The sequence below is a fragment of the Ruegeria sp. AN6 genome (assembly GCF_056540425.1).
In genome coordinates this window covers 1-48245 of record NZ_JBQFWR010000021.1, presented here as the reverse complement: position 1 = coordinate 48245, position 48245 = coordinate 1, and the positions used below count along the sequence as shown (strand labels likewise).

At 53.6% G+C, this 48245-nt stretch carries 45 protein-coding genes and 2 pseudogenes; 24 read left to right on the top strand and 23 right to left on the bottom strand.

Annotation, left to right across the window (positions count from 1 at the left end):
* Window positions 1-212 precede the first annotated feature (212 nt).
* Both ACR0MQ_RS21110 and ACR0MQ_RS21105 read right to left on the bottom strand, forming a co-directional pair.
* The gene (locus ACR0MQ_RS21110; RefSeq protein WP_170772306.1) at window positions 213-1268 is read right to left on the bottom strand and encodes a ParB N-terminal domain-containing protein; all 1056 of its coding nucleotides are present in this window, start codon (window positions 1266-1268) and stop codon (window positions 213-215) included.
* Window positions 1265-2575 (bottom strand): AAA family ATPase, encoded by a 1311-nt coding sequence (locus ACR0MQ_RS21105; RefSeq protein WP_170772308.1) that lies wholly within the window; start codon window positions 2573-2575, stop codon window positions 1265-1267. The genes ACR0MQ_RS21110 and ACR0MQ_RS21105 overlap by 4 nt, the downstream gene beginning before the upstream one ends.
* Window positions 2576-2950: 375 nt before the next feature.
* Here ACR0MQ_RS21105 and ACR0MQ_RS21100 point away from each other — a divergent pair, with 375 nt between their 5' ends.
* From ACR0MQ_RS21100 to ACR0MQ_RS21090, 3 genes are all read left to right on the top strand, one after another.
* A complete protein-coding gene (locus ACR0MQ_RS21100; protein WP_170777127.1) occupies window positions 2951-3649 on the top strand; it encodes a hypothetical protein in 699 nt (232 codons plus the stop codon).
* Between the two features lie 1158 nt (window positions 3650-4807).
* The gene (locus ACR0MQ_RS21095) at window positions 4808-6505 is read left to right on the top strand and encodes an ABC transporter ATP-binding protein (RefSeq protein WP_480610607.1); all 1698 of its coding nucleotides are present in this window, start codon (window positions 4808-4810) and stop codon (window positions 6503-6505) included.
* A gap of 7 nt (window positions 6506-6512) precedes the next feature.
* Entirely contained in the window at window positions 6513-7424 is a 912-nt protein-coding gene (locus tag ACR0MQ_RS21090; RefSeq protein ID WP_480610604.1) for a glycosyltransferase family 2 protein, read from the top strand.
* 266 nt (window positions 7425-7690) lie between these two features.
* Here the strand turns inward: ACR0MQ_RS21090 and ACR0MQ_RS21085 are convergent, their stop codons facing one another.
* Entirely contained in the window at window positions 7691-8296 is a 606-nt protein-coding gene (locus ACR0MQ_RS21085; RefSeq protein WP_170772316.1) for an IS6 family transposase, read from the bottom strand.
* Between the two features lie 293 nt (window positions 8297-8589).
* Between ACR0MQ_RS21085 and ACR0MQ_RS21080 the strand changes: the two genes are divergently transcribed.
* Both ACR0MQ_RS21080 and ACR0MQ_RS21075 read left to right on the top strand, forming a co-directional pair.
* Window positions 8590-9627: a glycosyltransferase family 4 protein gene (locus ACR0MQ_RS21080; protein ID WP_170772318.1), complete on the top strand. Its 1038-nt coding sequence runs from the start codon at window positions 8590-8592 to the stop codon at window positions 9625-9627.
* A gap of 89 nt (window positions 9628-9716) precedes the next feature.
* A pseudogene (locus tag ACR0MQ_RS21075) lies at window positions 9717-10083 on the top strand (transposase); the annotation flags it as partial.
* A 29-nt stretch (window positions 10084-10112) separates the two neighbouring features.
* Here ACR0MQ_RS21075 and ACR0MQ_RS21070 read toward each other — a convergent pair.
* On the bottom strand, window positions 10113-10772 hold the full coding sequence (locus ACR0MQ_RS21070) for a helix-turn-helix domain-containing protein (RefSeq protein ID WP_480610600.1): 660 nt from the start codon (window positions 10770-10772) through the stop codon (window positions 10113-10115).
* Between the two features lie 108 nt (window positions 10773-10880).
* Between ACR0MQ_RS21070 and ACR0MQ_RS21065 the strand changes: the two genes are divergently transcribed.
* Window positions 10881-11885 carry a helix-turn-helix domain-containing protein gene (locus tag ACR0MQ_RS21065; RefSeq protein ID WP_170772320.1) on the top strand — a complete coding sequence of 335 codons (1005 nt, stop codon included), beginning with the start codon at window positions 10881-10883 and terminating at the stop codon, window positions 11883-11885.
* A gap of 8 nt (window positions 11886-11893) precedes the next feature.
* Here ACR0MQ_RS21065 and ACR0MQ_RS21060 read toward each other — a convergent pair whose 3' ends face one another.
* The 7 genes from ACR0MQ_RS21060 to ACR0MQ_RS21030 form a co-directional block, all read right to left on the bottom strand.
* A complete protein-coding gene (locus ACR0MQ_RS21060) occupies window positions 11894-12454 on the bottom strand; it encodes an aminomethyltransferase family protein (protein WP_170772322.1) in 561 nt (186 codons plus the stop codon).
* Window positions 12447-15392 carry a sarcosine oxidase subunit alpha family protein gene (locus tag ACR0MQ_RS21055; RefSeq protein WP_480610595.1) on the bottom strand — a complete coding sequence of 982 codons (2946 nt, stop codon included), beginning with the start codon at window positions 15390-15392 and terminating at the stop codon, window positions 12447-12449. The genes ACR0MQ_RS21060 and ACR0MQ_RS21055 overlap by 8 nt, the downstream gene beginning before the upstream one ends.
* A complete protein-coding gene (locus ACR0MQ_RS21050) occupies window positions 15389-15676 on the bottom strand; it encodes a sarcosine oxidase subunit delta (RefSeq protein WP_480610592.1) in 288 nt (95 codons plus the stop codon). Before ACR0MQ_RS21050 ends, ACR0MQ_RS21055 begins: the two co-directional genes overlap by 4 nt.
* A gap of 11 nt (window positions 15677-15687) precedes the next feature.
* The gene (locus ACR0MQ_RS21045) at window positions 15688-16938 is read right to left on the bottom strand and encodes a sarcosine oxidase subunit beta family protein (protein WP_170772329.1); all 1251 of its coding nucleotides are present in this window, start codon (window positions 16936-16938) and stop codon (window positions 15688-15690) included.
* A gap of 207 nt (window positions 16939-17145) precedes the next feature.
* Window positions 17146-17952 (bottom strand): iron chelate uptake ABC transporter family permease subunit, encoded by an 807-nt coding sequence (locus ACR0MQ_RS21040; RefSeq protein ID WP_170772331.1) that lies wholly within the window; start codon window positions 17950-17952, stop codon window positions 17146-17148.
* Window positions 17952-18692 (bottom strand): metal ABC transporter ATP-binding protein, encoded by a 741-nt coding sequence (locus tag ACR0MQ_RS21035; RefSeq protein ID WP_480610589.1) that lies wholly within the window; start codon window positions 18690-18692, stop codon window positions 17952-17954. The genes ACR0MQ_RS21040 and ACR0MQ_RS21035 overlap by 1 nt, the downstream gene beginning before the upstream one ends.
* Before the next feature lie 2 nt (window positions 18693-18694).
* Entirely contained in the window at window positions 18695-19207 is a 513-nt protein-coding gene (locus tag ACR0MQ_RS21030) for a Fur family transcriptional regulator (protein WP_170545968.1), read from the bottom strand.
* A 56-nt stretch (window positions 19208-19263) separates the two neighbouring features.
* Here ACR0MQ_RS21030 and ACR0MQ_RS21025 point away from each other — a divergent pair, with 56 nt between their 5' ends.
* Complete coding sequence (locus ACR0MQ_RS21025) at window positions 19264-20376, top strand: zinc ABC transporter substrate-binding protein (protein WP_480610586.1); 1113 nt, start codon at window positions 19264-19266, stop codon at window positions 20374-20376.
* Window positions 20377-20510: 134 nt separating this feature from the next.
* Here the strand turns inward: ACR0MQ_RS21025 and ACR0MQ_RS21020 are convergent, their stop codons facing one another.
* Entirely contained in the window at window positions 20511-21638 is a 1128-nt protein-coding gene (locus ACR0MQ_RS21020) for an amidohydrolase (protein ID WP_037321331.1), read from the bottom strand.
* Between the two features lie 97 nt (window positions 21639-21735).
* Here ACR0MQ_RS21020 and ACR0MQ_RS21015 point away from each other — a divergent pair, with 97 nt between their 5' ends.
* Window positions 21736-21912 carry a hypothetical protein gene (locus ACR0MQ_RS21015; protein WP_480610583.1) on the top strand — a complete coding sequence of 59 codons (177 nt, stop codon included), beginning with the start codon at window positions 21736-21738 and terminating at the stop codon, window positions 21910-21912.
* Between the two features lie 441 nt (window positions 21913-22353).
* The gene (locus ACR0MQ_RS21010; protein ID WP_480610580.1) at window positions 22354-22755 is read left to right on the top strand and encodes a helix-turn-helix domain-containing protein; all 402 of its coding nucleotides are present in this window, start codon (window positions 22354-22356) and stop codon (window positions 22753-22755) included.
* Between the two features lie 926 nt (window positions 22756-23681).
* On the opposite strand, the gene ACR0MQ_RS21005 is transcribed toward ACR0MQ_RS21010, so the two are convergent.
* The 7 genes from ACR0MQ_RS21005 to ACR0MQ_RS20975 all read right to left on the bottom strand — a co-directional run bounded on the left by ACR0MQ_RS21005 (window position 23682) and on the right by ACR0MQ_RS20975 (window position 32342).
* Complete coding sequence (locus ACR0MQ_RS21005) at window positions 23682-25607, bottom strand: DUF3604 domain-containing protein (RefSeq protein WP_319544228.1); 1926 nt, start codon at window positions 25605-25607, stop codon at window positions 23682-23684.
* Window positions 25608-26176: 569 nt separating this feature from the next.
* Window positions 26177-26986, bottom strand: a complete 810-nt coding sequence (locus tag ACR0MQ_RS21000; protein WP_319544668.1) for an NAD-dependent epimerase/dehydratase family protein — start codon at window positions 26984-26986, stop codon at window positions 26177-26179.
* Window positions 26974-27876 carry a hypothetical protein gene (locus tag ACR0MQ_RS20995; RefSeq protein WP_319544667.1) on the bottom strand — a complete coding sequence of 301 codons (903 nt, stop codon included), beginning with the start codon at window positions 27874-27876 and terminating at the stop codon, window positions 26974-26976. The genes ACR0MQ_RS21000 and ACR0MQ_RS20995 overlap by 13 nt, the downstream gene beginning before the upstream one ends.
* Window positions 27877-27928: 52 nt before the next feature.
* Window positions 27929-28924 (bottom strand): substrate-binding domain-containing protein, encoded by a 996-nt coding sequence (locus ACR0MQ_RS20990; RefSeq protein ID WP_010437236.1) that lies wholly within the window; start codon window positions 28922-28924, stop codon window positions 27929-27931.
* A 56-nt stretch (window positions 28925-28980) separates the two neighbouring features.
* Entirely contained in the window at window positions 28981-29967 is a 987-nt protein-coding gene (locus ACR0MQ_RS20985) for an ABC transporter permease (protein ID WP_174818509.1), read from the bottom strand.
* Between the two features lie 2 nt (window positions 29968-29969).
* Window positions 29970-31535, bottom strand: coding sequence for a sugar ABC transporter ATP-binding protein (locus ACR0MQ_RS20980; RefSeq protein ID WP_480610577.1), 1566 nt, complete (start codon window positions 31533-31535; stop codon window positions 29970-29972).
* A 135-nt stretch (window positions 31536-31670) separates the two neighbouring features.
* Window positions 31671-32342 (bottom strand): GntR family transcriptional regulator, encoded by a 672-nt coding sequence (locus ACR0MQ_RS20975; protein ID WP_170431691.1) that lies wholly within the window; start codon window positions 32340-32342, stop codon window positions 31671-31673.
* Window positions 32343-32448: 106 nt separating this feature from the next.
* On the opposite strand from ACR0MQ_RS20975, the gene ACR0MQ_RS20970 reads away from it, so the two are divergent.
* From ACR0MQ_RS20970 to ACR0MQ_RS20910, 13 genes are all read left to right on the top strand, one after another.
* Window positions 32449-33318 (top strand): SMP-30/gluconolactonase/LRE family protein, encoded by an 870-nt coding sequence (locus ACR0MQ_RS20970; RefSeq protein WP_480610574.1) that lies wholly within the window; start codon window positions 32449-32451, stop codon window positions 33316-33318.
* A 26-nt stretch (window positions 33319-33344) separates the two neighbouring features.
* On the top strand, window positions 33345-34379 hold the full coding sequence (locus tag ACR0MQ_RS20965) for a sugar ABC transporter substrate-binding protein (RefSeq protein WP_117868122.1): 1035 nt from the start codon (window positions 33345-33347) through the stop codon (window positions 34377-34379).
* Window positions 34380-34463: 84 nt separating this feature from the next.
* A complete protein-coding gene (locus ACR0MQ_RS20960; RefSeq protein WP_117868124.1) occupies window positions 34464-35987 on the top strand; it encodes a sugar ABC transporter ATP-binding protein in 1524 nt (507 codons plus the stop codon).
* Window positions 35984-36985, top strand: a complete 1002-nt coding sequence (locus ACR0MQ_RS20955; RefSeq protein WP_050606102.1) for an ABC transporter permease — start codon at window positions 35984-35986, stop codon at window positions 36983-36985. Before ACR0MQ_RS20960 ends, ACR0MQ_RS20955 begins: the two co-directional genes overlap by 4 nt.
* Before the next feature lies 1 nt (window position 36986).
* Window positions 36987-37775 (top strand): SDR family NAD(P)-dependent oxidoreductase, encoded by a 789-nt coding sequence (locus tag ACR0MQ_RS20950; protein WP_319544663.1) that lies wholly within the window; start codon window positions 36987-36989, stop codon window positions 37773-37775.
* A 22-nt stretch (window positions 37776-37797) separates the two neighbouring features.
* Complete coding sequence (locus tag ACR0MQ_RS20945; protein ID WP_319544662.1) at window positions 37798-38292, top strand: lactoylglutathione lyase family protein; 495 nt, start codon at window positions 37798-37800, stop codon at window positions 38290-38292.
* Window positions 38285-39316 (top strand): C-terminal binding protein, encoded by a 1032-nt coding sequence (locus ACR0MQ_RS20940; protein WP_319544661.1) that lies wholly within the window; start codon window positions 38285-38287, stop codon window positions 39314-39316. Before ACR0MQ_RS20945 ends, ACR0MQ_RS20940 begins: the two co-directional genes overlap by 8 nt.
* A gap of 12 nt (window positions 39317-39328) precedes the next feature.
* Entirely contained in the window at window positions 39329-40018 is a 690-nt protein-coding gene (locus ACR0MQ_RS20935; RefSeq protein ID WP_108861947.1) for an RraA family protein, read from the top strand.
* A complete protein-coding gene (locus tag ACR0MQ_RS20930; protein ID WP_319544660.1) occupies window positions 39999-40919 on the top strand; it encodes a 2-dehydro-3-deoxygalactonokinase in 921 nt (306 codons plus the stop codon). Before ACR0MQ_RS20935 ends, ACR0MQ_RS20930 begins: the two co-directional genes overlap by 20 nt.
* On the top strand, window positions 40916-41542 hold the full coding sequence (locus ACR0MQ_RS20925; protein WP_010437258.1) for a 2-dehydro-3-deoxy-6-phosphogalactonate aldolase: 627 nt from the start codon (window positions 40916-40918) through the stop codon (window positions 41540-41542). The genes ACR0MQ_RS20930 and ACR0MQ_RS20925 overlap by 4 nt, the downstream gene beginning before the upstream one ends.
* Window positions 41539-42240 carry an SDR family NAD(P)-dependent oxidoreductase gene (locus tag ACR0MQ_RS20920; RefSeq protein ID WP_117868134.1) on the top strand — a complete coding sequence of 234 codons (702 nt, stop codon included), beginning with the start codon at window positions 41539-41541 and terminating at the stop codon, window positions 42238-42240. The genes ACR0MQ_RS20925 and ACR0MQ_RS20920 overlap by 4 nt, the downstream gene beginning before the upstream one ends.
* A gap of 9 nt (window positions 42241-42249) precedes the next feature.
* Window positions 42250-42768 carry a 2,4'-dihydroxyacetophenone dioxygenase family protein gene (locus ACR0MQ_RS20915; RefSeq protein WP_170596888.1) on the top strand — a complete coding sequence of 173 codons (519 nt, stop codon included), beginning with the start codon at window positions 42250-42252 and terminating at the stop codon, window positions 42766-42768.
* Window positions 42749-43162: a methylglyoxal synthase gene (locus ACR0MQ_RS20910; protein WP_117868137.1), complete on the top strand. Its 414-nt coding sequence runs from the start codon at window positions 42749-42751 to the stop codon at window positions 43160-43162. The genes ACR0MQ_RS20915 and ACR0MQ_RS20910 overlap by 20 nt, the downstream gene beginning before the upstream one ends.
* A gap of 24 nt (window positions 43163-43186) precedes the next feature.
* Here the strand turns inward: ACR0MQ_RS20910 and ACR0MQ_RS20905 are convergent, their stop codons facing one another.
* The 4 genes from ACR0MQ_RS20905 to ACR0MQ_RS20890 all read right to left on the bottom strand — a co-directional run bounded on the left by ACR0MQ_RS20905 (window position 43187) and on the right by ACR0MQ_RS20890 (window position 47234).
* Entirely contained in the window at window positions 43187-44332 is a 1146-nt protein-coding gene (locus ACR0MQ_RS20905) for an alpha-hydroxy acid oxidase (RefSeq protein ID WP_117868139.1), read from the bottom strand.
* A 45-nt stretch (window positions 44333-44377) separates the two neighbouring features.
* On the bottom strand, window positions 44378-45661 hold the full coding sequence (locus tag ACR0MQ_RS20900; RefSeq protein ID WP_480610568.1) for a TRAP transporter large permease: 1284 nt from the start codon (window positions 45659-45661) through the stop codon (window positions 44378-44380).
* Window positions 45662-45671: 10 nt separating this feature from the next.
* On the bottom strand, window positions 45672-46157 hold the full coding sequence (locus tag ACR0MQ_RS20895; protein ID WP_170347550.1) for a TRAP transporter small permease: 486 nt from the start codon (window positions 46155-46157) through the stop codon (window positions 45672-45674).
* A gap of 78 nt (window positions 46158-46235) precedes the next feature.
* Window positions 46236-47234 carry a TRAP transporter substrate-binding protein gene (locus ACR0MQ_RS20890; protein ID WP_319544659.1) on the bottom strand — a complete coding sequence of 333 codons (999 nt, stop codon included), beginning with the start codon at window positions 47232-47234 and terminating at the stop codon, window positions 46236-46238.
* 115 nt (window positions 47235-47349) lie between these two features.
* On the opposite strand from ACR0MQ_RS20890, the gene ACR0MQ_RS20885 reads away from it, so the two are divergent.
* Window positions 47350-48021, top strand: a complete 672-nt coding sequence (locus ACR0MQ_RS20885) for a GntR family transcriptional regulator (protein ID WP_170596893.1) — start codon at window positions 47350-47352, stop codon at window positions 48019-48021.
* Between the two features lie 66 nt (window positions 48022-48087).
* Window positions 48088-48159: pseudogene (locus ACR0MQ_RS20880) on the top strand (IS6 family transposase); the annotation flags it as partial.
* Between the last annotated feature and the right edge of the window lie 86 nt (window positions 48160-48245).

Genomic DNA, 48245 nt, shown 5'->3' with positions numbered 1-48245 from the left:
AGGCCGCACTGGACGGTGCGCCCATCCAGGCCGCCATGCGCCTGTCACTGCACCGCTCCCTGGCCCAGGCGCAGAAATACTACGATGACGTCGATATCGCGGAGAATCCAGCTACAGACCTGTTGGGGTGAGTTGGGGCTAAACGAAGAAGGCGGTAACCCATGGGTTACCGCCATTAAAATCAAAAAACGTAAGCATGGGTAACCCGCGGGTTACTTCTCGTTCAAAACAGCTTCGAAAGCTTCAACCGCCCTCTGGAGCTTAGAGCGGTCAATCGAACTAAAGTCTTGACCGGACAATATTCTGCACTCTCCCTTTCGCGCAGTGATTTTTGAAGCGCCCACATGAAACTCATACTTCACGCTCTCGACTTTCTCACGTCGCTTGCCTTTACCCCGTTCAGAATCAGTATCCGCCAAGAAAGCATCAAGCACCGCGTTTTGCTCATCAGCTGTGGATGCGCGCGCCAACACATCTTTTAACACAGCAGCTGAACCCGACGAAGCTCGAAGTTTCCGCGCAACCTCAACGCCAAGATTTCTGGAGACACTCTTAGGAAACGGCAACGCGCCATCAAGTTCATTGAGCAGGTAAACAAAGCTACGAATATAAGAGCGTTTCATCTTGTGCAGGGATGAGTAAAGCCTTCCGACCAAAGCTTCTGCATCCCCTGCCCCCAGCTCAGAATCGTTGGAAGCAAGAATTGCCACTTGCGCCATCTCAGCAAAAGTCAGGTCCTCTCGAACAACGTTCTCTTCAACCATGTCAATGTAAAGGTCGATGCGATCACTCTGGGACTCAGCAACTCGCGCTGTAACACTGGAAAACCGTTCATCACCGGTCTCCTCATATAGCTGCTTAAGAGCAGTTACTCGTCTCCAACCCTTTTTGAGCTGGAATCGACCATCTGAATCCTTATAAAGCTCTATGGGCTCCTTCTGGCCGCGTTCCTGAATAGAAGCCTTGAGTTCATCCATCTCATCCGAACTTGCGACGGCCGATAGATCCAAGCGATCTCTTGGAAGATCTGTCGTAAGAATTTCATTGATGCTGACCGCAACCAAAACTCGCCCCTCGTCACGAGCTTTGCGATACTCCTTGGCATCGGAGGCATTTTGCCGTCGCTGTTCGACACGGTTCTCAGTGCTTTCATTTAAACTGTTTGCTGTCTCGCGTACCGCAGCCCCCATTGGGCCCACTTCGCGGCGGCGTGTTTTCTTGAGGTCATCTTCATCAATCGGAGTGAAGCCAAATTTGTTACCGCTCATTCTACCCGCTCCTCAACTTTAGTACGCGCCTCCCAGGCCCGTAGGACGACGTCCTTAAATTCACTGTATGCATTATCAAAGGACAGGCGCGCCCGTTTCCATGTGTCCCGAGTCATTTGCCTATAGTCCTGCTCGTAGACAGACATCTGGAACCTACCAGATTGCTCGACCGCACGTGTCATTTCGATGGGATTTTGACAGACATCGGCCCCGAAGACATTTTTGAAAGCGTCCATCATCGCCACATGCAGAGAGTTGCTGGCCTCGAAGCGAGTCATGAGAACACGTATGTCATCGAACCTTTTAGGAAGAGTGATACCAGCATCCTGCGCAATACGTTCGAACCCGTTGGTTATGTCTTCCAAGGCGTCGCCAAGTTGACCAAGATAACTCGTTGTGCTGTCGTACTCCCAATAGCCAGGACCAGAGGGAATGTAGAGGATATCAGCGGCAAAGGCCGCATTCAAAGATTGGTATCCAATTGCAGGCGGACAATCGAAAACAATCAAATCATATTGGTCGTCTGGCAACTCATCGAGATATCTTGCGACGCATCCAAAAAAACTCCATGCCTTATGAATGGACCTATACTGGGCGGAAGCAAATTCAACGAAGGCGGCGTTCGCGCAGCTCGGAATGATGTCAATCGTCGACCATGAAGTTCTTTGAATGAAATCCTGAACACGCTGTGCGCCGATCGACTGAACATCTTCTGGCAACTCGTCGGCAGTAGGGTAGGGGCAATCTGCTGGATCATCATATTCGTCCGCGATCCGGTTCGCCTCACGGCAGAGGTCGCGACACATAATGCCCCAGACAGTGTTCCACTCTCTTACTTCAGCCAGACCCATTGAATGAGTGAGTGTCGCCTGGGGGTCAAAATCCACCACCAAAACACGATAACCATCAAGCGCGGCCGCATTCGCCAAATGCTGAGCAACGACAGTTTTGCCGACACCACCCTTAAAGTTCGAAACCGCCACTCTCATAGCCCGGCCTGCCGGCCTTTGAGGCAGTAGGCTCTTACCCCTAAATCTCAGACGCCGTCTCAGCTCATTAATCTCAGCAAGAGAAAACCATCTTTGCCGTCCATCATCTTCAGTCGCACCTTGCGGAAGAGACGGGTCTTCGGCCAACTTCTTTCTCAAGGTGTCCGCCGGGACATCAAACATGAACTGGCTAATTTCCCAGATTGAGAACGGTCGAAGAACTTTCTCGTCTGCAGGCGAGAAGGTAGCGCGGCGGACGGCAGCCTGTTGAGCCAGGCTTCGTTCGTTCATAGCTTGAAGGTCGGTGTGGTCACGCATGATGTTGCTCTTGTTATATAACGGTTATCTTTTAATAACGCGATTTTTGGAAACTGCAAAACGTAAAGAATAGAAATTCCGCTTTTTTGCCTATGATCCGTTAAATACGGGAAGAAATTCGAATGCCAGGCTACGTTTTGGTGACAAGCATTAATCACTAACTAGATATATGGTGACATTCACCCCCTAATAGGGTGACATACTACATGTCACCTATTACCTATTAACCGATTTTTCTTTTGATTTTGAAAAAAGAAGTGGGCATCCTGCTTTTCAAAGTTCGTTGACAAACTACGGGATTTCATCACACTGAACTCAATTGATGGAATCGGACAGCAAAACCGATCCACTCGAGGCACAGTGGCAGTATAAAAAATGGAAATAAAACGATTTACAGGACATCAGGCCGGTTCACAGAAGTACGATCTACTAACTGCAATCTCTGTTGCGGGATTAAGTGGTACACCCGGTTTTCAAAATTCAATGATGCGGCTCATTGCGTTAATAACCGCCCGATACAACTGGCGCACTGATGAGCTGACGGTCGGACAAAAAGAAATGGCCCGCCTCTGGTCCGTGGACCAACGAACCGTCAAGCGAGAAATTAAGCGGTTGACGAATTACAATATGCTTCTTCAGCTTAGGCCCGGAGTTAGAGGCCGTGTCGCGGCGTACCGACTCAACTACGCGGAAATTTATCGCCTAAGCAAACCAGTTTGGCAAAATGTTGGTTCTGATTTTGTATCACGCATGGAAATGCAAATTCCAAAACCGTCCGAAAAGGTCGTTCATGTTCAATTTGGTCAAGAAAAACAATTAGAAGTCGAACCTGAGAGGCAAGATCTTCAAAGTCCGTGGGGTAGGGCGCTCCAACGCTTATCAGAGTCAGAAATGTTGTTGTTCAAATGCTGGTATCGTGACCTTCAACTTGTTGAAACCCAAGATCAGACGATCACCTTGCGTGCGCCAAGCAAGTTCATTGCACAGTACATTCAGTCTCACCATTTGAAGCCTTTGCTTGGAGCTATCCAACTTGAATTTGGGCGAATTCAGAAGGTGCGTCTGATAGGCTAACTAGACCATGCCGTTGCTTTGCTTGAATTTGTTTGAATTAAACCAGTCAGATTTTCAGATTGAAACAAGTAGAGAACCGTTCTTTGTCGCAGTCGTTGGTCGGAATGTTGCAGCTTCGTGCGTTTATTCCAATTGAGGCTTGGTCTGTAATGATATTAGGTAAAGTCTTGTGATCTATTTCAATGGCGCGCTCCACCCATTATCTGTTATCCTATTCGCGCTCTACTTCTGCGTTCGAAACGGCTTTTCCTATCGTGATCTAGAAGAAATACCGGCTGAAAGTAGTGTTAAGGTCGAACATGCGAGGATGAACAGCTGGTTAGTAATGTATTCATCCTTGGCGGGTCGCAAATCAAAGAAGAGAACAAAATCTCCAAGCAGGATCACCGGCTCATCAAGCAGCTTACGAGGCCCATGCTTCGCTTTGAAAGCTTCACCCCGGTTGTTGCAGACATCGAAACAGCAAGTTTGATCGGTAAGAGGCCGCTGAGATGTTCGACAGGCGGATTCCGCTAATTTGCAGAGCTCGCTGGATAATTGAACCTAATCAAAGTGATAGCTTTATTTCTCTGCTATGTTTGCGACAGCTCCACAGATTCTACTTGGTACGGTTGAGGTGAGCCCATTTTCGGATCAGACTTTCAGAATCGGATGCAACATGAACCCGATCAGCACAACAATATTGTCGCGTTTTAGTCAAAACCAGCTAACTCTCCGTCTCTAGGGGAGGGGGGTCTGGGCGCAAGTTCAGACCATCTTACATGGGTGCGATCCAGAGTTTTGGGTCAGTTGGTTTCAACATTTGAACGAGGCCGAAAGGGTAGGGGCCCAGGCTATGCTTGTCGCGCCTTCTTGTTTATTGCCCATTACATTGCTTATAAGTGGTCGGGGCGGGTTTTGGCGGCTAATACCCGTGTCGACCCACCGATCAGGACATTGCACATCGAAACCGTGGAATAAGGCGGAATATCGCGTGGGCTTGCCCAATAGAGAGCGGGCGACTATCTAGCGGACACGATTTATGAGTCTGTCATAACAGACATGTCTCGATCCTGATCACAGTGGGCATGTGCATTGCAAAAGATCAAATCAAAGTTTGCGGCAGTACTAAGCGATTCCGTCTTGTGGCGTTTGCTGTCAGAGAACATGCGGGAGCAAATGCTGCCGTATACCATTGCAATTATCGCGATGGTGTTTGTGGCGGGGACTACAGCTGGTATCGCGTTCATCATGCGCGATGTCGTTGACTCGCTGTTCGACAGTGAAAATTCGGCCAAGATCTTTGGCGTTTCGATGGCCGTGTTTACTATTTTCTTGGTTAAAGGTGTCGCCACCTACGTCCAGGTTGTAGCATTGACCCGCGCTGGGAACCGGATCGTTTCAAAACAGCAGATCAAGCTATATGACAAGCTTTTGCGGCAGGGCGTATCTTTCTTTAACCTGACCGAAAGCTCGGATTTGTTGTTGAGAGTGACACAGTCAGCACAGGCTGCGCGGACGGTTATCGAAATAATGGTCACGACCGCCGTTCGAGACATGCTTACATTGATTGGTTTGCTTGCCGTGATGTTCTATCAGCAACCAGTCTTGTCCCTCTTTACACTAATAGTCGGCCCGCTGGCGATTCTGGGGGTTCGGGTGCTGCTTCGTAAGGTCCGCGATATTGCGGATATGGAACTGCAGTCGATGGGCGCGATCATGAAAGTCATTCAGGAGACGTCGGCCGGAATTCGGGTGGTCAAGTCCTTTGGACTAGAAGAACGCATGGCCGAACAGATGAATTCGGCAGTTAAAAGCGTCGAAAAACGCCGTAATAAGCTTGCTCGCTTGCAAGCGGCAACCAGCCCATTGACTGATATTCTGGCAGGATTTGCGATTGCGTCGGTCATCGGGCTGAGTGCAGGTAAGTTGTTTGGTGCAGCGGCCTCTACCCCGGGCGAACTGATGTCATTCGTTACCGCTGTGATGATGGCGTATGAACCTGCGAAGCGTCTGACCAAGGTGCGGGTGAAGATGGAAGTGGGTTTGCGGCGTGTTAAAATGCTATTCAGCATGCTGGACGAGCCGGAAACCCTGCCTGAGGAAGTTAATCCCAAAGCGTTGCCGGATGGGCCTCGCAAAGTCGTGTTTGACGATGTTGTATTCGGCTACGCCCGGCGTGATCCGATCTTGAAGGGGCTATCGTTGACCTTTGAGGCCGGCAAGACGACCGCTTTGGTTGGCTTATCTGGTGGCGGAAAGTCGACCATTTTAAACCTTGCATTGCGCCTATATGATCCAAATAGTGGTTCGATTTCGATCGATGACCAAGACATAAAATACACCTCTTTCAAGACGTTGCGTCAGAATATGTCCTTTGTCGGCCAAGAGACATTTCTTTTCTCAGCGTCGATCGCCGACAATATTCGCTTTGGCCGAGAGGGGGCGACACAAGAGGACGTGATCGAGGCCGCCAAGGCCGCAAACGCCTATGATTTCATTATGACTTTGGAGCAGGGCTTTGACACCATGGTGGGCGAAAACGGAGCCTTCTTATCTGGCGGTCAGAAACAGCGCCTTGCGATCGCCCGCGCGTTGTTGCGCGATAGCCCCATTCTATTGCTGGACGAGCCGACGAGTGCGCTGGACTCAAAGTCGGAACATCTGGTGCAGGAAGCGCTAAGCAGGCTTACGGAAGGGCGTACAACAATTATCGTTGCGCACCGCCTTTCAACGATTATGCACGCGGACAAGATTGTTGTGATTGAAAGTGGAGAAGTGTTGGAGCAAGGGAGCGCCAAACATTTGTTGAAAGAACAAGGCCCTTTCAAAACCTTGTACGACCATCAGTATTCTAACGCAGTTAGCGCAGAGTGAGCTTGGTTTGACGCAGCAATCTGCAAGACGACCGGCGCGGCAACCACTGGCCGCGACCGTCATTATTCCAACTTACCACAGTTGGGATCAACTACAGATCTGTCTGGACTGTTTGGCTTCCCAGACCCTGAATGCCGATCAGTTTGAGATTATTGCGGTAAACAATGATCCGTCCGACCAAACTCCGTCTGAGTTTCGTTTGCCTGCAAACGCTCGTATATTGAGCGAGATAAAGCCGGGCTCATACGCGGCACGAAATCGCGGTATCGATGACGCGAATGCCGACCTATTTTTCTTTACCGATTCAGATTGTCAGCCTGACCCACAGTATCTGGAAGCTGGATTGAAGATAGCCCAGGATCACCCTGAGGTTGGGCGGTTCGGAGGCAATGTTGTTCTGATCCCTAACGGGGAAGAATGGACGACAACGGAATTGTATGACGTTCATCTTGGTCTGGAGCAGCAGAAGTGGGTTGAGCGTGGAAGAGCTGTTACTGCCAACCTGATTTTGCGTCGCATTGTGATAGATCAAGTGGGTCGGTTCAACGACAAGGTTTTGTCAGGTGGTGATATGGAATGGAACGATCGCGCTAAAGCTGCAGGCGAACCTATCCTTTTTGCTGCGGATGCCATCGTAAGACATCCAGCGCGTAGAAGTCTTAGTGAACACATCACCAAAGCCCGCCGGATTGAGGGCGCGCGTTTGCGCAGGAACGCGAAGCGTGGATTTGTGAATTACATACCACCCGTTCAAAAGCTGATCCCGTCGTTTAAGACCCTGAAAAATCTTCTTAGAAAATCCGATCTATCGACCCGACAAGCCCTTGGAGTTTGGGGTGTCCATTATGTTCTTCGAGTGGTGAAGATAACTGAAACTATTCGTCTGCTCTGGCTACGACGCGCCGATCAACGGAAATAGGGCTAAAAAGACTGATCTCTTAATGTACTTGGTTTAAAAACTCAAATTCTTAGCGAAACTAGGTTTTTGTGTAGTGGTCATAAGTAGAATATTTTGACTATTAAGACGCGTTGATGATTTGTTAGATGTTCAAAAGGCTTCTGTCGCAAACTTTATTGCATCTGTCAGACGGAGGGTTCTGTCGCAAACATTTTGGATGGTAAAGCATCATTGAAATTGGTGAACAGTTTACCAGCAAGTTCGGCGAATTGCTTAAACGGGCGGAGTCAGGGCGTGAATTGACCTTTGCGGATCATGTTGACCAATTCGATACCTGCTAGGACAGATGCGGCTGAAGCAAAAGATTTGAAACCGAGCACGGGCCTTATCCGTCGATTGATGAATCGATGGTCTTGTTCGATGATATTGTCGAGGTACATCCGCCTAACCATCTCAATCGGTATTGGGCAACCAAAGCCCTTCAGCATCTTGTTGATGGCTTTGATGCCGGCGGTGTTGGCCCCGCTTTTGTCGATGACGATCTTACGCGGCAGCCTGTTGATTTCGAGCGCGCGGGCGAAGAACTTTGTCGCTGCGGCTTTATCCCGGCGCTCGGATAACATGAAATCAAGCGTCTTGCCGAACTTGTCGATCGCTCGGTAAAGATAAATCCACTCGCCCTTCACTTTCACATATGTTTCATCCGAGCGCCACGAACGATCTGTCGAACGCTTTCTATACCGCGCTGTTTCAGCAATGAGGCCTGCATACCGACCGACACGGCGGTTTAGCGTTGTGTCATCATGGTCGACGCCGCGTTCCGCCATGGTTTCTTCCAGATCCCAGTATGAAACACCGCAGCGCAGGTAGAAGAAAACCGCGTGCAGGATCACGTCTTTCGGAAAATGCGCGCCTTAAAAAAAGATAGTCACGGTCTGCTCCTGTCATCTCAGCATGCGTAACCAAAACTGTGTTCGATCTGACAGGTAGGGGCGAATTTTGCGACAGAACCCAAAAAACTGACGATAGCTGACAATAAAAAATATCTCGTCCTGTGGGGCTTTTTACGGCCGTGTCAAATAGATACGAGGCGCCGCTCGCTCGCTCTTGTCATCGACCTAATGAATCGCTTTATTGCCCAAAATATTGCAACCATCTCTGAAGCAGATTCAGGCAGGAGCGTAAAGTGCATAATCTTGAGGTCATTGCGCCCAATCTGAAGCGAAGTCTTTCGGGGGTGACAACAACCATTGTCCGCTTACTGCCAATTCAAAAAGAGATGATCGGCATTCGTGCGACCGGACCGGGTCTTCCGAAGGACATCCCACATATAAGGCTCTGGAGAACATTGTTTTTGCCTCGCGATGTTAAGCGGGTCTGGCACGCGCGTCGAAATGCTGAAATGCTGATGGGCTTGGTGTTGACAACAATCTTCCGGCGAAACTTCAAACTACTCTTTACGTCAGCAGCCCAACGCAATCATTCTGCTTACACCAAATGGCTGATATCAAAAATGGATGCACTGATCGCAACAACTCCTCAGGCTGCATCGTTCCTGGATCATCCCGCAACAGTCATTATGCATGGTGTAAACACCAACTTGTTCCATCCTGAGGATGATAAAAGAGCTCTAAGAAACAAACTTGGAATTCCTCACTGTACATTGGTTGGTTGCTTCGGACGTATTCGCCCCCAAAAAGGTGTCGACCTATTGGTGGACGCAGCCATTGAAGTGCTGCCTGCGTTTCCAAATGTCGAAATTGTATTTACAGGTCGTACAACAAAAGAGTTTATCGAGTTTAAACAACAGCAAGAGAAAAAATTGCAATCAGCCGGCTTGGCGGAGCGTGTGCACTTCTTAGGTGAACGCCCATGGAGCGAACTCGTCGAATTATACCGTGCACTGGACTTGTTTGTTGCGCCTGCTCGGCACGAAGGATTTGGACTGACTCCTTTGGAAGCAATGGCTTCAGGTATTCCCGTCATTGCTTGCGATGGGGTAGGCGCCTTTAATGCCCAAATTGAAGATGGTGAGACAGGACGGCTGGTGGAGAAGGACAATGCCGAGGCTTTGGCCGACGCGCTTAGAGAAATGCTTTCAGACCGCGACAGACTAACGGTCAAAGGCCGTGCTGCCAGATGCCATGTCCAACAGAATTTTAGAATTGAGAGCGAGGCGAAGGCTATAGTTCAAGTGTATCGCTCACTACTAAAAGCTTCCTGACCACCTGAGTTTTGCCGAAGCTATTAGGGTCAGGATGCATTGATTTTCAACGCGCTGCATGATTCACGGCTCGGAAATGGAGTGGTGATATAAGCGACCTTTTCCAACTGACCGATGAGCAGATGGCCAAGTTTTCCGCTTTCTACCCAAAGTCGCACGGCAGGCCATGGGGCGATGATAGAAGGATACTAGGCGGGATTATCTTCATCAACCGCAATGGATTAAAGTGGCGAGATGCGCCCGAAGCCTACAGTCCGCACAAGACACTCTATAGCCTCTGAAAACGTTGGAGCGAGAAATGCATCTGCGTCCGAATGATGGTTTGCCTGGTTGCCGAACACGGCGAAGAAAAAACCATGATGATTGATGCGACTTGTCTGAAGGCACACCATATCGCGATCAGCATAGTCGCGAAAAAGGGGGCGTGGCCGCCTGATAGCGAAACTGCCCTCAGGACGCATCGATATTTTTAAAAATGCCATTGTTCAGTTTGTTTGAGGGTAACTGATGATCGAAATATAACGTGCTGGCAGATTCACCAATCTTTCTGGTCCGTGTGGAGCGTCGGCGTCGAAGAACAGGGTGTCGCCAGCTTTCAGCGGATAGATCTGATCCCCATGGCGATAATCTACTTCGCCCTCAAGCATGTAAATTGTTTCGATCCCGCCGTGTTGAAATGTCGGAAAAATGTCGGATTTGGCAGTGAGCGTGATCAAATACGGCTCCACGATTACGCCCGATCCGTTTGCACCCAAGTGTCCCAGTAAGTTATATTGGTGATTGGCGCGTGTCCCTTCGCGTTCAAGCTCCACCCCTTCACCGGCTTTTGTGTGGACGGCTTCTCGGCGTTCTTCGAACTGTCGGAAAAAACTTGTCAGCGGCACCGACAACGCATCTGCCAGCAATTGCAGGGTCGTCAATGAAGGAGAGGTGTTGCCGTTTTCGATTTTCGACAACATGCCGATCGACAAACCGGTTAATTGGGCCAAGTAGGCAACAGTGATGTTTTGCTGTTTGCGAAAGGCCCGAACTTCGCGCCCGATCGCAACTTCTAACACCTTCTCTCGTTCGCCTGCCCGAAAGGAATGCGGATTTTGCGTCAGATTGGTAGGCATTTCGGTGTCGCGATTTTCTGTTCTGGACATTCAGCGTATTGCTATACTTGAGTTGCCTGTTTCTGCAAACAAGTACCGTGCATCGCAACTTCGATATGGACTAATACATCAACAATATTTCCTGATAGTGAATGTATCATGCTGGCTGAAAAAACAATCGAGTTGGGAATTTTGCTGTTTGATGGGTTTCCGATGGCGTGTTTGACCTCTGTGATCGAACCCTTGCGGGCAGCAAATGAGATAGCGGGACAGGAGGCTTTTTTTTGGCATCTGGTTTCTGAGGCAGGGCAGAAAGTCAGGTCCAGCGCCAATGTTGGGTTCGAGGCCGACAGGCCTCTATCTGATTGTCAATCCATCGATATCCTCTTCATGCTCAGCAGTCCCGTCGCCGGATTCCGGGACCCAAAGCAGGGCAATGGTGCATTGCGCGCGCTCGCGCGACATGGAACCGTTCTTGGGGGTATCAGTGGTGGCGTTTTCCCTTTGGTACGCTCAGGGGTCATGACTGGGTGTCCGGTTTCCGTACATTGGTGCTATGAGGCTGCTTTTGAGGCCGAGTTTCCAGATATCGAGGCTCGGCGCGAGGTGATTGTATCTGGTGCTAATCGTTATACCGCGGCAGGGGCAGCCGCAGCCTTTGATCTGGCCCTGCATCTGATCCAAGATCGATTGGGTAGTGAGGTCGCGCATGAAGTGGCTTGCTGGTTCCAGCACCCGATGATGCGTGGAACGAGTGTAAAGCAACAGGTTCCGAATGTCCGTCAATCGGATTCCGGTGACAGATTGCCGCCGCTTGTTACCAAATCGATCGAGTTGTTCGCGGGCAGCGTCGGTCAGCCGATTTCGATCACCGAGGTCGCGCGTCAGACGGGTGTCACTCCGCGTCAGATCGAACGCGCATTCAAGCAGGCCACCGGACAAAGCCCCAGCCATTATTTTCGCGCGATGCGTATGAAGGCGGCGCGGCAGATGGTGGTGTATACAAAAGACCCAATCTCTGAAATTGCGGAAGCAGTCGGATATAGTTCTGTCGCACCGTTGGTGACACATTATCGCGCAGCCTTCGGCTTGAGCCCAAGCGAGGACCGCCGTCGGATCAACCGCTTTCGAGTTGAGGATAATGCTCCGCTGCCCTCAAGCTGAACTGCGTGTCAAAATGCGGATTTCATTGCGGTGACAATCGCATGTTGCAGAGATTGGGCTGAAGATCGCGGAGCGTATATACTGAACAAATCGGTTGACCGGCGCAGGAGGAAGCATACGAGGTGATGAATTGAGGTTCGTGCTGCGCCGCCTGTCGCCAAATTTCTGCAGTCCAGATTGCACAACAGTTCCAGCACCGACTGAACATCGGGACCTTTTAGATCAAACCGGGCCCAGGCATCCGTCTGTTCGGACACCGAAGCAGCATCTTTGGTGCCATCTTTCACCAATTCCGCAAGACCCTCATGACTTTCAAAGGGAGCCTCGACAATCCATTGTTCGGGTCCTGCCCAAAAGGCTATGAGGGTTTGTCCTGAAAACTGACCGATGCCAGGTGCCTTCTGCCCGATCAAAGCGGCCAACGCCGAATGAGTTTCGCCTTCACGCCCCAGGCGCGCCGCGACCGAAGCCAGCGCAACATCGGGGACTTCACTGCAGGTTACGCTGCCAATAGTGCAGGTTTCCGGGTCCGCTCCACCAAGTGCGGTTAACGCGATAAGATCATGCACGGAGCCGTTCTCCCTCAGGGTCGACAAAATGGGACGAAACAATCTCGACCTCGACGGTCAGATCGGTTAGCGGCGACACAAGGCGCATCTTTTCGCCATGACGGTCACGTCCGTTCTTCAGAAAGCCCAGACCGATATAGCAGTTCAGAGAAGGCGAGAAGGCGGCTGAGGTGACATAGCCCTGATCATGCGCTGCATCGACCGGACCGGATGCATCCATGAGATGCGCGCCAGCGGTGATCTTATCCGCGGTGTTCACGGGTTTGACGCCGACCATGTTCAACGCATCAGCCTCGTTCAGCCCTTCACGCTCTGACAGAACTGAGCCAATGCTATCTTTCTTCTTTGATACCATCCGACCCATGCCAAGGTTCAGTGCGGTGGTGGTCCCGTTTAGTTCGTTGCCCGCCGCATGACCTTTTTCGATCCGCATAACGCCCAGTGCTTCAGTGCCATAGGGCACCACGTTGAATTCTTCGCCTTCGACCATCAATCGTCGCATGAGGGCATCGCCATAGCGGGATGGGACCGCGATCTCGAATGCCAATTCACCCGAGAATGATATCCGGAACAGACGAGCACGTAATCCACCGCAAACGGTAATGTTGCCGCAGGCCATAAAGGGGAAACCGTCATTCGAGATATCGAATTCCGAATCCACTATTTTCTGCAGCAACTTACGTGAATTCGGGCCAGCAACGGCGTATTGTGCCCAGGCTTCGGTGGTCGAGATCAATTGCACGTCCATGTCCGGGAATAGGCATTGCCGGATAAACTCCATGTGCTGGTAAACTTTTACCGCATTGGCCGTCGTTGTTGTAACCACAAAATGATCTTCGGCCAGCCGAGCTGCGGTGCCATCATCCATTGCAATGCCATCTTCACGCAGCATAAGCCCATAGCGGGTTTTGCCGACGGCTAGCTTGGCAAAACCATTGCAATAGATCCGGTTCAGGAAATCCGCAGCGTCAGTGCCCTGTACATCAATCTTGCCCAGCGTGGTGCAATCGCACACCCCGACCGAGGCACGAGTCTGGCGCACTTCGCGGTCAACGGATTGCCGCCAATGCGTTTCTCCCGGTAACGGGAACCATTGAGCGCGCAACCAGTTGCCGACTTCAACAAACACGGCACCGCGCTCTTTGGCCCAGTGGTGTGATGGTGTCAGACGGGTGGGGTGAAATTCCTTCCCCCTCATACGGCCCGCAAAGGTTGCTATTGGCACTGGCGTATAGGGCGGGCGGTAGATAGTGGTGCCGACTTGCGGAATTGATTTCCCGGCGATCTCGGCCATAACTGCCAAGCCGCCCATGTTCGAAGTCTTACCCTGATCGGTTGCCATGCCCAGCGTGGTGTAACGTTTGAGATGCTCGACCGACTGGAAGCCTTCCTGATGGCTGAGCTTTACGTCTTTGACAGTTACGTCGTTCTGTTGATCCAGCCATGCCCGCGAACATCCTTGGACATACCAGAATGGCGTCTGAGTGACCGGAGCATCTTCGGCCGTTGGTATCGCGATGGCATCGCTTATCAAGTCAAGTGCGTGGGTGGCTGCTTCGGCACCGGATTTCAAGGCACCATGGGTGGACATGATGCCATTTGCGGCTCCGGCGACTGTCAGGCCCGGAGGCAACGTATCGCCGGGGACAAAGGCAGACAGGGTCTCATTCCAGACCGGGCGACCGCGTTGGTGGCAGGTCAGGTGCACATTCGGGTTCCAACCGCCTGAGATACCAAGCGCACCAACATCCAATGTGCGGTTTGAGCCGTCGGCCAATTTGACTTCGGCGAAAGTTAAGCCAAGACGCCCTTTGGTATCGATCACCTCAGCGCCGCGCAGCACCTCATAGTCACTGTTCAGTGGGGCCTCGGGCCGAACGTCAACAACGGCCGCGATTTTCACCCCTTTGGCGTGCAGATCGGCTGCGGTGCGGTGGCCATCGTCATTGTTGGTAAAAATAGCCACGCGTTGCGCGGGGGTGGCGGCGAAACGGTTAGCATAACTGCGCAGCGCTCCGGCCAGCATGATGCCAGGTCGATCATTGTTCTCAAAGGCAATCGGGCGCTCGGTTGCGCCCGCGCACAAGAGGGCGCGCCCAGAATAGATGCGCCATAGGATTTGACGGGGTTTGCCCTCGGATGGAGCGGACAGATGATCGCCTTTCCGTTCGACTGCCCCGTAAATTCCATGATCAAAAGCACCGATAACGGTTGTGCGCGGCATCAGGCGGACATTCGGCATCGCGGACAACTCAGCCACCGTCTGTGTAATCCAGTTTGCAGCGATGTCGTCGTTCAGCGAGTAAGTTTCGCTATTCAAACGACCACCGAGGGCAAAATCCTCATCCGCCAGTATCACGTCGGACCCCGCACGACCGGCGGTCAGCGCTGCCATCAATCCTGCCGGACCCGCGCCGATAATTAGAAGGTCGCAGTGCCTAAATCCCTTGTCATATTCATCAGGGTCTTCCTGCATCGACATGGTGCCCAGCCCTGCAGCCCGGCGGATAACAGGTTCATAGAGCTTCTCCCAGAATGCGGCGGGCCACATGAAGGTTTTGTAGTAGAAGCCTGCGGTCAAAAAATTTGAAAACCGATCATTGATCGCCATCGCGTCAAACCTGAGGCTTGGCCATCGGTTCTGAGAATGCGCTTCGAGCCCGTCAAACATCTCGATCGTCGTGGCCCGTGTGTTGGGTTCTTTGCGATTTTCCGTACGCAGTTCAACCAAGGCGTTGGGCTCTTCAGACCCGGCGCTCAAAATACCACGGGGGCGGTGGTATTTGAATGATCGCCCAATCAGGCGCACGCCGTTGGCTAGAAGGGCGGATGCCAGGGTGTCTCCCGGATGCGCTGTGAAGTTGCGGCTGTCAAATTTGAAATTCAGAGTACTGGTGCGGTCGATTTGGCCGCCGTTCAGCCGGTTGACTTGGGTCATTTGGAACGTCCTCGCATCCGGGCTACATCACGCGCCAACTCCACTTTTGAAATCTCATGCGTAACCGTATTGCGTGTCACGACGAGCCAGGATCGATCCCCCCCTTCGTGAAACCACAGCTCGCGGTGTTCACCGGCTGGATTGTCGCGCAGATAGGCGTAATCATTGAATGTCTCGGCTGCGTTTTCAGCTTGCCAGTCGGGACGGTCTATCAAAGACGCGTCACCCAGATACACGAACTCTGAACTGTCACGGGGACCCAGCAATGGATGTTGGATGATCATTTTTGGCTTCCTCAGTGCAGATTGGGCTGATTGCCCATACCTTTTTCGTCAATCATCCGACCGGTGCGAAAGCGGTCAAAGCGATAGGCGGTCGCGGTTGGGTGTGGCTCGTCCTTTGCCAGCAGATGCGCGAAACAATAGCCCGATGCAGGAGTGGCCTTGAAGCCGCCATAGCACCAGCCGCCATTGAAATAGAGCCCGTCGATATGTGTGCGGTCGATAATGGGCGACCCGTCCATGGACATATCCATGATCCCGCCCCACATGCGCAGCAGTCGCGCGCGGCCGATCATTGGCATCAGCGCCATGCCGCCTTCGCAGACATCTTCAACTACTGGCAGGTTTCCGCGCTGAGCGTAGGAGTTGTAGCCGTCGATATCGCCTCCAAATACCAAGCCGCCTTTATCGGATTGGCTGACATAGAAATGTCCCGCACCAAAAGTGATGACGCCCGGTAGAAGCGGCTTCAAACCCTCGGAGACAAACGCTTGCAGCACGTGGCTTTCAATCGGCAGTCGCATACCCGCCATTCCCATCAGACGCCCCGAATTCCCAGCAACGGCACAGCCAACCTTACCGGCCCCAATGAATCCTCTCGAAGTTTCAACGCCCACGCATGTGCCGTTTTCGATGCGGAATCCGGTGACTTCGCAATTCTGAATGATATCGACGCCGTGACTATCCGCCGAGCGCGCATAGCCCCATGCTACGGCATCGTGACGAACGGTGCCGCCGCGTCGCTGAGCCAGACCGCCTTTGATCGGGAAACGCGCGTTGTCAAAATTGAGGAACGGATACTCCTTGCGTACCTGTTCGGCATCCAGCAGTTCGGCATCCGCGCCGTTTAGGATCATGGCATTGCCGCGTCGCGTGAAGGCGTCGCGCTGTGCGTCCGAGTGGATCAGGTTGATAATCCCGCGCTGACTGACCATTGCATTGTAATTCAGGTCCTGTTCAAGACCTTCCCACAGTTTCAATGAGAATTCGTAGAAAGGTTCATTACCATCCAGCAGATAATTTGAACGTATGATGGTCGTATTGCGCCCAACATTGCCGCCGCCAATCCAGCCTTTCTCGATCACAGCAACATTGCGAAAGCCGTACACTTTGGAAAGGTAATGGGCCGTCGCCAGACCGTGACCGCCGCCGCCGATGATGACAATGTCATAGTTCTGTTTGGGTTCGGGATCACGCCACGCCGGTTTCCATCCTTTGTGACCGCTAAGCGCTTCTTTGATGACGGTGAAACCAGAATATCGCATGAATCAGACCTTTTTCCAAAGAATCGCTTTATTTTGGTGAATTGGATACTCTCAAATCCGACATCTATAGCCCTGAATCAGACCTGAATGGCAGGCTGTGACTAAGTTCTCTTTACGGTAGGGCAATTCTATCGAATGTGGGTGCCGGATACATCATGTCCGCCATGACTAAAGGAATGAAAAGCCTGCGCAGATCTTGCGTCGAACCTAATTGAGCTTGGATCGGTCGCGTGTTTGCAATCCGACGACGCTGAGGCAGGCAAATAGAATTGCGGCCACACAGACGATGGACGGACCGGCAGGTGTATCGAACATATAGGCCGCCCTTAGACCAGTGACCGCCGAGAATGCGCCAATAGCGGCGGCGATCAATGCCATCGATTCCGGTGATCGCGCCAAACTTCGAGACGCTGCAGCAGGTATGATCAGCATTGCAGCGATTAAAAGAACACCCACCACCTTGATTGCCACTGCCACTGTTATGGCAAGCGCCAATGTCAGGATTAACTGCTCGCGTCTGGGATTGAAGCCGCTGGCATATGCCAGCTCTTCGTTTAACGTGGCCGTCAGTAGGTGAGACCAGCGCCATGCGATCAGCGCTACGACAAGGACGGCGCCGCCCCAGATTACAAGCAAATCGGTACGCGATACGGCAAGGATATCGCCGAAGAGGTAGGCCATAAGGTCAATTCGTACGCCGGACAGAAAGGAAACGGCGACGAGGCCAAATGCGAGGGCGGAATGCGCCATAACACCTAGCAGCGTATCCATCGCATACCCGCGCCCGGACAACAGTGTTACGGTAAACGCCATCGCAAGCGCAACAGCCAATGCCCCGGTAAAGACTGACAACTGAAATGTCAGCGAGAGCGCGATCCCCAAGATTGCGGCATGCGCCGTGGCATCTCCGAAATACGCCATCCGACGCCAAACGACAAAGCAGCCCAGCGGGGCTGCGGCGAAAGCCACGCCAACGCCTGCCAGCGTTGCGCGTGTCATAAAATCATCAAGCATTATTCTGCCGCTTCTTGAGAGGTTTCACAGTGATCGTGATCATGGTCATGATCATGCCGATATAAGGCCAACGCACCGCCTGTTCCGGTCCCGAACAGAGCCCGGTATTCCGGGGCCGAGGCCACCACAGCGGGGGAGCCTTCGCAACACACGTGTCCGTTCAGGCAGACCACGCGATCTGAAGCGCTCATGACCACGTGCAATTCGTGGCTGATCATCAGAATGGCGCATCCGGTTTCGCGCCTGACTTCTTCGATCTGGTGATAAAACGCAGCCGATCCCGGTTGGTCGAGTCCCTGCGTTGCCTCGTCCAATAGCAATACATCTGGTTGGTTTATCAGGGCCCGCGCCAGCAGCACGCGCTGAAATTGCCCACCTGACAATTGCGACATCTGTCGTTTCAGCAGATCTGGCACCCCGGCAGTTTCGAGCGCTTTCTCGCATTTTACTTTGGAAACGCGATCGGTCAGCCGCATGAACCTCTCGACCGAGATTGGCAGTGTCGGATCGATGTGCAGTTTTTGAGGCACATATCCAATTTTCAATCCTGGTTTCAATGAAACCTGTCCTGCGGCTGGTTTTGTTGCACCAATGATGGCCCTCAACAGGCTGGTCTTGCCTGATCCGTTGGGACCGACGATGGTTACTATCTCTCCGGCCTCGACAACCATATCTACATGTCGCAGAACTGTATTCGCGCCGTAACGTACGCTGAGATTCTCAACGGAGATCAAGCTCATTTCTACGCCTTTTCAGTGCAGCTGGGGCAAAGCCCTTCGGCTTCTACAACCGTTCGCTCTATTTCAAAACCCGTTGCACGTGCAGCTGCGCCAAGTATCCCCTTGGCTGGTGCAGACTGCGCTTCGGCCACAGCGTCACATTTTCGGCAGATCATGAACGCCGGCGAATGGTCTGCTCCGGGATGAGAACACGCGACAAATGCGTTCAAACGTTCTATCTTGTGAACAAATCCATTTTGGACAAGAAAATCAAGCGCACGGTAAGCCACTGGTGGCTGCGAACCAAACCCTTCCTCGCGCAGCGCATCAAGAATTGCATAGGCCCCCAAGGCTCGATGCTCCTGCAGCAACATCTCAAGTACTTTTCGCCGCACAGGCGTTAACCGCAACCCTTCTTTTTTGCACCGAGCTTCAGCTGTGGTCAGCGCAGTCTCAACGCAATTTTTGTGATCGTGTTTATGAAACCCAACAAGTGCGTCGTCGCAAACAGGATTGGGAGTGGCTTCACTTGTCATGTTATTCCATATCATGTATGTCGCTCGCAATGTTATAAAATCACACTGAGGGTCCGATGTCCAGAAAGCTGCTCTTACAATCGATCACCGCTGCGTTAATGGGTGGAACAGCCATGGCGGATGCCCCAAAGGTGGCCGTCGACATTGCACCCGTCCACTCGTTGGTAGCCCGTGTTATGGAAGGTGTTGGAACACCTGATCTGGTCATCCCAGCGGGCGCATCGCCGCACGAATACAACCTGCGTCCCTCGGAAGCTTCTGCACTGCAAGAGGCTGATCTGGTGTTCTGGATTGGCGAGGATCTGACACCCTGGTTGGAAGGCGCTGTCGAGACACTCAGCGACGGTGCCACGGTCACAACGCTTCTGGAATCGGATGGAACGGTTCTGCTTGATTTCCGTGAGAACACATTATTCGAAGCACATGACCATGGGGATCACGATGACCATGGTCATGATGATGATCATGCGGAAGACGAAAAGCACGATGAGCACGATCATGAAGAAGAGCACGCACATGATGATCATGGCCACGATGATCACGATAGCGAAGATCACAATGATCATGCGGATCACGATAGCGAAGATCACGATGATCATGCGGAACACGATGATCATGACCACGACGATCATGCTGATCATGACGATCACGGGCACGGCGAGCATGATCCTCATGCCTGGCTTTCACCGGCGAATGCAGAAATCTGGCTGAATGTCATTGCGGCCCAGCTTTCTGCCGCTGACCCTGACAACGCTGGTGCATATTTTGCAAATGCAGCTGCAGCGCGCGAAGAAATGGCAGCATTGTCAGATGAGGTAGCTGAAACACTGAAACCAGTTCAAGGCGGTCGTTTTATCGTATTCCATGACGCCTATCAGTATTTCGAGGACGCCTTTGATTTCCGTGCTTCCGGCGCAATTTCTCTTGGCGATGCAACCGATCCCAGCCCGGCGCGTATCTCGGACATTCAGGGGCGTATCCGGAAAGAAGGTATTGAGTGCGTTTTGACTGAGCCGCAATTCAACCCAGGAATTGTTGCAACTGTTTTAGACGGTACAGAAGCAAAGACTGCCGTAATTGACCCGCTGGGCTCTGACCTTGATCCCGGGGTTGAGCTTTATCCGCAAGTCATTCGCAATTTGGCAAACTCACTGGCTGAATGCCTGTGATCCAATTGAACAGCCCAACCGTTACCAATAGACGGTCGGGCTGAACATCCGCAAGCGTAACCAAATACGTTAATTGTCAGGATGTCGAACAGCACAAGCCAAGGGTGGCGGCTTGTTAAAAAGACGCCATCAAATTAGGTGCTCTGATGGGCGAGATTGACCCAGAACGCGACACCGTGATCCAGTGCATCGTCGTTAAAGTCATAAGACGCGTTGTGCAGGGGCATCGCAGCCGGACCGTCTAGTCCGTTACCCATCAGGATGAACGCGCCGGGGCGGTGTGTCAGAAACTCGGCAAAATCTTCAGAGAAACCTACTTGACCAAATTCCGCATCTACCGAACCTACCTCGCGCGCAGCACTGACGATGGTTGCAGTGGCTTCAGGGTTGTTCTTGAGCGGTCTGAAAGATGTTGAGTATTTTAGCGTCGCCGCGGCACCTTGCGCGGCACACACGCCCTCCACAATAGCACGCATTCTGGTCTCGATAGTGGCAGACACCTCGCTGGAAAAGCCACGGCAATCCCCCCGCAACACCACGTTGCTTGGCAGAATATTACGTGCTCCATCTGTGAGGAATTCAGTGACAGAAACGACCGCATGTTTGCTTGCCGGTAACGACCGAGATACGATCGATTGTAGCTGCAGCACAATCGCCGAGCCCGTCACGATAGGATCAATTCCTTTGTCCGGCATCGAAGCATGACCGCCTTGGCCAGCAATCTGAATCTCAAAATTGTCCTCGAACGCACAAAACGCTCCCGACTGCGTTGCAAAATGACCAAGCGGCATACCAGGCATATTATGCAGTCCAAAAATCGCGGACATGGGAAATCTGTCGAAAAGTCCATCCGCAATCATCGCGGCGGCTCCATTTCCGTTCTCTTCGTCGGGCTGGAATATGAAATGTATGGTTCGCTTTAGCGTCGGGTCATCCGCAAGCTTTAGGGCCGCACCCAATAGCATTGTGCTGTGCCCATCATGACCACATCCATGGAACTTGCCTGGGGTGTCTGAACGATGGGCAAATGTATTGGCCTCGTCTATTGGCAGCGCGTCCATGTCGGCGCGAAATCCAAACGCGGTTCCCTCTGGGCCTCGGCGCAGCGTTGCAACAAGGCCGGACTTACCTATACCACGCGTGACCTCCAGGCCAGCTTGTTCCAATTGCTCGCCTATCAGGCGGGGCGTTCTGACAAGGTCAAAGCCGATCTCTGGGTGCGTGTGCAAGTCACGACGAAAGCGGGTGAGGTCAAGCATCATGAAGGCCTTTCTTGGATAGATTTCACAGCGGTTGAACATTGTTTTGGCCAATCACGCTGTAGGTCCCGCAATTGCAGATGGCGGGATTGCTTATCCCATGCATCGCACCGACACAACCTCGGCTGTAGACAGCGTATCGCTGATCGCCATCCATTCGCCCAGGCTGTTCTCTGGTGCAGCACCTTTTGGCACTCCAAAATTCTTTGAATGCGAAGTCAGTTGGACCAAATACGTCCACTGCATCGCGGGTGATATATATACAGTCCGTCTGTAAATCGGTGATTTGGGAAATCCAGCTGCAGAAACCAGTGGTTGTCTGGAGGGTTTTTGACATTTCGATTTGCCGCTTTGCATCTTGCGGCGGGGGCATCCAATCAACAAAAGGGCAGTGGATCCATACCGGCTTATCGCTGAAAGTGTGAGGGCTAATAGAATCCAGCAAATTGACCATAAGCTGAAACGGCAGAATGCGCTTAAAATATTGGTCGGAGTGAGAGGATTCGAACCTCCGACCCCTGCCTCCCGAAGGCGAGTTTCCTGGGGGAAAGTCAACGAAATAAAGGCTTTGGAAGACAGCTATTGCACTTCAGCGGCGGATAGCGCTGCAATAACGTTGCGGTTTCATTGCGAGCAAATCCTGCGACACATTCCCATCCTCGCTGTCGCTATAACGAAGACATGCAGCGCGTGCTGCATCACTTCAGAGAGGATAGCGATGACTAATAAACCGTATGGAGACACCCGGATGGCGAAATATGTCGAACGTAGGGTGCTCGAACTGAAACCGACCAAGAGCCAGACCGAGATCGCAGCGCAGGTCGGATACGTCAGCCCGAACATGATCACGATGATCAAGCAGGGTAGTCCCAAGGTGGCATTGGATCGCGTCCCGGCTTTGGCGAAAGCTTTGGAATGCGACGCCGCCTACCTTATGCGCCTCGCAATTGAGCAGTCGATCGGCCTGACCGCAGCCGAGGCAGTTGTCGAGGTGTTCGGAGAACCCGTCACGTCGAATGAACTTGGCTGGCTGAAAGCAATTCGCAAGTCCTCTAACAACACAGATCCTCGGCTGACCAGTCGGTCAGAGACGGCGATCAAGACCATCTTCGGGAGGTAGGTGCCATGTATGACCGGCAAGACGACCTGACATTGAACGAACGCGCCTGGTTGCGGTTCCTGCGCGACGTGAGCAACGGCAGAGATCCTGAACCTACGTTGCGTCGGGTACAGCTTCTACGGCGCCTCTGCTTAGCTCGCAGTGCTAAGTGGTAATCAGCATGGGCACCGCGGCGAGGAATGGCTGGTCCGTCTTGCCTCGCCGGGTCCCGCAACAACGTCTAAGGTTGACAAAGGTTTACATCCGCCGAACCATGCCAAGAACAATGTAAACCTTTCACCTCTCATATAGGCCAATCTCAGGCCCAAAGCTTTACACTAAGTTTACATTAAGTTGACAGATTCGGGCCGAAATCAGGATTTTTCCGGATAAATGTAAACCTCTTAGAACGCAAAACCCTTAAAAACATGGAACATAGAAAACACCTGGACGGAGGATAGGTCAGCAAATTGCGCAGAGCGACAAATTTCAGGCCTGGCGAAACTTCAACATGTAAGAAAACGAGCGCAACTCAGGCCGGCGCACAGCCAGTCTCAGCAAAAACCATTTAGAGCTTACGCACTCGAGCAAGCCAGGTTGACTATTGCGCGGTCCCAGAGATGAAAAGCCGACGATCACTCCGGGAGAATTAATACATGTTCGGAGAGACGGCATCGCTCAAGATGGCCAGGACTAACCCTCGAGCCGATAGATCAACTTTGACGCGGTATATGGCGTAATGATCTCTGGACATGAGTGAGAATAGGTCGTCGGGAGGAGCGCTGGCTGCAGACGACCTGACCACGTCCACCTGTTCCTTGTCCCGTTCAAAGCTCCCTATTCTGTTTAAGCGGTTTTTTGCGAGCAGTTGAAGCGCGGTCGACAGCGTGTCACGGGAGCTTCCGGCCCTAGGCGGTCCGTCAATAAGCAAGAAAAAAAGCGTTCTCTTAGTTATTCGGTGAATACCAGATCGGCGACGTATACGCGCGCTCTTGTCCGATCAATGTCGCTTCTTCGGGAATGTCAGCGCCCAAACGCACTTTGTCGTAAACGACCCAGCGTGGCGTCGGGATTTCAATGACGCGAGCGTAGTAAAACGCGTGCTCGGACGCATCAAAATCTGGGTCTGTCCAGACCGTTCCTAGCTCTGAAGCGCCGATGGTGTTGATATAGTTTGCTGCTTCCAAATCGACCGTATTACCTACAGCCGGCAGTTTACCGTCAGCGTCCAGTTCACGTTCATCCGACCACGCCACATCATAGACTTTTTCGGACAAGTTCCCTTCGCTGTCCATCCAGCCCTTGACGATCTGGATGCGATCAAGATTGGCTCCGATGGGATCGCGCAATGCATAGACCATGAAGGTTGGCGCATCGGACGTTGCCGGGCGCAGATCACCACCCATCGGAACACCCTTTTCGTATCCAACAAAGGCTGGAGCGCGAGACCTCATGTCATCCTCGTCGAACTCCCATCCCCCAAAGAACCGCACGGCCATGCGCGGACCTGTTGTGGCATAAACCTCGCGGCGCACCATGGCATCCCATAGACTAGCCCGAGTGTTCTCTTCGGCCCAGACACCTGTGTAGCCTGACGCCACCAATGACCAACCGGGGAAAACGCCATTTTCTGTTTCGGTGAACGGATGCGATGCGCGGGTCAACGATGGCTCTGCATTTGTTGCTTTACCAAAGTAATTGTCGCTGTCAGCGGTTGCCAGCGATGTATGGCTGTCCGTCGCGCCAGACAAGCCAAATTTGTATGGGTTTACGCCCGTGCGCGCCTCGATGGCGAACCCCTGCTTAAGTGCCTCGCGCGCATATTCGCCTGCAAGCATATCTGGCGTTTTGGCTTCAGTTAGATCGAGGTTGCCCGCATCCCAGGTTTCGTAATTCGCAAACTCGTCATCGGGACTAAGTGCGGGGTGCGCCTCGCCGTCTCCCTTGATCTGGGTGATTTCGTAAAGCGGTTCCCATCTCATCCGCGCCATTGCATAGGCTTCGTCCACGGGTTCGCCATTGTAACGTGTTTCAGATGGGAACATGATGCCGTTTGACAGGTTTCCATTGTGCGCGAGTGCAAAAGCTTGTCCACCCGTATCGGCCTCATAGGCCTCCAACCATTTGTACAAGTCCATCGGGTCTGTAGAGCCGATGGGCGCCTGCGTCGTCATAGGTTGGACTTGTTTGACCCGGTCTGCATTGTCACGAAAAATGATATTGCGGTGCATGTTGTTGCCCCGGATCAGCGACGTCCACTCAAAGCCGTGGAAAGCCGTGAAGTCTCCCGGATCGTTGAACGTTTCCACAGTAGCTATCATGTGTTCCCAGACCGAGGCATAGATGGGCGATCCGGGAGAATAATCTGCGATCAAGTCCGGATCCATGTTTCCTTGAGAGAACGTAGTGATCAGGTCCAGAGCTGCTGCTGCAGACGCCTCGCCGCCTTCTTGCAGACCTTTTGCCCAGCGGGAGCCCTGTTCTGACTCTAAAATGTTGGGAGAACCTTTAGCCAGATCGGTGATCATGCCCATTCCATCCGAGTGTTCCGTTGTCACGATCCAGTCTAGCGGTCGCGCCAGCCTAACAGGCTGCCCTGTGGCCGAGACGACCTCTTCGCCGCGCGCAAACCGAAGCATTGTGTCAAGATCGGTCGTGTTCCCGAAAAGACCTGCGTCCATTGAAAGACCGGTGTGAATATGAGTGTCTCCCCAAAATACGCGCGATGGAAAGCTGCGTTGAGCATTGGGTGAATAGGCTGTGCCGGGGTAAAGGTCTTGAAGGGACTGTTCAGAGGGTAAGAACTGCGCGTTGGCTGCGCCCGAAATTACAAATATGGAAGAGAACAAAGCGGAATTTAGGTACCTGAGCATAATAAACCTCCCAAGACTTGCTGAAATCAAAACGCGCTTTTTTTCGAAAGCCGCACATTCAGACCCGATGATAATACGTCATTATTACCATGTCTTCGAATTTCCGCTTTGTCCGCATAGCGGTCATTCAGGCGGAGCGCGGCGAAAGACGGCTCAGAGCCCAATGCGGACTTTCGAAATGTCATCTTGCTTATGTCGAGAAGAAGGCAAAAGCAGTTTATAGGGCTACTTCTCGAACGAGCGTGCAATAGCGGCCCAGCCGAGTGCGATGTTTTCTTTTTCCGTGCACAGTATCAACGGCTGCTATCCGGCGGATTGAAGTGCTGGTTCGTCTCGTCCGCAGGGCAGTTGACCACTCAACCAGAGATCGCTTCTCATTATACCCATACAGCGACGTTCGCGGTTCGTTACCGTGCTATCAATCATCCAACGGCTGCGATATCTGGCGCTCGTTCTGTCGCTCTCCGTCGAATGCAAAGCGGACAACGCTGACCTTTTCAGCGCTTACTTCGATGCGAGGTTTCTGAAAATGATTGCACAACGCAACAACAGTGCCCGGACCTTGTACTTTACCAATCTGGAAAACGTGTCGTGACGTAGCTGGGGAGTCGGTCTGTAAACAGTCGTTTCAGCGTGGATCTTAAGACAATGCCCACTGTTGTTTTCGCGGGGCTTCCATCCTCTGGAGAGTAGCCAATCGTTTGTCGTGTTTCGGTGATATCCCAGCGCATACCTGGGTTATCTGACATTAGGTTTAGGGCTGCGAAGGAAATATCCTTGGCATCTATTGCGGCGCGCATTCCGCTTAGAAAGTCCCGATCACTCAACCACATTTCCTGACCCCACCGGCCCATCGCCATGTGTGTGCCGGGTTGGTTGCCGTGAGTCCATTGCGTCCAGCCGATGCGCAAGCAGATGACCGATAGTCCGTGATGCTCAGCGAAATAGGCCCCTGTCCGTTCACAGAATAACTTTGACATGCCGTAGGCGTTTACTGGCCCTGGTGGTGTCGCGCTGTTGAGCACCTGATGCGTGAACCTTTTGTCGCCGTGAACCCAGTTGGAGCTGGCAAGAACCACGCGCCTGACGCCCATGGCTGCCGCATGGTGATAGAGAGAAAGCGTTGCATCCATATTGTGTTTGATCGCGGAGGCCCAAGTGGCGGAGGGCTCTCGGTCACCAGCTAGATGCACGATAACGTCCACTCCCTTTAGCAAACTGACCCAACTGCTGTCGTCGGACAGGTCTGCGGTGTGAATGTCGGGATGATCAACGGGGCGAATGTCGATGCCAGAAACGGTGTAGTCGGGGTCGCTTTCTAGCGCGTCAAAAAGTTTGCGGCCGAGATGCCCACCAGCGCCTGTAATCAGGACATGCATGACAGGAATTCCTTGTTGTTTGCGAGTCCCAATGGCATTTGGGATGCATCTTCCTCCGCCAAGACGCGGAACGTCTGCCGAAAATTCAGCGTTTCATTCGGTGCGAGGTTGCGTGCCGGGGAGTGCCACTCCGCTTCGCAATAGGCGTAATCGCCCGAGTTAAAGACCTCAAACGGATAGTCGTGTGCAAATTGATCGCCCTTTTGAGGTTCTGGTACCGAGCACATTAGCAACGGGGCATCAGCGCCGCACCGTATCAATGTACGACCGTTGGGGTTCGGTAGCCCGACCTTGATTTCCTGCTGTCTGTTGCAATCCACGACAATGCTTTTGCCGTGCGTCGCTATCATCCCTTCGGCAGAGCCAAAAACAGGATAAAATGCAGGGTCTTGCAATTCGACACCGACCTTGGTGGGGGTGTTAAGCATCATGACTGACCAAATGCCGGTCAGGCGCGAGGAGGTCCCATGGTTGACCACGATGTGTTCTATTTCCCAGCTTTCCGCCGAGGTTAGCGTGATGCGGCGCGACACTGACAAGTGCGAGGTCGGGCATACTGCGCTGGTCATGTCGATACGAGTGCTGCTTCTTGAAGTGATCTGGTAAGAGCCGCTGTCTAACACGGGAAACGGAGCGCCGTTTACCCAGGATGCATCTGGGGCGATCCACGTCTTCTCTCCGCCCCAGAGCGGAAAACCAAATTGTGGAGAGCGTGTGGGCAGATCAGTAAGCCGTGTGTCATCGACATCCAAACCGTCGAGATCTGCGTTCTGAAATAGGAGGGAGCGACCTTGGAAGTTTATATCCCATAGGCGGCCCCCGATGCCGGGCAGGAGTGTCAGCTGCAGATCGTTTTGCTGCAGGTGAAGAACGCTCCATCTGTCCGACATGTACCCCCTCCTATCGGTTTCCCGGCGCGATCGAATGCGCCGGGACAATCCCTTAGGTGTGCTTGAACTGGACGACGTTCTCGGCAGTAATCGGCATAACCCCGGTTTCAACGCGCTCGGGTAGAGGATTGATGCCAGCCGCCTTCCAATCGGGCAAGACCTTCAGCGCATCAGTGTTCTGCCAATGCATCATGTGGAAGGCGAGAAAGATCTCCAGATAGGATTTCTGAGCCACAGCGCCGTGAATTGTGCCGTCTTCGATATAGGGAAGCATATCATCATTTCGGTCCATCGCGACGATCTTGATGTCCTTGCGTCCTGCCTCATTGACGGCAATTGCCGCGCCTTTGCCGCTGTCGCCGTCCGTGCCGCCAATGCCAACAATATCCGGGTTCGCCTGAATTGCCTGAAGGTAGGCTGTCGGCGCATAGGACGGGTCGGCCTTATCGTTGACGACGTCGACGACCTCGATATCTGGGTATTTCTCAGCAAAGATTTGTTTGTACCCCTCGACCCGCTCCAATGTGGAGGGGGCAGGGAAAGTGCCGAGGATAACCTTGCCTTTCCCGCCAATCGCTTGCGCGAGCATTTCACCGCCGACACGTCCTGCCTGTACGCCGTTGATACCAAGGAATGTGGACCGGGGACTGTCGGGAATATCGCCAATACAACATGTGACCGGAATGCCCGCCTCGACCGCACGTTCGACGCCGGGAGCCAGAGTGGCCGGATCACCGGGGAAGATAAGGATGCCTGCGGGACGTCTTGCGATCAGTTCATCCAATTGGCGTGCTTGTGCGGCCGTGTCGAAATCCAACGGGCCGGTGAATGTGGCCTTGATGCCCATTAACTCTTCAAGGTCTTCCATCGCATTGCGATAGTCCACCCAGAACGGCACCTGCGTTACGATGGACAGGAACACATACTCTTTGCCGGCCGCTTGTGCCATGGCTTCTTTGGACAGCATGGGCAGTCCGAACGCTGCGGCCAATCCAGCGGTGGTGCCCGCTGTCAGCAGCCTGCGCCGATTCACATTCAATTCAGTCATCGTAGTCTCCCTGTTTTGGATCTTTGGTTGTTGTTGGGTTTTGGAAAGCTTATGGATTAGCCCCGTTTGCTTCGGATCAGCATGTCCAAGGCCACCGCTGTAACGAGCACACCGCCGATGACGATCATCTGCCAGTAGATCGATACGGCCAGCATCGTCATAGTGTTGTTGATCAACGCGACAAAAACGACGCCGAGGAAAGCACCGAGAATAGTACCTTCGCCGCCGCGTAGGGATGCGCCACCGATGACCGCAGCCGCCAGAACCTGAAGTTCGATACCGTTGCCTGCCGTGGGCGTGCCGCTCATCAGGCGGGAGGCCAGCAATACACCCGCCAAAGCAGCCAGAATACCGGTCAGTGCGTACAGAATGATACGTACGCGTGTGACATGGATGCCTGACAACATCGCGGCCTTTTCATTGGCGCCGATGAAATAGACCTGACGGAAAAAGCGCGTATGGCGGACGGCCAGGTCAAACAGAACGACGAGCAGAATGGTGAACAAGACGATTACCGGAAAGCCGCCTATGTCAGCTTTGCCGATCCAGGCAAATGATGCCGGCAGGCTTGAGACAGAAAAACCTTCGGTCAGGACAAGAGCGATGCCTCGCGCGATCGACATCGTGCCGAGGGTCGCGATAAGCGGATTGATCCCGAGGCCGGTCACCAGCAAACCGTTCACTACGCCGACAATTCCACCCAGCACCAATCCGCATACCACAGCGAGCGGAATTGGCATGCCAGTCAAAAGCAGCATGGCTACGACGGTAGAAGACAAAGCCATAACCGATCCAACGGAAAGATCGAACCCGCCAGAGGCAAGCAAGATCGCCATACCGATCACGATGATCGCGGTCGGGGCCATGCCCACGGCCACGGCTCGAAAGTTCGAGAAGCTGAGGAAATAGGGATTAACGTTGGACATCACGATGATGATGGCGGCGATCAGAACGATCAGCGTCAGTTCACGAATATCGACAAAAGCTTGTAGAACACGGCGCAGCAGCGGACGCTTCATGGGCAAGTTGGCTTGAGCGGTCATGGTCACGTCGCGACTCCTGATTGATTGGTTTGGGGTGCGTCCACAATTGGAACGGAATTTCCAGCGGCCATTTGAAGAAGCGTGGTTTCGGTTGCCTCAGCGGCTGCGATGTCTCCCATGAGGCGACCGTCGTGGACGACAAGGATGCGGGTCGAGAGAGAGACCAGTTCGGGAAAATCGGATGACACGACGAGGATGGCCATTCCCTCGGCTGCTCGACGCAAAAGTTCCGTGTGGATTTGGAATTTGGCTCCGACATCGACCCCTTTTGTGGGCTCCTCAATGATCAGAAGAGCTGGCGCGCGTTTGAGCCACTTGGCCAACATAATCTTTTGCTGATTGCCCCCTGAGAGATCACCAACAAGTTCGTTAATCCCGCTGGTTTTGACACTGAATGCGTCAATGGCTATTTGGCTGGCTGCTTTGATCGAGCCCGAACGCATGAACCCAGCAGACGCATGATCGGAAAGACTGGCCGCGATCAGGTTGTCGCTGAGTGATTGTTCCAGAAAGAGGCCTTCAGTCTTGCGTTCCTCGGGAACAAACCCGACCCCAGCACGCATCGCCTGCCGCAAGGACGCAAAGTTAACAGGCTTGCCGTGCAGTCTGATCTCCCCGGTCGCGCCATGCATCAACCCGACAATCGATCGAACAATCTCGCTGCGGCGAGCGCCCATCAACCCTGCCATCCCTACAATCTCTCCGGCTTTAATGGAGAAAGAAATGTCTTCGAATTCATCTGGATGGGTTAATTCTTGGACATGCAAAACCTCTTCGCCGTTAACCTTACCTGACCGCGTGACATCACCGGGGTGAGCGCCGCCGATCATCTCGGCGACGACTTGTTCCTGAGAAGTTTCCGAAACCGGTAAAGTGCTGATGTGGCGCCCATCTCGCAAAACGGTAATGCGATCCGAGATCTGGAAAATCTCGGCCATATGGTGGCTGACATAGACGATGCCAATCCCTTTCTTTGTCAGGGACTTTAGGACTTCGAATAGTGCGTCTACTTCGTCGGGTGCCAATGCCGATGTCGGTTCATCCAGCAAAAGGACGCGGGAATTCAACGACAGAGCCTTGGCGATTTCAACAATCTGGCGGGAGCTGATCGGCAAGTTTTCCACGGGTGTTGAGACGTCGATATCCAGACCGAATTCCGCCAGCAACGCCTCCGCTCGGCGGCGCAGTTCGGGCCAGTCAACTACGCCGAACCGGGTGGGTACGCGGCCCGCGTAGATGTTTTCTGCAACAGAGAGCGCGCCAGCGAGGCTGAGCTCCTGGAAAACACAGCCGATGCCCAGGGATTGCGCATGCGACGGGCTTTCGACCCGCTGTTCCTTGCCGTCGCACAGGATACGCCCAGCAGAAGGTTGGTGAAGTCCATAAAACAGGCCGAGACAGGTGGATTTTCCGGCGCCGTTTTCCCCGCATAGCGCGTGAACTTCGCCGGGTCTCAATTCAAAGTCGACGCCATCCAAAACAATGTTCGTGCCGAAGCTTTTGCCAACCCGATCCAGCTGGATCAGTGGCTGTAGCCCCGGTGAGTCAGGTTTCATTGCTGGCGTCATACAAGCTTCCTCCCGCCTTTTGATTGGCATCTGATATCTCAGATGTCAACTTAAAAAGAAAAGACCGTGAGGTGCCCAAAAGAAAGGGGCGGCGCCGTTCTGGCCCGCCCCCGTCACAACGAAGCTACGTTTTTGCTAGGATGCGGTCGCTCCTTCGAGGACGATGGCGGCGCTTTTGTAGGCTTGTCTGGTGCGGTCAATATGCGCTGTGAGAAGAGATTTGATTTTGGCCATGTCACCTTCGCGAACGGCAATAGCGATTTTCGAATGCTCGTCGAAGGAGAGCTCAGTATGCTGTGGCAGCTTCGCCAAATGGGTTCGCAATGCGGCAATCTTACCGATGTAGCGTGTATAGCTGGCCGTCAGATAATCGTTACCGGCATGTTCAAAAATCAACTGATGAAATGTGGTATCCAGTGAAAGGTAGCCCTTTTCATTACCTCGCCTGCGTTCCTTCTCCATGTCCTTCACGACACGCTGCATGTCGCTGGCAAGACCTTCCGGGTTCCGCAACAACGCAAGTTCAAAGGCGGCAGTTTCGATAGCCTGTCTGAAATCGCAGATCTGAGTCACTTCCGGCTCAGACAGCGAAAAAACGCGTGCGCCTTTTTGAGGCTCGATACTGACCAACCCTTCGTCACGTAATTGAGCGAGTGCTTCGCGTACTGGCGATTTTGATACGCCCAGCTCTTCGGAGATTTTTCGCTCCGACAAAACCTGACCCATTTTCAGGGAGCCATCGATAATACTATTCCGCAAATGTTCCAGTGCGAGTTCACGCAAAGACTTGGGTCTCTCAAGCGCCATCTGAGGATATCTCCAAAAAAAGGTGTTGCCAGATGCAAGATATCTGATACACCAGATTAGGCAAGCTGGTATATCAGATATCAGAATGTATTTGGGAGATCAAAAAGTGCGCGCAGAGTTGGTCGTCGATTGTAAGAACCAGCACGGGGAAGGGATTTTCTGGAATCCCGCCGATGGTCTTGTCTGGTGGACCGATATTGAAGGCTGTGCGCTTTGGTCATTTGATCCTAAAACGTCAGACACCGCCTCTCATGAGATGCCGGAGCGCGTGTGTTGCTTCGCGCCGCGCGCGTCTGGCGGTCTGATTGTTGCTTATGCGGATCGAGTTGTCTTGTTCGATTCGCCGAGTAGCGAGCAAACCCTCGTGGCACGATTCGAGCCGAACAACCCAGAAACACGGCTGAACGACGGGCGAACCGATCGCCAGGGGCGATTGATTGTCGGAGGCATGAATGAAGTTTCTGGTAACGCCGACTCGTCGGTCATCTGCGTGGATAAGGATTTGAGTGTACGGACGATTATCGAAGGAGTGTCTTGCGCCAATTCGACTTGCTTTACGTCCGACGGTGAGACGATGTTCTTCGCCGATACCCCGGATCGGGAAATCGTCGCATTTGATTACGACACCCGCAGTGGAACCGTTTCGAACCCTCGGCAGCACGCTTCTTTTAATGATGAACCTGGCTTGCCTGATGGGTCCTGTGTTGATGCCGAAGGGGGTGTCTGGAACGCCGAATGGGAAGGCCATCGCATTGTTCGAGTCGCAACTGACGGCACGATAGATCGCGTGATCGAGGTGCCTGTCTGGAAGCCCACCTGTTGCGCTTTTGGTGGCCCTGATCTCGACACGCTGTTCATCACGACCTCAAGGCTGATGAGTGATGAAGCAACTTTAACAAAAGAACCGGAATCCGGCGGCCTCTTTGCTGTGAAACCCGGCGTTCGTGGCGTGATCGACGCGCCATTCAAAGGATAACCAACGAAATTCTGGAGGAGAAAACTATGTTGAAAACGCTAATGACCACTACGCTTGCCGCAGGGTTCGCCACGCTGGCAACGGTCGCTCTGGCGGAAAATTATCCAGCGCCGGTTCCACTTGAGGACGGGGCACAAGCGCCGATCGATGCGATAGAACCCAAGAACGAAACGTTCCGGATCGCGTATATGCCGCCGGCGACCGAGTTCAACTACTACATCGCCATCGGTGAAGGCATCAAAGCGGTTGCTGCTGAGGCCGGGGTCGAAGTGTTCATGCTTGCGCCCCAGTCCGGTGCGGACATCAACGGCCAAATGGGCATGATCCAGGATGTGCTGACGCAGGACGTGGATGCGATAATCTTTGGAACACACGATGAATTTGCTGCGGCACCACTGCTGAAGCAGGCCGTCGACAAGGGCATGGCAGTTCTGATGATCAACTCGGACATTCCGAACTTCCCGACACCCATTCATGGCGTTGTCGGGTACTCTCAGCGCAACGGCACGCATGCTATCGCTGACTGGGCCATTGAGACTTATGGCGATAAACCGTTGAAGGTCGGCATTATCGAAGGGCAGCCTGGCTATCACTCAACCGAGCGTGTGGGTGGCTTCCTCGATGGTATCGAGGGCAACGAAAACTTCGACGTTGTGGTGTCTATCGACGGTAAATGGAACGTTGAGGGCGGCAACACTGCTGGTATGGACATCCTGCAGTCGAACCCCGATCTCGACATGATCTTCGCGGCGAACGACTACATGATCATCGGGGCATCCTTTGCTGCGAAGGCACTTGGCCGCAATGACATCGTTCTTTTGGGTAACGATGGCGACACGTCCGGCCTTGAAGAAATTGCGGCTGGCAACATCACGGCAACCGTCAACACCTCACCGTTTTTGATGGGTAAGGCGGCTATGCACGCAACCATTGATGCGCTCAACGGGTCCTATCCCGGCGGCTGGATCGAAACGCCCACATCAATTGAAGACAAAGACGGTGCGATCAACGTGCTGCAAGAGCCAGAAAAGCTCTTCCCGCAGCCGTCCAAAGAGTACTGAGCTTTCTCCCCGCTTCCCGGTGGCGCGTGCGCGTGCTGCCGGGTCGCAAACCGACCGAGTTTCACTTTTGTCGAGGCAATCGCAATGACACCCGCAACGCCACTTTGGGAGTTTGTCGATATCACCAAGGCCTATCCTGGGGTACTGGCGAATGACAAGGTCAGTATCCGGCTTATGCCCGGTTCCATTCATGGGCTGCTGGGTGAAAACGGCTGTGGCAAGTCGACTATGATCAAGACACTGTCCGGCGTGCAGCAACCCGATAGCGGTCAAATCCTGCACAATGGCAAGCCGGTCACGATCAGCGACCCGCAGGCGGCACGTGAACTGGGCGTCGCAACAGTTTTTCAGGAATTCTCTATCGTGCCCACCTTGTCGGTTGGCGAAAACATCTTCCTTGGCAATATGCCTCGGTCCCGCTTTGGCGTGATCGACTGGGCCAAGGTCCACAACGAAGCCGCGCGCGTTTTGGCGGAAATGGATGTCGATGTTTCTCCCGAAACGATCACCGGCTCGCTATCGGTAGGCGAGCAACAACTGGTCGAGATCGCGAAAGCCGTCGCGATGGACGCCCGCATGATCATCCTGGATGAGCCAACGGCGGCATTGGGTGAAGATGAAATTGAACGCCTGCACCAGTTACTGCGCAATATGCGTGAACGCGGAACCGCTATTCTCTATGTGTCGCACAGGCTGGATGAGGTTGAACGGATCGTTGATGAAGTGACGATCCTGCGCAACGGCTGTGTTGTGCGTGCAAGTGGCGAGACCAAGATCAACGTCTCTGAAATTGTCAGCGCAATGGTCGGTGAGGACATTGGTGAGCACTATCCCAAGGAGCAGAACGCGACCAAGGATGTTGTGCTGGAAGCGGCAGGTCTGGGCACCAATTCGGGCGTGAAAGATGTATCGTTCTCGTTGCACCGGGGTGAAGTTCTGGGCTTGGGTGGTGTATTGGGCAGTGGCCGCACAGAGATTGCCCGCGCCCTATTCGGGACAGATGAGCTAACCGCCGGGCAGATATCACTGAACGGCAAACCGGTTCGCTTTCGCCGGGAAATTGATGCGATCCGTGCGGGTTTGGCTCTTGTTCCAGAGAACCGAAAGTTTGACGGGTTGTTCTTCAATTTCCGCGCAAGCGGGAACGTAACCGCAGCCTCCCTCGGCGGGCTTAGTCGGTTCGGCGTGTTGAATCTCAAGGCGGAAGAGCAAGCTACCCATGACCTGATCCGCGATTTGGAAATCTCGACCCAGGCTGAGGAAAAGACGGTCAACTTCTTGTCTGGTGGTAATCAGCAGAAGATCGTGATTGCACGTTGGCTGTTCTCAGCTTCTGACATCCTGATCCTTGATGAACCGACGCAAGGGATCGATATCGGCGCTAAGATCGCTGTTTACAAGCTGATTAACAGGCTCACGCGGGCGGGAAAATCGATCATTCTGATCAGTTCAGACCATGATGAGTTGCTTGCGATGAGCGATCGAATTGCCGTCGTGCAGCACGGAACGATAGTGCGCACGGTCGATGCATCCGACCTTACTCATGACGACCTTGTGCGCGCATCCGCCGACACTCCTCAATCCAAGCCTAAGGAGGCTTTCGCATGAAGCGGATCTTTGACACCCAGTTGATCGGACCATTTGCAGCAATGGTGATCGTCGCACTGATCGTGGCACTTACGACGGAACGCTTCCTGAACCCGGGTAACCTTTCAAACCTGTCCCTACAGGTAAGCATCGTGGCCTTGATCGCAATCGGGTCTACTATCGTGATCTTCGCTGCGGGCATCGATCTGAGTTCCGGGTCTATGGTGGCGTTGCTGACCATGATCCTTGCGCAGATGTTGAAATTTGTTGGCATTCCACTGGTACTGGCATTGCCACTCATTCTTCTCATGGGCGGATTGCTTGGTCTGTTCATTGGGCTGATAACAGCCTACGGGCGTATCCCGTCTTTCATCACAACATTGGCAGCGTTGATTGCCTTCAGGGGCCTTGCGCTGACCTTCAACAATGGATCGCCGATCTTTTCGCTGGATCCGGCGCTGGAGCCAATATTTTACGGCAAGCTGTTCGGCGTTCCGATGCCTTTCTTCTACCTAGTGTTCTTCTACGTCCTTGCCGCGTTCACTATGAACTTCACGAAACTCGGCCGTGAGATCTATGCCGTGGGTGGCAACCCAGCCGCTGCCGTTCTGACGGGCATCAACGTACGTAAAGTTCAGACGACGACATTTGTCATCGCAGGTTTCATGACTGCGGTTGGTGCGATCCTGATGTCAGCGCGCCTCAACTCTGGTTCGCCCAACTATGGCCAGACGCTGGAACTGCAGGCCATTGCCGCTGCTGTTGTCGGCGGAGCCAGCCTTGCAGGCGGCCGCGGCAACATCCTCGCCACGCTGATGGGGGCGATGACAATCGTTATCGTCCAGAATGGTTTGAACCTGAACGCTGCGCCATCTTCGGTTCAGAACATCGTGCTGGGCCTGATCATTCTGTTGGCCGTCGGTATAGACATGTGGCGCGCGGAAATTTCGGGCTTGATGGGTCGAATGTTCGGTCGCCCTTCATCGCAGCAGTCATCTAACGTTAAGAAGGAGGCCTGAGATGGATCTGGGGCTCAAAAATAAGCTGGTTCTGGTGACTGGCTCAGGTTCCGGCATCGGCAAAGCCACTGCCCGGGTCTACCTGGAAGAGGGCGCGCGGGTCATCGTGCATGGCCTGACCGAGGCGGAAGTGTCCGACTGCGTCGACGACCTATCATCTCTGGGCGACGTTGAGGGCATTGCGGCCGACCTAACCAAGACCTCAGATGCAGAAACACTGGCGGATTTTGCGCGAGCTCGCGGTGCCGTAGACGTTCTGGTGAATAATGTCGGCATCTTTTCGGTTAAGCCTTTTGAGGATCTCACGGATGACGACTGGATGCATTACTTCAACATCAATGTCCTGTCCGCCGTTCGGATGAGCCGCATTTTCCTGCCTGACATGCTTGGCCGGGATAAGGGATCTATCATCAACATGGCCAGCGAAGCGGCAGTGAAACCGCTCCCTCAGATGGTGCATTATTCAGTCACTAAAACTGCCATGTTAGGTCTGACACGTGGCATGGCAGAATTGACAAAGGGGACAAAAGTCCGGGTTAACTCGATCCTGCCTGGTCCAACCTGGACCGAAGGTGTCGAAGCCTATTTTGACGGCCTCGCCGATCAAAAGGGTGAGCCGCTCGATACGATCGTCGACAATTACTTCAAATCAGATGAGCCCACATCGCTCATACAACGCTTTGTCCAACCAGACGAAGTCGCCCGCATGATCGTCACGATCTCTGCAAGCACAGCCTCCAATGGTTCTGCGCACCGGATCGAAGGCGGCATCGTTCGCAACATTCTTTAACTTCTAACTGGAGGAGCCCTACATGGCCGCTCTCACTTTCTCTCACATCGGCATCACAGTTCCCGACCTGGAAAAAGCCGTGGAGTTTTATTCCAAGGCATTTGGCCTCTACGTGCTGATGGAACCTACTGAAATCCTGCATGACGAAAGCGCCATCGGTCAGATGTGCGATGATGTATTTGGGGAAGGTTGGGGAAGCTTCCGCATCGCGCATTTGTCGATGGGCGACGGTGTTGGCATCGAATTGTTTGAGTTCCCGAAGACCGTCGAAGAAGAACGCCCGTTTGAATATTGGCGGCGTGGCTTGTTTCATTTCTGCGTACAGGACGAGGATCTGGAAGGCCGCGTCAAGGTTATCGAACATCTGGGCGGGCGCCAGCGCATGAGCCAAGTGCGCAAGTATTACCCAGGTGAAAAGCCCTATCGCATGGTCTATATGGAAGACCCTTTTGGCAACATTTTCGAGCTCTATAGCCACTCGTACGAATTGACGTATTCGGCGGGTGCTTATGACTGATCGCGCCGCCTTTCCCCCCAGAACGGACAAACCCAAGGTCGTGATCACCGATTACGACTTTGGTGATGTTGCCGTTGAGACGGAAATCCTGGAAGCCGCAGGAGCCGAGGTGATTGCGCTTCAGGCCAAGTGTCAGGAAGACCTGTTCGATGTCGCGCCGCATTGCGCAGCGATGATGAACCAATATGCCCGGATCGGGAAAGAAACGATCACACGGATGCGAAACTGCGAGGTCATCGCGCGCTATGGCGTAGGCGTGGATATCGTGGATGTCGGCACGGCGACGGAAAAAGGTATCCTCGTCACCAATGTGCAAAACTATTGCACCGAGGAGGTCGCCGATCATGCGATTGCCCTTTGGTTGACCCTGGCGCGCAAGTTGCCTGACTATGATCGGGCCACTCATGCAGGGATCTGGAAATGGCAAAGCGGGCAGCCGGTCTACCGTTTGCGCGGGCGGACGATGGGTGTCGTATCGCTGGGTAAAATCGGGCAAGCCATCGTGGCGCGGGCGCAATCTTTCGGGGTTACGGTCATCGCCTACGACCCGTATTTGCCAAGAGAAGTCGCGGCAAAGATTGGGGTCGAGCTGGTGAGCAAGCCCGAATTGCTGGCAAGGTCCGACTATATCCTGATGCAGGCACCGATGACGCCGAACACGCATCACTTTTTGTCGGATGCCGAATTCTCGGTCATGAAACCCGGTGCGATACTCGTGAACACCGGACGCGGACCAACGGTCGACAACAAAGCCCTATTCCGGGCGCTGACCGAAGGCCATCTGGCCGCTGCAGGGCTCGACGACCCCGAAGAAGAGCCGGCCAAGCGCGCCAACTGGACGCCTAATGACAACCCGTTGTTCACACTGCCCAACGTGCTCGTAACGCCACATGCGGCCTACTATTCCGAGGAATCCATACACGCAGCGCGGGTCACCGCGGCCACTCAGGTGGCCAAGGTCCTGACAGGGCAAAACCCCGACTATACCGTCAATGCCGACGCATTGGCCGTATCTACCGCATAACAGGAGACAAGAATGCCAGACGTCAGCACGGACCTCAGGGTTTTCAATGATTTTGAGAGAAACCCGGAACTTCTCAAAAAATTCGACAAGGTGTTGGAGGCGTACTCTGCCGCTGCCATTTTTGCGGATGTGCAGTACCGAACAGGCGTGATGGACAGCGCCATCAAACCCGCTTTCCGCGCCAAGGTTACAGGCCAAGCCGTGACGGTTCAGCTTTCAAAAGGCGACCTGGTCGACCCATTGCGAGCGCTTGAAATGGGACAACCCGGGGACGTGATCGTTGTGGACGCGGGCGGAGATCGTCAAACGTCGGTCTGCGGCGGTTTGATGGGTGGTCTGGCCAAGAACCGTGGCATTCGCGGTATGATCGTCGATGGCACTGGGCGCGACACAGATGAGTTGGAAGACATCAACTGGCCAATCTGGACGCGCGCGATCACGCCGCGCGGAACGCACACGATGTTCTCGGAACGTAAAGAAGAACTTTCGATTAATGTGCCCATTGCCTGTGGGGGCGTCGTCGTAAACCCCGGAGATTTCATCGTAGCTGATCTTATGGGCGTCGTTGTGGTTCCACAGGAAATTGCCGAAGAAACCGTGCGCCTTGCCCAAGAGCAGGCTGACCGTGAAGAGGAAACCCGTAAATGGGTGGCCCAAGGCAAAACCGTTGAGGATCTGCTGAATGAATTCGGTCGCATCTGAGCCAGCGCTGATCGGCGTAGATTGGGGCACGTCATCGTTCCGTGCATTTCTAATCGGTGCGGAGGGCGAGGTGATCGATGGGGTCTCGTCGCCTGAAGGCATCATGCAGGTTGCGGGGCAAACCTTTGACGCGGTCCTTGATCGTCTCATCGGCCCTTGGGTCTCCAACACTAACCTGCCGATCCTGGCATCCGGCATGATCACCAGCCGCAATGGCTGGGTCGAAACGCAATATGCCGAAATGCCGCTGGGTGCTGGCGGTCTGGCGCGGGCGTTGGTCCCCCACGAAGCGGCCAACGGAGCGCGCATTCACTTTGTGACTGGTGCGTCGACAGAACATGCCGGAGGACCCGACGTAATGCGCGGCGAGGAGACCCAGATTATCGGGGCATCTTCGCTCGGTTTAAGCGAAGGTATGTTCGTGATGCCGGGAACGCACAGCAAATGGGTTCAAGTTGCGGATGGGAAGATCGTGGATTTCTCGACCTACATGACAGGTGAGATCTTTTCGGCGCTGAAAGAACACACGATCCTTGGCACCTTGATGAAAGAGGACGCCTTCAGCGAAGTCGCCTTCGTGATGGGCGTCAAGGCGGGCCTCAGTGGTGAGTCGAACCTGCTGCACAGCCTGTTTCACGTTCGGACGCTTCCTCTCATGGGTAAAATCCCAAAGGTTGCCACGGCCGACTACTTGTCGGGCTTGTTGATCGGGACCGAGGTTGCTGCCGCGACCGGCGCATTAGAAGACGTCGGCACGATCACTGTTGTTGGACGAAGTGATTTGTCTGACCGATACGAAATAGCGCTTCGAACTGCTGGTTTCGACAGCCGTCGCGCGCCTGACGATATCGTTGCGAAAGGGCATTTTCTGATTGCTCGCGCTGCGGGGTTGGTCGGATGATTGACCTCACCGCAGCTCTTGCCGAGAACCCGCTAATTGCGATTTTGCGGGGGCTGGCACCAGAAAATGCGCGCCCGGTGTCTGATGTACTCTTCGATGCCGGGTTTCGGATAATCGAAGTACCGCTCAACTCACCGGACCCGCTGGAATCGATAGGGCAGATCGCCGTGAAACATGGCGCTCAGACCATCGTCGGCGCTGGCACAGTGTTGACTGTGGATCAGGTCGCGGCGGTTGCTGATGCAGGCGGGCGTATCATCGTGTCGCCCAATATGAACCCGGACGTCGGGCGCGCGGCTGTCGCTCGGGATCTTTATTGGTGTCCAGGAGTCATGACCCCCTCCGAGGCCTTTACGGCGTTGGATATCGGAGCATCGGTCCTCAAATTCTTTCCGGCGGAAATGGTGCCGCCAGCTGCCATTTCTGCCATGCGCGCCGTATTGCCTGCAGACGCAGTCGTCGCTGCGGTAGGGGGCATAACGCCGGATACGATGGCGCCGTATCATGCCGCGGGTGTAGATGGATATGGGCTGGGATCCGCACTGTTCAAACCGAGCTATACATTGGATGATATCGGCAGGCGCGCGCGCGCCTTCACCAGTGTATTGGAGGAACTTGGATGAAACAGGCCTTTGTAACGGGCGGTACGCGAGGGATTGGTGCGGGTGTTGCACGGTCGTTGGCAGACGCAGGTTGGTCCGTCATTGCCGCATCCGCCTCCCAATCCGAATTGGATGCATTCGAGCCTCGGGACGGGTTAAAGGTGCAGCTCTTGGATGTCACCGACCAGACGTCCATCAATGATGTATTCGGCGAACTCACGGGTCTCGATGCCTTGGTGAACTGCGCAGGTATTCTTTTGCGTGGCGAAGAATATGACATCGACGTCTTCGCCAAGGTGCTCGATGTGAATCTGACTGGCACCATGCGCTGCTGTCTTGCCGCGCATCCATTGTTGGCTGAAGCGAGCGGGGCCATCGTCAACACCGCCTCTATGCTCAGTACCTTTGGTGGGCCTTTGGTTCCGGCGTATTCCGCTTCTAAGGGCGGCGTGGCACAGTTGACCAAGGCGCTCGCAGGTCGCTGGGCCGAAGACGGTATCCGGGTCAATGCCATCGCGCCGGGTTGGATTGAGACAGAGATGACCCAGGGCCTCCGGGAAGACCCTGAACGAACAGCGGGGATCATGGCGCGTACGCCAATGAAGCGCTGGGGGAAACCCGAAGAAGTCGGTGCGCTTGTGCAATGGCTTTTGAGTGAAAACGCCAGTTTTGTGACCGGATCGATCTATCCGGTCGACGGCGGCTATCTCGCTATGTGAGGAAAATCTATGAATGACGATGACACCGCCCGAATGCCATATCAATTGCCATTCCCCAAGGATGCGCAAGACGAGATCGTGATCCCGAATGCCATGAGTGAGGACGACAGACTGTGGGTTCCGCAGGCAGAGAACGTCTGGTTCCGACCGCTCTGCCTGAACCGCTCGCAAGGTTATTGGATGAACCTTCTCAAAGTACGCAAAGCTGGTGTTCTTTCGCGGCACCGCCATCCACAGCCAGTCCACGGCTTCGTCCTGAAAGGGCGCTGGCATTATCTGGAACATGATTGGGTTGCGGAAGAAGGGGGATATGTCTTTGAGCCGCCGGGTGAGACTCATACCTTGGTCGTTCCCGACGATGTCGAAGAGATGGTAACCTATTTCCAGGTCAATGGCGTGATGTGCTATGTTGATCCGTGGGGCGAGGTTACTGGCTACGAAGATGTCTTTACCAAGATTGATCTGTGCCGAAAACACTTCGCGGAAGTCGGTCTTGGAGAAGATTACGTTGAACAGTTCATCCGGTGATGCGCCGCGTTTCGCCCTCGTAGCCCATGATGCGCGAAAGGACGAAATCGTTGAATGGGTGGGTCTGCAATTGGCCCGCCTGTCCAGAGTACAAATCTTTTCGACAGGGACCACCGGCAGCCGCATTAAGCAAGCCTATCCACAACTGGATGTGACCTGCCTAAAAAGCGGACCACTCGGAGGCGACCAACAGATCGGCGCTATGATCTGCGAAGAGAAACTGGATGCATTGATTTTCTTTGTCGACCCTCTCTCACCCATGCCACATGACGTCGACGTTAAGGCTCTGACCCGTCTCGCAACGGTATATGATCTGCCAATGGCATGTTCGCGCTCAACTGCGGATCTGATCGTCAAGGGGCTGATTGACGAGGATGAAAACGCGCCTGCGTGATACGCCACGCGCCGCAAGCGCCGATCAGCTGGTTCTCAGAAGGTGCTCTGCCAGACTGCCGAGGTTTTCGCTACCAAGCTGGCTCATGTTGGCCTCAATGTCAGCTTTCAGGATGTGAACGAGATGGTCGATCCCTCGTGCTCCGAACGCTGCAACAGCATATTGAAAGGCGCGCCCGACCATGACGAAATCTGCACCTTTCGCAAGGGCACGCATGATGTCCAATCCCCAGGCAACGCCAGAGTCGTAGATCAGTGGCACATCTATACCGACCGCCTCGCGGATGTTCGGGAGTTGGTCAATCACGGCGGGCCCGGCTTCGAATTGACGCCCGGAGTGGTTTGAGACCCAGATGCAATCCACGCCTTCGGCCACCATTTTTTGCGCGTCCTCCGGCCGCAGGACACCCTTGACGATCAGGTGGCCCTCCCATTCCTGCCGCAGTTCGCGCAGGTAGTCCCAATCTGGAATCCCACGGATCAGAGCGCCTGCATGAGTAAAGCTTTCTCGCCCACGCGCGGGGACGTAATCGTCAAAGAACCGCATACGTGGCATGATGCCCTCGCGCAGATGCGCAAGACACCAGGCGGGTCGTGACGCCATTTCTGTCAGCGTGCGCAGGTCAGCTTTTGGAGGCACGGTCAAGTTGGCGCGGCGTTGTCGTTCGCGCCGGCTTTCTTCTGGTACGTCCACCGTGATGATCAGCGTATGAAATCCCGCTGCCTTAATCCTCGGCAGCATGGCGCGACGCAGATCGCCGGAGTTCACCGGGTAATGCTGAAACCATCCGTTTTTTCCAATGTAAGGTGCCACATCCTCCGGTGAAGCAACCGCCACGCTGGACAACGAAAACGGAATATTGTGAGCAACCGCAGCCTTTGCAAGCATCCGCTCTGCTCCTGCCCACATCAGGCCGGACATACCTACCGGTGCTATCCCGAATGGCAGATCGTAAGTTCTACCCATCAATGTAGTCTGTAGGTCGGCCTTTGTTCGGCCGCATAGTACACGCGGCATGAATCCGATGGCGTCAAGTGCGTCCCGGTTGACCTTCAACCCCAGCTCCCGGCCGGTCGCGCTGTCGAGGTATTCGAAGGCAAACTTCGGAATGCGCTTTTGTGCGGTTTTCCGAAGGTCTTCTATCGACGGGTGGGAAAGGTCCAGATCCATCCGGGTCCTCTGTTCTTTGTCTAACGTTTGAAGCTCCTCAGTCGGTCACCAAAGGGATGGCAGGGCCAAGGAAATTGCGGGCACATAGGTGATGAACATCAACAAGATCAGCATGCCGACAAAGAATGGCAGGATCGCCCGGCTGAGGCTTTCGATGGAAACCTTCGAAATGGTACTGGCCACGAACAGGGTCACACCCAATGGCGGTGTGCAGAACCCAATGGCCAGGTTGACCGTCAAGATGACACCAAAAACGATCGGATCGACACCCAGCGCGGTTGCAACCGGCAGCAGGATCGGCGTCATGATGATGATCGACGAAATCGTCTCCATGAACATGCCGATCACCAACAACAGCAGATTGATCAGCAACAGGATGATGATTGGGTTGTCGGACAGGCTGGTGATCGTTGTTGCGAGCTCTGTCGGGATTCTTGCGAGCGTGATCAACCTGCCAAAGGCGGTCGCCATGATCACCAATATCAGAATGGTCCCGCTGGTCTTTGCACTGCCCGCCAAAACCTCTGGCAGGTCCTTGAGGGTGATGTCGCCATAGACGAATATGCCGATGAAAGCGGCATAGACTACGGCCACGGCACCGGCTTCGGTTGGGGTGAAGATACCGCTGTAGATGCCCCCAAGGATAATTACCGGCACCAATAGCGCCCAGATGGAAGACCGGAAGCTCTGCCAGACGCCCGGGCCTGAGAACGTAGTCGTCGATTGCTGCACAACCTCGTCCTTTCGCAGCAGAACACGAGCGACCAACATGAACATTAGGGCAAAAAGGATGCCAGGAACAACGCCTGCAAGAAACAGTTTGCCGATCGAAACCTCGGCAGTAACACCATAGATGATGAAGGGAATACTTGGCGGGATCATTACACCGATCATTCCTGAGGATGCTGTCAATGCGCCGCTGAATTTGCGCGTATAGCCGACCTTTTCCATCTCTGGGATCATGTTCGACCCGATGGCGGCTACGGTCGCAGGAGATGAGCCGGATATGGCTGCAAAAAACACACAGGCGAGCACGTTCACATAAGCCAGCCCACCCCGGATATGACCGATCAGCGCATTGGCAAATCCAACCAGTCGGCGAGACATTCCGCCGTGTTGCATCAGGTCGCCTGCCAATATGAACAGAGGGACAGCAATTAGAGGAAAGGAGTCCGCGCCTGTTACCACCGACCGTGCCAGAAGAACCATGGGTGGTGTGCCATCTACAAAGACCATCACGATCATAGTGGCCAAGCCCAGACAGATGCCAATAGGCACGCTGAAGAGCAACAGGGCAAAGAGCGTCAAGAAAAGCGTTGTTGCAAGCATGCAGGGTTCCTCACGCTTTGGTTCCTGCGATCAGACGCAGGGTTCGGAACAGATGTTGAGTGACGCGGATCGCGGACAGGCCCGCGCCAATCGGCGCCGAAGCATAAAGGATCGGAATCGGTAGCCCCAAAACGACCGAAGTCTGGCTGGCGACAAAAGGCTGTCGGATAAGCTTGATGCATTCAATTGTCAGAACGATCAGAAATCCAAGGACAAGAAGCGCGATCACAACATCCGCGTAAAGCCTTGCGCGCTCGCTTAGGACATCACGCAGGACCGTGATACGCACATGATCGCCTGTGTGGAATGCATAGCTGACACCAAGCCAGACAAACCATACAAACAGCCAAAGCGTTAGCTCTTCGCCCCATGAAAGAGAGGCATTCAGAATGTAGCGCATGAACACATTGCCAAAGATCAACAAGACAATCGCGGCCAAAAGTGCACTGGCTAAGACCTTTTCGGCATTCATATCGATCCATTTGATAACCGACACCGTTCACCTCCCCTTGAACGAAAGGGGCACCCGAACCTTAATGGCACGGGTGCCCGTATTGGCTGAGTAGTCCGAGGGTCAGCTTCCGCTCGCTGCGGAAACCGCTGCTACCCAGTCGTCATAGGCTTCGGCGCCAACCTCGTCGCGATACTGCAGACGGACGCTTTCGGTTTTTTCTGCAAAGGCTTGTCGCTGCTCGGCAGTCAGTTCCAGAATCTCGACACCAGCAGCACGGATCTGTTCCAGCTGTTCCGCATCTTCGCTTGCGACCAGTTCCGCCTGATAGTCACGTGCGGCGGCCATCGAGTCCCGCACCAGTTGCTGATGCTCTGCGGACAGCGAGTCAAAGAACGGTTTGGAGATGACGGGCATATAGACCGCAAAGACATGGCCCGTGGTCGAAAGGTATTTCTGCACCTCGTAGAAACGCTGTGATGTAATGATCGCCAGGGGGTTTTCCTGGCCGTCGATCACGCCTTGCTGGAGAGCAGAATAGACCTCACCAAAGTTCATTGGCGTCGGGTTGGCCCCGAGCGTCTCGAAAGTCGCCACATGCGCCGGAACCTTCATAGTACGCAGCTTAACACCCTCAAGATCTGCGGGGGTTGCAACCGGACGGACATTGTTGGTCACATTGCGTACACCCAATTCAAGCCAGCCAAGACCTACCAATCCCTGGTTTTCGACCCGTGCAAGCATGCCATCACCAGCATCACCATCAAGAACATCAAAGGCGATGTCCTTGGAGGAATACATGTAGGGCAGTTCAATTACTGCAAAAGCCGGATCCCAGCCCGCGAAGAAAGAGGAAGGAGGAATGGCCATTTCCAGAACGCCGGTTTGAACACCTTCGATCATTTCGCGATCAGGGCCCATCTGCGACGAAGGGAATATCTGTACGTCGATCTCACCATTCGAGCCAGCTTCGACCAGTTCTTCAAATTTCAGTAGCGCGCGATGCATATGAAACGCTTCTGCTGCGCCATGCCCAACCTTAATGACTGTTTCAGCGGATGCTGCAAAAGCAAGCCCGGCTGACATGACGACGCCAAGCGCCAATGTTGATTTCTTGAACAAGGTTTCCTCCCATGGATTTATTTTTTCGATCTATTATCTGAGATATCAGATATAATATAGAAATCAAGCTTACTTGTGCTATTGTGTTAGAGAGACGAAATAGGACGAAGTGAAAATGACCGAGATTTTGCAGATTAAGCGACCGGATTCTTTGAGTAAAACTGCTGAAGAGCATATACGAAAAGGCATTATCAATGGCACGTTTCAATTGGGTGAATCGTTACCGGAAGTGAAGCTGTCAAATGCCATGGGCATCAGCAAAACTCCGATTCGCGAAGCGCTATCGGCTTTGAATCTTCAGGGGCTCGTTCAGATCTTTCCTCATCGAGGAGCGTTTGTATTCTCTCTTTCTCAAGAGGACGTGGTGCAGCTTTGCCAGTATCGGCTCATCCTAGAATCTGCAGCTTTGGAGCAGGCGCTTGAAAAGAACCCGTCGGTTCTGATCAATGAGCTGGCTACAATTGTTTCTAAGATGTCAGAAGCGCAGGAAGCGGATGAATTCGAGCAGTATTTGGAACTTGACGCCGAGTTTCACGACGCGTTTTTCAGGTCCTGCGGAAACAGTTATCTGCGGGATGGATATCAAAAAGTCAGTGATATCGTCCAAACTATGCGGACACATCTGTCCAAGCGTTCCAATCGAACGAAGAAATCTTACAAGGAACATCAAGCGATCACATCGCTATTGGGCGAGGGTAAAGTAAAAGCAGCAACGAACACCCTCAAACGTCAAATCACTCGCGGTGAGCGTTCTTATTCCGATTTGGTTGGTCTGAAGCAAGTATAGTTGTTCTGCCATCTGGGTCTTGTCAGAAGAACTTTGCTTGAGCGGGGCAGGGCGGTTGCGTAGCTTTTGCCCATGATCAGGCCTGCCTCTTTTAAGTACTTCAAAACCAGTCCCGAGATCATCCGCCTTGCGGGGATGTGTCGCAAACTTTTGGGACGGTCAGAGTTAGCGACTTACTGGACGCACTCATCCTGCGATCTCTGCAAATAGCCGAAAGCCAGATG

What these genes read in the sequence shown, in the direction of transcription:
- ACR0MQ_RS21110 (WP_170772306.1), bottom strand. Translation starts at nt 1,268, where the DNA reads ATGAGCGGTAACAAATTTGGCTTCACTCCGATTGATGAAGATGACCTC.
- ACR0MQ_RS21100 (WP_170777127.1), top strand. Translation starts at nt 2,951, where the DNA reads ATGGAAATAAAACGATTTACAGGACATCAGGCCGGTTCACAGAAGTAC.
- ACR0MQ_RS21000 (WP_319544668.1), bottom strand. Translation starts at nt 26,986, where the DNA reads ATGCATGTCCTGATTACAGGCGCTGGTGGGCATCTCGGCCGCAAACTT.
- ACR0MQ_RS20975 (WP_170431691.1), bottom strand. Translation starts at nt 32,342, where the DNA reads ATGGCGCTTGAGAGACCCAAGTCTTTGCGTGAACTCGCACTGGAACAT.
- ACR0MQ_RS20985 (WP_174818509.1), bottom strand. Translation starts at nt 29,967, where the DNA reads ATGACCGCTCAAGCCAACTTGCCCATGAAGCGTCCGCTGCTGCGCCGT.
- ACR0MQ_RS21025 (WP_480610586.1), top strand. Translation starts at nt 19,264, where the DNA reads ATGTCCAGAAAGCTGCTCTTACAATCGATCACCGCTGCGTTAATGGGT.
- ACR0MQ_RS20935 (WP_108861947.1), top strand. Translation starts at nt 39,329, where the DNA reads ATGCCAGACGTCAGCACGGACCTCAGGGTTTTCAATGATTTTGAGAGA.
- ACR0MQ_RS21105 (WP_170772308.1), bottom strand. Translation starts at nt 2,575, where the DNA reads ATGCGTGACCACACCGACCTTCAAGCTATGAACGAACGAAGCCTGGCT.
- ACR0MQ_RS21070 (WP_480610600.1), bottom strand. Translation starts at nt 10,772, where the DNA reads ATGTCCAGAACAGAAAATCGCGACACCGAAATGCCTACCAATCTGACG.
- ACR0MQ_RS21010 (WP_480610580.1), top strand. Translation starts at nt 22,354, where the DNA reads ATGACTAATAAACCGTATGGAGACACCCGGATGGCGAAATATGTCGAA.
- ACR0MQ_RS20955 (WP_050606102.1), top strand. Translation starts at nt 35,984, where the DNA reads ATGAAGCGGATCTTTGACACCCAGTTGATCGGACCATTTGCAGCAATG.
- ACR0MQ_RS21095 (WP_480610607.1), top strand. Translation starts at nt 4,808, where the DNA reads ATGCTGCCGTATACCATTGCAATTATCGCGATGGTGTTTGTGGCGGGG.
- ACR0MQ_RS20960 (WP_117868124.1), top strand. Translation starts at nt 34,464, where the DNA reads ATGACACCCGCAACGCCACTTTGGGAGTTTGTCGATATCACCAAGGCC.
- ACR0MQ_RS21035 (WP_480610589.1), bottom strand. Translation starts at nt 18,692, where the DNA reads ATGAGCTTGATCTCCGTTGAGAATCTCAGCGTACGTTACGGCGCGAAT.
- ACR0MQ_RS20950 (WP_319544663.1), top strand. Translation starts at nt 36,987, where the DNA reads ATGGATCTGGGGCTCAAAAATAAGCTGGTTCTGGTGACTGGCTCAGGT.
- ACR0MQ_RS21005 (WP_319544228.1), bottom strand. Translation starts at nt 25,607, where the DNA reads ATGCTCAGGTACCTAAATTCCGCTTTGTTCTCTTCCATATTTGTAATT.
- ACR0MQ_RS21050 (WP_480610592.1), bottom strand. Translation starts at nt 15,676, where the DNA reads ATGATCATCCAACATCCATTGCTGGGTCCCCGTGACAGTTCAGAGTTC.
- ACR0MQ_RS20925 (WP_010437258.1), top strand. Translation starts at nt 40,916, where the DNA reads ATGATTGACCTCACCGCAGCTCTTGCCGAGAACCCGCTAATTGCGATT.
- ACR0MQ_RS20915 (WP_170596888.1), top strand. Translation starts at nt 42,250, where the DNA reads ATGAATGACGATGACACCGCCCGAATGCCATATCAATTGCCATTCCCC.
- ACR0MQ_RS21030 (WP_170545968.1), bottom strand. Translation starts at nt 19,207, where the DNA reads ATGACAAGTGAAGCCACTCCCAATCCTGTTTGCGACGACGCACTTGTT.
- ACR0MQ_RS20885 (WP_170596893.1), top strand. Translation starts at nt 47,350, where the DNA reads ATGACCGAGATTTTGCAGATTAAGCGACCGGATTCTTTGAGTAAAACT.
- ACR0MQ_RS20965 (WP_117868122.1), top strand. Translation starts at nt 33,345, where the DNA reads ATGTTGAAAACGCTAATGACCACTACGCTTGCCGCAGGGTTCGCCACG.
- ACR0MQ_RS21055 (WP_480610595.1), bottom strand. Translation starts at nt 15,392, where the DNA reads ATGACCCAAGTCAACCGGCTGAACGGCGGCCAAATCGACCGCACCAGT.
- ACR0MQ_RS20900 (WP_480610568.1), bottom strand. Translation starts at nt 45,661, where the DNA reads ATGCTTGCAACAACGCTTTTCTTGACGCTCTTTGCCCTGTTGCTCTTC.
- ACR0MQ_RS20990 (WP_010437236.1), bottom strand. Translation starts at nt 28,924, where the DNA reads ATGACTGAATTGAATGTGAATCGGCGCAGGCTGCTGACAGCGGGCACC.
- ACR0MQ_RS21015 (WP_480610583.1), top strand. Translation starts at nt 21,736, where the DNA reads ATGCATCGCACCGACACAACCTCGGCTGTAGACAGCGTATCGCTGATC.
- ACR0MQ_RS20980 (WP_480610577.1), bottom strand. Translation starts at nt 31,535, where the DNA reads ATGACGCCAGCAATGAAACCTGACTCACCGGGGCTACAGCCACTGATC.
- ACR0MQ_RS21020 (WP_037321331.1), bottom strand. Translation starts at nt 21,638, where the DNA reads ATGATGCTTGACCTCACCCGCTTTCGTCGTGACTTGCACACGCACCCA.
- ACR0MQ_RS20905 (WP_117868139.1), bottom strand. Translation starts at nt 44,332, where the DNA reads ATGGATCTGGACCTTTCCCACCCGTCGATAGAAGACCTTCGGAAAACC.
- ACR0MQ_RS20920 (WP_117868134.1), top strand. Translation starts at nt 41,539, where the DNA reads ATGAAACAGGCCTTTGTAACGGGCGGTACGCGAGGGATTGGTGCGGGT.
- ACR0MQ_RS20995 (WP_319544667.1), bottom strand. Translation starts at nt 27,876, where the DNA reads ATGTCGGACAGATGGAGCGTTCTTCACCTGCAGCAAAACGATCTGCAG.
- ACR0MQ_RS21065 (WP_170772320.1), top strand. Translation starts at nt 10,881, where the DNA reads ATGCTGGCTGAAAAAACAATCGAGTTGGGAATTTTGCTGTTTGATGGG.
- ACR0MQ_RS21045 (WP_170772329.1), bottom strand. Translation starts at nt 16,938, where the DNA reads ATGCGATATTCTGGTTTCACCGTCATCAAAGAAGCGCTTAGCGGTCAC.
- ACR0MQ_RS20945 (WP_319544662.1), top strand. Translation starts at nt 37,798, where the DNA reads ATGGCCGCTCTCACTTTCTCTCACATCGGCATCACAGTTCCCGACCTG.
- ACR0MQ_RS21040 (WP_170772331.1), bottom strand. Translation starts at nt 17,952, where the DNA reads ATGCTTGATGATTTTATGACACGCGCAACGCTGGCAGGCGTTGGCGTG.
- ACR0MQ_RS20940 (WP_319544661.1), top strand. Translation starts at nt 38,285, where the DNA reads ATGACTGATCGCGCCGCCTTTCCCCCCAGAACGGACAAACCCAAGGTC.
- ACR0MQ_RS20930 (WP_319544660.1), top strand. Translation starts at nt 39,999, where the DNA reads ATGAATTCGGTCGCATCTGAGCCAGCGCTGATCGGCGTAGATTGGGGC.